This window comes from Streptomyces sp. TRM70350, from assembly GCF_019219825.1.
GTDB lineage: Bacteria > Actinomycetota > Actinomycetes > Streptomycetales > Streptomycetaceae > Streptomyces.
The window spans coordinates 57,672-114,344 of sequence record NZ_JAHUXH010000023.1; the positions used below are offsets into that span (position 1 = coordinate 57,672).

The window sequence follows — 56,673 nt, forward strand, 5'->3', positions numbered from 1 at the left end:
GGACATGGGTGTAGTTGATGTCGCAGATGCCCCAGCTGTCCGCCTGCCCGAGCTGCGAGGAGCCCCTTGAGTCGGGTGACCGTTTCTGCGGTGCGTGCGGATACGACCTGTCCGCCGTGCCGCCACGGCCGGACGACAGCCCGACCCTCACCATGAACGGCGCGGGGGCCCCGCAGGCCGCCCCGGCCGCCGGCTGGCCCGGCGCGGCCGACCCGGGCGGTTCCGGCACGCCCCCCGCGACGCACCTGCCGACGGATCTGCCGGGCACCGACTCGGGCGGCTCCCCCCTGCCCCCGGCCGCCCCGGCCACCGGCGTGCGCTTCGACCGGCCCCCGGAGCCCGAGGAGTACCCCCTCCAGGCCCCGGACCCGCGCATCGCCGCCGACCTGGCCGCGCGGGCGGACCCCGCCACGGTGTGCGTGGCCTGCCGTGCGGGGCGGGTCGACCACGACGGCTACTGCGAGAACTGCGGGCACGCCCAGCCACGCGAACGCGACCACATGGAGCAGGAGTCCGGCCCCGTGGCCGCCGTCAGCGACCGGGGCCTGCGCCACCACCGCAACGAGGACGCGTTCGGCATCGGCCGCACCGCCCTGCCCGACGGCTCCGGCGCGCTGGTCGCGATCGTCTGCGACGGCGTGTCCTCGGCGACCCGCCCGGACGACGCCTCCCTCGCCGCCTCCCGCGCGGCCAGCGAGTCGCTGCTGGCGGCCCTGCCCCTCGGCACGCACCCGCAGCAGGCGATGCACGACGCGATCGTCGCCGCCTCGAACGCGGTCAACGCCCTCGCCCAGGAACCCGCGACGGCCCGCGAGCACCAGCCGCACCAGAACGCCCCCGCCTGCACCCTGGTCGGCGCCATCGTCACCGCGGGCCTGCTGGTGGTCGGCTGGGTCGGCGACAGCCGCGCCTACTGGGTCCCGGTCGACCGCAGCGCCCCGGCCGCCCGGCTGACCGAGGACGACTCCTGGGCCGCGCAGATGGTCGCCGCGGGCCTGATGAACGAGGCCGAGGCGTACGCCGACGAGCGCGCCCACGCCATCACCGGCTGGCTCGGCGCGGACGCCTACGAACTGGAGCCGCACACCGCTTCCTTCAAACCGGACCGGCCGGGTGTAGTGGTGGTGTGCACGGACGGCCTGTGGAACTACGCGGAGGCGGCCGAGGAGATGGCCGGCGTCCTCCCGCCGGATGCCGCCGTACGTCCGCTGCACGGCGCCCGCGTCCTGGTCGGTCACGCCCTGGACGGCGGGGGCCACGACAACGTAACAGTGGCCGTCCTGCCGTTCCCGGCCCCGCCGCAGGGGGCAGGATCGGCCTGAGGCCGCACACGGGGAGGCCCGGGAAGGCTGGGCGGACCGGAGGGGACCGGTCCGCATTCCGTTCATCGCCCCGCCTTTCGTGGGGACGTTCAAGGGGGATTTGAGAACGTATGGCCATTTTCTCGAAGTCGAACGTGCCGCAGTTCTCGGTGGACGTGTACCAGAACGAGTACCTCCCGGAGGGCGGCCGGGAGGTCAACGCGATCGTCACGGTGACCGCGACCGGCGGCGGCACGATCGGAAGCGCGGTCACGGCGCCTCACCTCTACTCACCGGGGCAGGGCCCGTCCGCGGCCGTGGCGATCATGGTCGACTGCTCGGGGTCGATGGACTACCCGCCGACCAAGATGCGCAACGCCCGGGACGCCACGGCCGCCGCGATCGACACCCTGCGCGACGGTGTGCACTTCGCGGTGATCGGCGGCACGCATGTCGCGAAGGAGGTCTACCCGGGCGGCGGCCGCCTCGCCGTCGCCGACGCCACCACCCGCGACCAGGCCAAGCAGGCCCTGCGCAAGCTCAGCGCCGGCGGCGGTACGGCGATCGGGACCTGGCTGCGGCTCGCCGACCGTCTGCTGTCCGAGGCAGACGTGGCGATCCGGCACGGCATCCTGCTCACCGACGGCCGCAACGAGCACGAGTCGCCCGAGGACCTCAAGGCCTCGCTGGACGCCTGCGCCGGACGCTTCACCTGTGACGCCCGGGGCGTGGGCACCGACTGGGAAGTGAAAGAAGTCACAGGCATCGCCTCGGCGCTGCTCGGCACCGCCGACATCGTCGCCGACCCGGCGGGCCTCGCCGCCGACTTCACGCAGATGATGGAGACGGCGATGGGCAAGGAGGTCGCGGACGTCGCCCTGCGGCTGTGGACCCCGGTCGACACCACGATCAAGTTCGTCAAGCAAGTCGCGCCCACCGTCGAGGACTTGACCGGTAGGCGCACCGAGGCGGGCCCGCGCGCCGGGGACTACCCCACCGGCTCCTGGGGGGACGAGTCCCGTGACTACCACATCTGCGTCGAGGTCCCGGCCGCGCACATCGGCCAGGAGATGCTCGCCGCCCGCGCCTCCCTGGTGATCCCGCAACCCGACGGCACCGCCCAGAACCTCGGCGCCCAGGGCCTGGTACGGGCCGTGTGGACCGACGACATGGTCGCCTCGACGTCGATCAACCCCCAGGTCGCCCACTACACCGGCCAGGCCGAACTGGCACAGGTCATCCAACAGGGCCTGGATCTGCGCAAATCGGGAGACATCGATGGAGCAACGGCCAAACTGGGCCGGGCCGTTCAGCTCGCCAGCGCCTCCGGAAACGCGGATACCGCGAAACTCCTTGCGAAGGTGGTGGACGTGGTCGATGCCGCGACAGGTACTGTGCGACTGAAGGCGAAGGTCGCGGAGGCCGACGAGATGACTCTCGAAACTCGGTCGACAAAGACTGTTCGTGTAAAGAAGTGATCTGAAACAAAGCGAGCCCGACCCCCTGGGGTTGGAGAAATCCGGTCGAAACGGCCGGAAAAGGAGAGGGGGAAGCGCCGACATGCCGACCTGCCCGAACGGACACCAGTCGGGTTCCGACGACTGGTGCGAGGTCTGCGGTCACCGCATGGCGGGTGCCGTACCTCCACCCCCTCCGCCTCCGCCCCCGGCGGGCGGCGGCTACGGCTTCCCGCCTCCGCCCGGCGGCCCCGGCCCGTCCGGTGGTCCGAACACCGGCCAGCCCGGCGGACGCCCGCACATGTCCTCCGCACCGGACGCGGCGCCCGAACTGTGCCCGCAGTGCCGCACGCCCCGGGAGGGCGCCGCGCCGTTCTGCGAGGAGTGCCGGTGGAACTTCCTGACCAACACCGCGACCTCGTACACCCCGGCCGCGCCGCGCCCACCCGCCCCGCAGTTCCAGCGGCCGTCCGGGCCGCCGCCGTCGTTCGGGGGCGGTGACTCGTACGAGTACCAGAGCTCGCGTCCGTCCCAGATGAACCGTCCGGCCGAGCCGATCCCACCGGGTCCGCCGTTCGGAGGCGAGGCTCCTGGGGGGCCTTCGGGGGCTTCCGGGCCTTCCGGTTTCGGTGGGGAGCGGCCCGGTGCTGGTGGGCCATCTGGTGCTTCGGGGGCTCCCGGGTCTTCCGGTTTCGGTGGGGAGCGGCCCGGTGCTGGTGGCCCGTCGGGCTTCGGGGAGCGGCCGGGGGCTCCCGGTCCCGCCGGTCCCTCCGGGTTCGGGGAGCGGCCCGGGGCTCCCGGTCCCTCCGGGTTCGGTGGGGAGCGGTCTGGTCCGCCCGGTCCTCCCGGGTTCGGTGGTGACCCGTCGCGGCCGGTTCCGCCACCGCCCGGGCCGACGCCGAACGCCGGTCGTGGGCCCGGAGGCCCTGGCGGTCCCGGTGGACCCGGTGGCCCTGGTACGGCCGGTGGCCCCTCGGGGCCCGGTACGCACCCGGGCGCTCCGCAGGCCTTCCAGCCGTCCGGTCCGGGCGCCCCGCCCGCGTTCCCGCAGGAGACGGGTCGGCCGCAGCCGGGTGGCCCGTCCTTCGGTGGCGGTGACGACGACTGGATGATCTCCCCGCCGTCGTCCACGGGTCCCGGCGGCCCGGGTGGCCCCGGTCAGCCCGGCGGTCCCGGTCAGCCCGGTGGCTACGGCTACCCGCACCACGGTGCCCAGCCCGCGCCGCCGCCCGGTCCCGCCGCCCCGCAGCGCCCGGCGACCTGGACGGCGACCATCGGTCCGGACCGCGAGTACTTCATGGCGATGATGCAGCGCTCCGGCCCCGAGGCGGCGGGCCTGAACCTGCCCGCGTACTCCCCGGAACAGCAGCGCACGCTCACCGGCAACCAGGTCACGATCGGCCGCCGTCGGCACTCCACCGGCGACACCCCCGACATCGACCTGTCGGTGCCGCCGGAGGACCCGGGCGTCTCCCACCAGCACGCGGTGCTGGTGCAGCAGCCGGACGGCAGCTGGGCGATCGTCGACCAGAACTCGACGAACGGCACCACGGTGAACGGCTCGGAGGACCCGATCCAGCCCTTCGTGCCGGTGCAGTTGCAGGACGGCGACCGGGTGCACGTGGGCGCCTGGACGACGATCACGATCCGCCGGGGCTGACCCGACGGACCGGGCCGCTCGGCGGATCAGGCGGGGAGGGGCCAGGCGTACGGCCCCTCCGGATCGTCCAGCCACGCCCACTCGCGTCCGCCGCCGACGGTGATGCCGTACCGCTCCCGCCCGGGCCGCCCCTCGCGCTCCCACAGCGCGTACGCCTCCTGCGGATCGAGGCTGCCCCGGCTGAGGGCGAGCAGGAACCGGAACAGCTCGTGCTCCCGCCCCCGGCGCGGCACCGCGCCCAGCGCCACCGGCTCCGACTCCGGCCGCCCGGTGCCGCGCAGCGGGACGAAGTACGCGGGCGTGGGCAGGAATTGCCCCTCGGCGTATCCGGAGTCCCGCACGGTCAGCGCGACCAGCCCGGTGGCGAACGGCGTCAGGATCCGGCCGCCGGGACGGCACTGGGCGAGCCAGGCGGGCGGGATCGACCCCAGGGTGCAGGTCGCGATGATCCGATCGAAGGGCGCGCGCTCGGGCACTCCGCGCGCCCCGTCCCCGGTGACGACGACCGGGTGGTACCCGGCGGCGTCCAGATGCCGGCGTGCCGCCTCGGTGATCTCCGGCTCCAGATCGACGGTCGTGACGAGGTCGTCGTCGCCGAGCCGGTGCGCGAGCAGCGCCGCGTTGTAACCGGTGCCCGCGCCGATCTCCAGCACCCGGTTGCCGTCCTCCACCCGCAGCTCGGTCAGCATCATGGCCATCAACGACGGCTGGCTGCTGGAGGAGAGCAGCTCGCCGTCGCGCAGCCGGGTGGCCAGTGGGGTGTCGGCGTAGGCTCCGCGCACCCAGCGCTCGCGCGCCTCCGGGTCGGGGCTCTCGCCCCAGCGCCGCTCGTAGCCGCCCACGACGCCCACGTAGTAGTACGGCACGAAGAGGTGCCTGGGGACCGCCGCGAACGCCTCCCGCCACACCGGGTCCGGGGCCCACGCCCCGCTCGCGTCGATCTCCCGCACCATCGCGGCCCGCGCCGAAGCGGCGACGGCCTCCAGATCCTTGTCGAGTGCATGCGCGCCCATATGTCCACTGTGCTGCGCTTCACAGTGCGAGGCGAGTACCCGGGCCCGTCGGCCGCGTGGTCCTGAGCCAGTCCTAAGGGGTCCTTGCACTATGAGCGTCCGATCAGGTCGCGTGGTCTGGTGCCGTGCATCGCAAGGCGCCGGAGCGCCCTGGTAGCGGAGCTACCTGGGCGTTTCGGCAACGCGGCGAGGTGCGGTGCCAGGCCGCGCGACCCGGGCGGGCATAGTGCAAGGACCCCTAAGCCTTGAGTCCTGGTCCGCCGCATCTGAGACCATGGATGCGTGAATGAGATTCGGCGCGGCACGCTTCAGGAGCAGACCTTCTACGAGCAGGTCGGCGGGGAGGAGACCTTCCGCCGCCTGGTCCACCGTTTCTACGAGGGAGTCGCCCAGGATCCGATCCTGCGGCCGATGTACCCCGAGGAGGACCTGGGCCCCGCCGAGGAGCGCCTCACCCTGTTCCTGATCCAGTACTGGGGCGGCCCGACGACGTACAGCGAGAACCGCGGCCACCCCCGCCTGCGCATGCGCCACGCCCCCTTCACCGTCGACCGGGCCGCGCACGACGCCTGGCTGAAGCACATGCGGGACGCCGTCGACGAACTGGGCCTGTCCGAGGAGCACGAGCGCACACTGTGGAACTACCTGACGTACGCGGCGGCCTCGATGGTGAACACGCCGGGCTGAGCCCCGGCACACCGGTGACGGGCGTCAGCGCACGCTGACGCCCAGCGTCCCAAGTCCTCCGCGCCGCACGGCGATCGACCCGTACGGCGTGCGCAGCCGCAGCCAGGCACCCGACGAGAACAGCCCCAGCTCCTCCGCCGCCCCGGCCCCGGCGGCCGACCGCAGGAATCCCAGGGACTGCGCCGCGTGCACGGCCCGCACCGGAAGGTGGGTGTCCCCGACGGTCCGGGACCAGATCTCGCGCCCGATCCGGTCGAGTTCGGCGCGCGTACGGCCCTGAGGCGGCAGTTCCTCCGTACGGGACCGGAATTCGGCCACCGCGGCGGCGACCATGGCCCGCAGTGTGTCGGCCCCCGGCAGTCCCCGCTCCGGCCGCCAGCCGCCACGCGGCGGCAGCACTCCCGCCCACGGCGGCCCGGTCACCGCCTCCGGAACGGCCGCCGTGGCCGCCTTCTCGTCCACGGACTCCAGCAGCTCACCGGCGGAGACGGTCACGTCGAGGGTGACGTGCAGCCCGTTCTCGTACGGCTTGGCCAGTCGTACCGCCCGGATCGCCAGCACCTCGAAGGACGGCGGCCGGCCGAAGACGGCGAGCGCGGTGCCCGCCGCCTGCAGGCGCACCGCGGCTGAACGGTCGTAGTGGAGCAGCCGGGAGAGGAAGGCCGCGAGATCCGCCGCCTCCCCCTCGTCGGCAAGGTGGAGCACCGTCATGCGGCGACGGCCTCCTCCTTGTCGTCGTCCATGTACTCCTGGAGGAACTCCCGTTCCCCTTCAGTGAGCCGACGTGGCCGCCCCGCCTCGAAGTCGAACGGCACTATCACCGTCGAGGCCCGGACGTAGATCTGGTCGTCGTCCTTCACCTCGTAGGCGAGGGTGAAGGAGGCGGCCCTGATCTCCGTGACCCACAGCTCGATGTCCACGGGCGTGTGCCGGTGGACGAGCTGCCGCTTGTAGTCGATCTCATGGCGTGCCACCACGGACCCCTGCTTGAAGTTCTTGTCCGGGCGGAACAGGAAGTTGACACGGGCTTCCTCCAGGTACCGGAGGAACACCACGTTGTTGACGTGGCCGTACGCGTCCATGTCCGCCCAGCGCAGTGGGCAGCGGTAGATGTGCCGCAAGAGATCAGCCCCGGGTCAGCTTCTTGTAGGTCGCGCGGTGCGGACGGGCGGCGTCCGGCCCCAGCCGCTCGATCTTGTTCTTCTCGTACGACTCGAAGTTGCCCTCGAACCAGAACCACTTGGAGTCACCCTCGTAGGCGAGGATGTGCGTGGCGACACGGTCGAGGAACCAACGGTCGTGGGAGACGACGACGGCGCAGCCGGGGAACTCCAGCAGCGCGTTCTCCAGGGAGGAGAGCGTCTCCACATCCAGGTCGTTGGTCGGCTCGTCGAGGAGCAGCAGGTTGCCGCCCTGCTTGAGGGTGAGCGCCAGGTTGAGGCGGTTGCGCTCACCGCCGGAGAGCACCCCGGCCGGCTTCTGCTGGTCCGGCCCCTTGAACCCGAAGGCGGAGACGTACGCCCGCGAGGGCATCTCCACCTGCCCCACGTTGATGTAGTCGAGCTCGTCGCTCACGACGGCCCAGAGCGTCTTCTTCGGGTCGATGTTCTCGCGGCTCTGGTCGACGTACGAGATCTTGACGGTGTCGCCGACCTTGATCGTGCCGGAGTCGGGCTGCTCAAGACCCTGGATCATCTTGAACAGGGTGGTCTTACCGGCGCCGTTCGGACCGATGACACCCACGATGCCGTTACGCGGCAGCGTGAACGAGAGATCATCGATGAGAACCTTCTCACCGAAGGCCTTGCTGAGGTTGTTGATCTCCACGACGACGTTGCCGAGCCGCGGCCCCGGCGGGATCTGGATCTCCTCGAAGTCCAGCTTCCGCATCTTCTCGGCCTCGGCGGCCATCTCCTCGTAGCGAGCCAGACGCGCCTTGGACTTGGCCTGCCGCCCCTTGGCGTTGGACCGCACCCACTCAAGCTCTTCCTTCAGACGCTTCTGCCGCTTGGCGTCCTTCTGCCCCTCGACCTTGAGGCGGGCGGCCTTGGTCTCCAGGTACGTGGAGTAGTTGCCCTGGTACGGGTAGGCGCGGCCGCGGTCGAGCTCCAGGATCCACTCGGCGACGTTGTCGAGGAAGTACCGGTCGTGCGTAATCGCGACCACGGTGCCCTCGTACTTGGCGAGGTGCTGCTCCAGCCAGTTCACCGACTCGGCGTCGAGATGGTTGGTGGGCTCGTCGAGGAGCAGCAGGTCGGGCTGCTCCAGCAGCAGCTTGCACAGCGCGACGCGGCGGCGCTCACCACCGGAGAGGTTGGTGACGGGCCAGTCGCCGGGCGGGCAGCCGAGGGCGTCCATGGCCTGCTCCAGCTGAGCGTCGAGATCCCACGCGTTCGCATGGTCGAGCTCCTCCTGGAGCTTGCCCATCTCGTCGAGCAGCGCGTCGGAGTAGTCGGTGGCCATCAGCTCGGCGATCTCGTTGAACCGGTCGAGCTTGCCCTTGATCTCGGCGACGCCCTCCTGGACGTTCTCCAGGACCGTCTTGTCCTCGGTCAGCGGCGGCTCCTGGAGCAGGATGCCGACGCTGTACCCGGGCGACAGGAACGCGTCACCGTTCGACGGCTGCTCAAGACCGGCCATGATCTTGAGGACGGTGGACTTACCGGCGCCGTTCGGACCGACGACGCCGATCTTGGCACCCGGAAGGAAGTTCAGGGTGACGTCGTCGAGAATCACCTTGTCGCCGTGCGCCTTGCGCGCCTTGCGCATGGTGTAAATGAACTCAGCCAAGAGAAACCGTCCGGCAGCTTGAATCTGACAGTGGGCAGATACACCCCATCTTGCCGCATCGCCGGCCACCGGAGGAAACCGCCTGCTGCGTGCGTGGGGTCGTCGGGGACAGCGAGTCACCCGGCGGGCACACGCTGTTGAGATGTCAAGGGTCGAGGACTCGCCGGTCCTGCGCCGGTGGTCGCGCGGCGGCTCCCGTGACGCTGTGCAGGTGCGGCGTCGTGGCGCTACGACTCTCCTCTTCCGGCGCTACGACTTCCTCTTGCGGACCACGATCAGTGCCGCGCCGCCGATCACCACCAGGCCGATTGCCACGCCCGCGATCACCGGGGTCGCGTCGGAGCTGCCGGTGGCGGCGAGGTTGACGTCGGCGGAGGTGCTGCCGATCGTGGCCGGGCTCGGCTGGGTGAGGATCTGGGTGGACTCGCCGGCCTCGGAGGCGGCGTCGGCCTGGGTGCGGCAGTCGAGGACGCCGGTGAAGCGCTTCTCGTAGCCGCCGGGGCCGGTGATCGTGAAGTCGTAGGCCTGGTCCTCCTGGAGCGGGATGGTCACCGTGCGGGTCCCACCGGCCGCGATGGTGTGCTCGGTGCCCATCAGCTCGAAGGTGAACGCCTCGTCGCCCTGGTTGACCGCGGTGATGTCCACGCCGCTCTCGGCGCAGTTCTCCGCCGCGGACAGCGCGGGTATCGCGCCCGTCTCCGCCCAGGTGGCACTCGCCGTCGCCGTGACCGTGGACTCGCTGGAGCCGGCCAGGATCTGCGTCTGGCTTCTGGTCTCGGAGGCGAAGGCGCGGCCGACCGGCACGGTGGTCGACGCCTGCACCGTCAGCTCGGCCGAGCCGTCCGCGGTGTCCGTCGGCACCTCGAAGAACAGCTGGCTGCCGTCCTGCGCGGTGGTGATGTCCTTGCCGTCCTCGCCGACGATCCGCACCCCGCTCATCGCGGCGTCGGCCGGCGGGGTCACCGTGACGCTGTCCGCGTTGGTGTGCACGGTCACCGGGCCGAGCAGCCCGCCGGGGTGGCCGGAGAGCGCGGGCGGGTCGAGGGTCAGTGACGCCGCGGGTTCCGCCACGTCACGGGCGCTCTTCTCCAGATAGTCCGCGAGCTTCTCGGCCTCGGGGTCGACGGCTTCGACATCCACCTCGTCCGAGTAGCGCCAGATGGCCACCTGCGTACCGGCCGCCGCGTCCTGCTCGCTGAGACCGCTCCGCACGCCCGCCTTCTTCGCCAGCGAGGCCAGGTCGTTCACCTGCGGGTAGGAGTTCTGCAGGATCCAGCGGATGCGGCCGGCGTCCTTGTTGGCGCCCAGGGAGGTGCCGCTCCAGGGCGTCTCGTGGTACTTGGCGTCCTTCTGCGTGGGGTTGTGGATGTCCACGCAGTACGTCTGCAGCATCCCGCCGCCCTCGACGGACATCTGGAACAGGCCCGCCGAGATCTCCAGGTCGCCCTCGGGGGAACGCACGACCGCCGCACCGTACGTCTTCAGGCCCCCTATGGTGGCGGTCGCCCCGCCCTGGGTGTGTACCGGTGTGGTGCCGGCGGCGGCTGGGCCGGCCGTCACCAGGGCACCGCTGACGGCGAGCCCGGACACCAGCGTCACAGCGGCGAGGCGGGCCGCCCCTCGCCCGCACACGGACAGTGCGGAGAACGAAGAAAACACAGAATTCCCCTTCGAGCAGGACCCGTTGACGTGGGGGGACGGTCCCACCAGCAGAATCTCAAGCCACGAGAGCCACGCTCGGCATCCTAGGGATGCGGGCGTACCAGGCTTCCCGGTGATCCCGTCGGACCGAAGATCCGACTCGGAATCGTTATCGCCGAGACCCCCTGCGAACAGGGCTTATCGACAAATCCACCGAGGTTGTTCGGGAGTGCATGCGTCGATAAGCCGCAGTTCGGTCATCATCGTTCGGCCACGGGGCGAAAGCCCCGGGCATGTGGTCATGTCACCGCCGCTACCTCCTGCTGCTGTTGAGACTCCGTATCGGCCGTGTCGTCAGCGGACTCACCGGCAGGCGTCTCCCACACCGGCTCGGGCTGCTGCGGTGAACCACCCCCCACCGCCTCGCCCTTCGCGTTGCCGCGCCGGAACGCCGAGGTGCCCCGCGCCAGATCGTGACCGATCGCCACGGCGTCGATGTCGGCCGACGTCCAGCTCTGCCCCTCGCGCACATCCGTCCGCACCTTCAAACGGCCCTGCACGATCACGGGATCGCCCACCCCCAAGGAGGCCGCCGCGTTGGTGGCGAGCTGCCGATTGGCCCACACCGTGAAGAAGTTGGTGTGTCCGTCCGTCCACGCGTTCTTCTCCCGGTCCCAGTAGCGGGCGGTCACCGCCAGCCGGAACCGTGCCGACGGTCCCGCCGCCAACTCCCGGTAGACCGGCTGCGTCGCCACATTGCCCACGGCACACACCAGCGTCTCGTTCATGTCGTCGTACCCCTCCCTCGCCCGGCCGCTCGCACCGGGCGGGCACGCGTACGGGCCCGTCCCGTACGGCTGCGTCTGCCGGCGGCGGCCGCGATCGTCCGCGAACCGCCACCGCCGTGACGACCGCGTCCGTCGCGATCGCCGCGAAGCCAGACTGCCTCCGCCGAGCCGAGCCCGCTGAGCGCTGTGGACGACCCCTGAGCCTGTGGAAAACTCCGTCACCCGTTCGAGGGACACCTTCGAAGGCCCACCTTCGAAGCACCACCGGCCACCCGACAACCGGATACCGGACCGACAAGCTCAGTGGACCGACAAGCCCAGTGGACCGACAAGCCCAGTGGACCAACAGGTCAGTGGTCCAACAGGCCGATGCCCTACCTCACCGCCACCCCCGTCCCCAGCACCCGCCCGTACTGCTCCCGGACCTCCCGATACCGCAGCAGCTCAGCCGCCACCGGATCGAGCACCCGCGCCCGCCCGCACCCGGCCGCCGCCTCCCGCAGTCGCCGCTCCGCCTCCAGCCCGTACCGCCGGGCCGGGCCCCGCGCCGCCAGCTTGCAGCTCCACTCCACGAGCGGGCCGCCGACAATCCCGGACACCATCAGCAGCACCGGCACCCCGAGGTTGGGCGACATGACCCCGACGATCTGCCCGACCAGCCACAGCCCGCCCACGACCTGGAGGATCGTCATGGAGGCCTGCACCAGCACGGCCACCGGCCACCAGCCCGGCCGCGGCGGCCGCCCCGGCGGCAACCCGGCCCGCGAGGCCAGTTCGTCGAGCGCCTCGGGCAACCCCTGGGACCCGCGTGCGGCCGCCTCCCGCACTGCCTGCGCCCATGGCGCGGGCAGCCCGGCCGACGCCCGGTCGGCCACCGTACGCACCGCATGCTCGACCTTCTGCCGCGCGGTGGCCTGTTCGTCCGCCTGCGAGCGCAACGCCAGCCGCCCCGTTGGAGGTTCACTCCGGTCCTGGTACCACCGCCACAGCCGCAGCCAAGGCGTCCCGCACGCGCGGTTGGCGTTGCGCAGCCAGGCCCGTTCGGCCGCCTCACCGGCGGCGGTGGCGCCCACGGCGTCCGCGAGCCGCGCGGAGAACTCGTCGCGTGCCTGCTCACTGAGCCCTGTGCGCCGCCGGGTGGCGTAGACGGGCCACAGCCGCGTCGCGGCGGCATCGAGATCGGCGGAGATACGGCGGGCCGCCGCACCCCGCTCCGCCACGAACTGGCCGAGCGCCTCCCGCAGCTCCCCGATGCCCTCCCCGGTGAGCGCGGACAGCGCGAGCACGGTCGCGCCCGGTTCGCCGTACTCCCCCAGGGCGACCCCGTCCTCGTCGAGCAGCCGCCGCAGATCGTCGAGCACCTGGTCGGCCGCCTCCCCGGGGAGCCGGTCGACCTGGTTGAGGACGACGAACATGACCTCCGCGTGCCCGGCCATGGGTCGCAGATAGCGCTCATGGAGGACGGCGTCGGCGTACTTCTCCGGATCCACCACCCAGATGATCGCGTCCACGAGATCCAGCACCCGCTCGGCCTGTTCGCGATGCTGTACGGCGGCGGAGTCGAGGTCGGGCAGGTCCACCAGGACCAGCCCACGCAGCTGCGCCTCCGCCTCCGCGCTCTGCAACGGGCGCCGCCGCAGCCGCCCCGGGATGCCGAGCCGGTCGATGAGGCTGGCCGCGCCGTCACTCCAGCTGCACGCGATGGGCGCGGCCGTGGTGGGCCGACGTACGCCCGTCTCCGAAATGGCCACTCCGGCGAGCGCGTTGAACAGCTGCGACTTGCCGCTGCCGGTCGCGCCCGCGATGGCGACGACGGTGTGCTGCCCGGAGAGCTTGCGCCGCGCCGCCGCCTCGTCGAGCACCCGGCCCGCCTCGGCGAGCGTCCTGCTGTCGAGCCGGGTGCGCGACAGCCCCACCAGCTCACGCAGCGCGTCCAGCCGCGACCGCAACGGGCCGTCGTACGCCAGCGGCATGACCCTGTGCGGGCCACTCGGCCTGGTCTCCACTACGGCTGCCTGCTCGCCGTCGGTCGCCTCGGTCACCCGGCGCGCGATCAGTCCGTCGTCCCAGGTGTCCTCGGACTCCCTGCGACGGGAGGGGACGACGTCCCGGCGGGAGGCGGCACCGCGACGCGAGGGGCCGTCGCGGCGGCGGCCGTCCTCGCGACGGGCGACGCCGTCACGGCGCGAGCCGTCTCCTACGCGCGCGTGCCCCTCGTTCTGCCCCCACCCGGCACCCCGCCGCTCCCCCGCCCTGGCTGCCCCTGCCCCGGGCTCCCTCGTCCCTGACTCTCCCGCTTTGCGCAACACCTTCCAGGGAAGCCTAAAGGCGCCACTTCCCCAATCCCCCCTCCGAGGGGAGTCCTTTCTGGTGGCGGAGGCGTCCTTTTCCGAGTCGCCGTCCCCGCTGGAACCCTTTGATCCGTTTCCGGAATCGGCGCTCTCCTCAGAGGGGCCCTTTTCTGAATCGTCCTCCTCAGGGAAGTCCTTTCCGGAATCATCCCCATTGGGCATATTTTCGGAATCGCTCCCCACAGGGTCACGATCCGCAGCGTCATCCCCTTCAGAAGTACGCCCCTCAGCAGCACGCCCCTCAGTGGTACGCCCGTCAAAGTCACCGCCTTCAGCGTCACGCCCCTCGGGGCGCTGGTCCTCGCGCTGGTCCTCGCGCGCGTCCTCGGCGGCTGACTCCTCCGGCCCGTCGTCCCCTTCTGCCCCTTCTCCCCCTTCTCCCCGTTCAGGTCCTTCAGGCCCCTTCGGCTGAGCCCCTTCTGACCCTCCAGGCCCCTTCGGCTGAGCCCCTTCTACCCCTCCAGGCCCCTTCGGCTCTTCTGCCCCTTCTGGCCCTCCAGGCCCATTCGACTCTTCGACGCCTGCCCCTGGGGCCCAATCGGCCCCTTCTGACCCTTCGAGCCCCTCGGGCCCCTCCGGCTTTTCCGGTTGCTCGGGATCGGCGTGTCCCGTGTGGTCCTGGTCAGTGACGGCAGTCACCGGTCACCTCTCCTTCTGCAGTACGGACAACGCGGCGATGAGTTCGGCCTGCGGTTCGGGATGGACATCGAGGGCGTCGAGGGGCGCGAGGCGGCGCTCGCGTTCGTTGTGCATGACCCGGTTCACGTACTCGGTGAGCAGCCGCCCGCCCCGGTCGCGCAGCCGCAGCGCCCCGTGGGCGCCGATCCGCTCGGCGAGCCCCTCGCCCGCGGAGCGGGCCCGGCGGCCGCCCAGCAACGCGGTGGCGACCAGAGCGGCGACCACCTCGGGATCGGGCGCGACGCTCCGGTCGAGGCCGCGGACCTCGTCCTCGGCGTACTCCTCGACCTCGCGCCGCCACCGCCGTACCGCCATTCCGATCCGGTGCTCGGCGTTCTCCAGGGAGGCGTCTCGGTCCGAGAACTCCGGGGCACGCGCCGCCGGTTCGCGGCGCCAGGCCTCGTCGACGCGCTCGTCGGCGGCCGTGACGGCGCACAGCAGGAGCGCGCTGAGGCTCTCCACGAGGGCGTCGAGGAGTTCGCCGGCGGTGCAGTCGAGGGGAAAGGCCCGCCAGCGCTTGAGGGCGTCCCCGGCGAGCACGGCACCGGACTGCAGGCGCTGTCTCACGCGCGCGTGCTCACTGTCGTAGGCGAGGTCGACGGCGGAGGTGAGCCGGAGGGCGGCAGCGTACTGGGCGGCGGCGGCGCTGGCCAGTTCGGGCATCCGGGACTTGAGCGAGTTGAGGATGCCGTACGCCGTACGGGCCATGGCGTGCTGGCGGGCTGCGGGATCCTGGGTCTGCTGGGCGAGCCAGGTGCGCAGCGGCGCCACGGCCGTGGCCGGGAGCAGGCCGCCGCCCCAGGCCGACTCGGGAAGCTCGGGCACGGTGAAGCGGGGTACGTCGCCGAGTCCCGCCTTGGTGAGCAGGGCGGCGTACTGCCGGGAGACCTCGGAGACGACCTGGTGGGGGACCCGGTCGAGGACGGTGATCAGGGTGACGTCGTACTCCTTGGCGGTGCGCAGCAGGTGCCAGGGGACGGCGTCGGCGTACCGGGCGGCCGTGGTGACCATGACCCAGATGTCGGCGGCGCACATGAGCTCGGCGGCGAGGGTGCGGTTGTCGGCGACCAGGGAGTCGATGTCGGGTGCGTCGAGGAGGGCAAGGCCGGGCGGCAGGGTCTCGGCGGTCTCGATCCGCAGCACGCGCGCGGGGTTCTCACCCGGGGGCAGCAGGTCGTCGTCGGGCTGGTTGTGGGGCACCCACACGCGCGTGAGGTCGGGCAGGACGCGCATGCCGCTGAACCAGTGATGATCCTCCGGGTGGCAGACCAGTACGGGCGTCCGGGTGGTGGGCCGCAGGACGCCGGCCTCGCTCACTCTGCGGCCGACGAGGGAGTTGACGAGGGTTGACTTGCCGGCGCCGGTGGAGCCCCCCACGACGGCCAGCAAGGGCGCTTCAGGCTCTCTCAGGCGGGGCACCAAGTAGTCGTCGAGCTGGGCGAGAAGTTCGTCGCGGTTGGCACGCGCGCGTGGGGCCCCCGCCAGGGGCAGCGGGAAGCGTGCGGCGGCGACGCGGTCGCGCAGGGCGGAAAGTGCGTCGAGCAGCTGAGGCCGTACGTCCAAGGTCACCACATGCGAAGAATGCCCAATTTTATGGGATATCTGAAGCATATGGGCATGTCTGCGCGCCGACGGAACACAAGGGACGGAAGGGACGACTGGGACACGGGCACAGCCCAGGCATAACGAGTGCACAACACCCGGCGCGTGAGGCGTCAAAAGCGATGCACGATTCGTACCTGCCTGCGATTATCAGGACCGCTTCACCGAACCTCCACATCGAGCCACGGAGGCGAAGCATCAGGGTCAAGGATCCGGGAGCCCTATCCTTGTCCCCGGCAACGTCACGGATCAGCCCACACCCGGGCACCCAAGACAGAGGCCACACACCTGGCCCCCGTAGCTCAGTGGATAGAGCAGGCGCCTTCTAAGCGCTTGGCCGCAGGTTCGAGTCCTGCCGGGGGCGCCACTGACCGCCGGTCAGGCTGGCGACGTTCTCGCAGGTCAGACTGAATCTTCCTGGTCTTCCACATTAATCGGATTCTTCGCCTCTGCCTCGACCAGCCCTCCCGGCAAAAAGCGAGTTCCCGAATGGGCCGACCCGTTTCTACGCATGAAGTGCGGCTGCCCCTGCAGGTGGAGGCGGTTACGCGGGCTTGGGGCCCGGGTCACCGGCCTCCGTCACGAACGGCGCGGATGCCCGGAGCCGGGCCGTTCCCGGTGCCTCGGTCCAACGGGCGCGGCCCCCGGCGGAAGTGTTCCGACGGGGGCCGCGCGCGTTCGGGTCAGGCCGTGACCAGGTCCTGCGACAGCAGTTGCGGCAGCATCGCCTCGCCGGTGCGGACCACGGCGTCCAGGAGGGCCTGGGTGCCGAGCACCAGGTGCTCGTCGGCGGTGTGCTCGCGGTTGGAGTGCGAGAAACCACCGGTGGAGGGTACGAAGAGCATCGCGGTGGGCAGCCGGGTGGAGATCACGGAGGCGTCATGGCCGGCGTAGGAGACCAACGGCTGGCACCGGTCGGTGTGGCGGCGGCACGCCTCCTCCACGATGCCGTGGACGCGCTCGTCGAAGACGGCCGCGGGCTTGGCGCTGGTGCGCTCCAGGTCGGCGGCGCACACCTCCTCGGTGGCCACCAGGAACAGGAAGTCGGTCAGGGACCGCTCGATCGCGTCCAGTATCTCGTCCGTTCCGGCGCGTATCTCCAGCTCCACCCGGGCCGCGCCGGGTACGACGTTCGCGGCGGCCGGGTCGAACGAGATGACCCCGGCGTTGCCGATCGACGCCGGGTCGGCTTCCTGGCAGATCCGCTTCAGCTCAGCGGCGACCCGGGTCACCACGCGACCCGCGTCCTGGCGCAGTTCGAAGGGGGTGGTTCCGGCGTGGTTGGCCTGGCCGGTGACCGTGACGGTGTAGCGGCGTACGCCGACGATGCCGGTGACGGGGGACAGGTCCAGTCCGGCCCGCTCCATCCGGGGGCCCTGCTCCACGTGCAGCTCGATGTAGGCGAACAGGTCGTCGACGTGCGGGTCCCGGGTGAGTGCGGTGGACCCGGTCAGCCCGCCCTTGCTGCCCTCCATGACGCCTTCCTCGTCGAACCAGGCCACCGTTTCGACGTGGTCGGCCATGGGGTGGTCGTGCTCGTGCAGGGTGCGCAGCACCTCCATGGCGGCGATGACGCCGTAGGCGCCGTCCAGGTGCCCCGCGGCGGGCACGGTGTCGGAGTGCGAGCCGATCAGCAGCCACGGCCCGGAGGTGTTCAGGCGACGGGAGAACACGTTGCCGGTGGTGTCGTAGTAGGAGTGCAGTCCCGTGACGCGCATGGTCTTGTCGATCCAGTCCCGGGCTGCCATGTCGGCGTCGTTCCCGGCGATCCGGTAGATCGCACCGTCGGCTCCGGCTCCGATCTGCGCGAGGCGGTTGATGTCCTTCAGCAGGCGCTCGCTGTTGATCTGGGTCAGGGGGGACGTGGTGGACACGAGTGTTCTCCAGGTGAGGTCGTTACCAGGTCGGTGCGGGTGTGTGCCGGGCTGTGGATGTTCAGTGCCGTGCGGACGACAGGGCGACACCGGCGATGATCAGGCCCATGCAGGCGAACTGCGCCGGGGTCGGGGCTTCGGCGATGGTCAGGAAGGCGAGGGCCGAGACGCAGACGGGCTGGAGGTAGTAGACGACTCCGGCGCGGGTGGCCCCGATCGTCTCCACCGCCTTGTTCCACACGAAGAACGCCAGCGCGGAGGAGGCGACGCCTATGTAGGCGAGCGCGGACAGGTTGCCGCCCGTGGGGCTGAAGCCGCCCTGCACCGCCAGCGACACGGCTTGCGCGGGGACGAGCAGGACGAGGCCGACCAGAACCGTCGCGGCCAGGAACACCACCGCGGGGATCTCCTTCGGCTTGCGCTTGAGCAGCGCGGAGTACCCGGCGAAGGTGCACATGGCGGCGACCATCCACAGGTCACCGACCGCGAAGTCCAGGCTGAGCAGTGTCGCGACGCTGCCCTTGGCCACCAGTGCCACGACGCCCACCAGGGCGAGCAGCATGCCGAGGACGCGGATGCGGGAGAGACGCTCGCCGCCGATCGCGGCGAACACGGCGATCAGCACCGGGGAGGCGGCGGCGATCAGGGCCAGGTTGGTGGCCGAGGTGGTACGCCCGGCGATGTAGATGAGCGTGTTGAACAGTGTGATTCCCAACAGGCCCACCACGGTGATGTAACCGGCGTGGGCGCGTATCGCCCGGCGGTGTTGCCACAGGCCCTTCGCGGCGAAGGGCGCCAGGGCCACGAGGGCGATGGCCCAGCGCCAGAACGCGGTCTGGACCGGGGGGATGTCGTCCGAGAGGGCGCGGGCGATGACGAAGTTCCCGGACCAGATGAGTGTCGCCACCCCCGCCAGGATCGGGCCGAGCCACACGGCGGCCCGCCTGACCGGGTTCGCCTCCGAGGTGGCGGGGGCGGTCGTGGGGAGGGATGTCGGTGTGACGCGGGTGGTGGTCACGGGGGTTGCTGCTCCTTCGATCGCTGGGCTGGTGTGTCGTGCGGCGGGTACACGGCCGGTGCTGCGGGTGACCGCTTCGGGCGTCAGCTCCATCCCGCGCTGTCCGTGGTGGCGGCGGCCTGGGCCGTGACGGTCGTCCCGTCCGTCAGCGCAGTGTGGCCGTCCTGTGCGGCTCCGGCGGTACCGGTCAGCACGGCGACGAGCGTCGCGACGGAAGCAGCGGAAAGTGCGACAAACTTGCAGAACATGGGCATGCTCCTGCACGAGTCGATGCGGTCGGGGTGCTGCCCGGCCGTCCTCCTCGGAGAGCTCGGCGGCGGGCAGCACCTACGTTGCCGCGCGGTGCGGGCGTCCGGAAGGGATCACCGCAGGCAGCAAGTGCCCCGGCAGGCTCATGCCTCGGTCGGAGCGGCCACGGGCAGGTGCCGGTCCGCGCGCCGGCCGGAGTCGGGCCGGCCGAGCCCTGGTGGCGTCTCGTCCGTCAGGCCGGATCGGCGAGCAGCGTCCGGTGCCGTACAGCGACAACGTGTCGAGGCACGGTGCCAGGCGTCAGGAACCGGGCATGGCCGGCGAGACCCCCTAGGACAGCCAGCCGCGCCGTTCGGCGAGCCTCCCCGCCTCGAACCGCGAACGCGCACCCAGGCGTTCCATCAGCGAGGCCATCATCCGGCGTGCCGTGCGTACCCCGATGCCGAGGTGCCGGGCGGCAACCTCGTCCGTCATGCCCTCGCCGAGCAGCTTGAGCATGTGCCGCTCCTGCGCCGTCACCCCTCCGGCGTCACGCTCCCGGTCGGCGTCCGTGCCGAACGGAGCCGCCTGCTCCCAAACCGCCGCGTGGAGGGCGGTCAGCGCGGTGATGACTCCGGGACCGGAGAACTGCACCGCACCGACCGCGGTGTTGTCCGGGTCCATGGGCAGCAGCGCGGCGACGTCGTCGAACAGCACCATGCGGACCGGCAACACCGGAACGGTGCGTACGTGGCCTCCTGACTCGGTGAGCCACTGCGCGTACCGGAAGGTGTCCTGGTCGTTGCGCACGGAGTCCTGGTACAGGGTGCGCATCGCGACCCCGCGCCGGAGCAGAGCGGCGTCCAGGGGCTTGGATGCCTGCAGTTGGGCGACGGGCTGCGCGCCGCCGGGGTGGAAGGACAGCAGTTGGCGGGTGCAGGAGTGGGTCAGCCGTTCCAGGCGGTCCTGGACCTGCTCGATCGAGGACAGTTCCTCGTAGCGGTGTTCGCTCCCGCCCACCGCGGCCTGGGCTTCCAGGATCTCCAGCGCAGCGGCTTGACCGGCGGCGAACTCCTCCTGCGCTCTGCGGACCTCCTCCTCGCGGCGGGCCAGCAGGATCTGTACGCCGACGTCGAGACTGACGGGTCGCAGGATCGACGGGTCGGAGAACTTCGGCCGCAGCAGTTTCAGCTCGGTCAGCCGGTCCAGGGCCGCGCGCACCTCGGCCTCGGACCTGGCCAGGTGTGCGCCGATCTCGGCGACCGCCCATCCGGGCTGCTCGAGCATGGCGCGGTAGACGGCTTCGGACGTGGCGTCGATCCCCAGCGCGGACAGCACAGTTTCTCCCGTTGCTGAAACATGGCGCGCCCAGCGTTGATCTTTTCATACCCGGCAGTTAGCTGCCCAGCCGGTTCCTGCCATGCGAGATCACTCCTGCGGGGAGCACGGCGCAGACAGGCTGGCCTGCATGCGCATACCTGTTGTGACCATCGCCGACGAACGCCGTGCCGCACGTCCTCCGCATGCCCTCGCGGACATCCTGTGGGCGCTGGCCCGTCCCGGGGACGGTATCGAGCACATCCACGTCGCTCCCGACGTGGGCAGCGCGGTGATCACGTATTTCCTCCGCGCCGGGGACGACCGGTCGGCAATCGCCACGGCCAGGCAGGTCACGGACCGGGCGATCAGCCATGCCCCCGCCCTCCACGGCTGGTGCCGCCTGTGACCCCCACCTGCCCGCACGTGGGACGGCATCACCACCACAACATCCACAGCCTCGCGGTCCGTCGTCGACTGGGGAGCCATTCTTGTGTCCCTCGCCGTCGGCGGGCTTGCCCGATGGGCCTGCGAGGCGCAGGTCAGCGACCCCCTAAGGCCGGTAGACGGCCCAGGTCTTGGGCGTCTCCGAGACCTTTACGGTGCTGAGTTCGGGCAGGTCGTCGTGCCAGGTGTCGTAGATCCACTTGGCGAGGTTCTCGGCTGTCGGGGGGATCCCCCCCCCCCCCATCGCCTCATTGAGGTGCCGGTGGTCGAGCGTCGCGTCGAGCCATTTCTTGAAATCGTCCAGGTCACGGTAGTCCCGGACAAAGCCGGGCGGGGCAAGGGCGTGGTCGGCCGCCGAGAGTTCGAGCACCACCACGTAGTTGTGGCCGTGCAGGCGCGCGCACGGGTGCCAGGAGGGAAGCGTGTCGAGTACGTGGCTCGCGGAGAAGTGGAACTCCTTGCTGATGGTGAACATGCCGACTCCCGTCTCCTCCGCTCCCCCGGCTGGGACCCGCGCCGGTCTCGCACTGTAATCGGTCAGCCTGTCCCGGCCTCTCCCTGGACCGCGCCGCTGTCCTGGAGCACGGCTCGGTTCAGGGGTACGTCGGTCAGAAACCTCGTCCGCAGGACCGGGTCGTCGATGCTGTCCGCCTTGCGCAACACGTCGGTTCTGGCTCTGTCCAGCAGGTGGCGAGCCTCGCTCCCGCCGCCCTCGGCCCGCAGCGCCCGGGCCGCGTGATACAGGACCTCTTCCGTACGCAGGGCAGGCATGTCCCCGTGCTCGGCGAGCAGGGCGAGAGCCTGGCGGGCGTCGCGGGCGGCCAGATCCGTGTCGCCGTCACGCAGATGGATCCGGCTGCGCAGCACGTATCCGGCGATCTCGCTACGCACCATGCCGCTGTCGCGGGTGTCGACGAGAGTGTCCTCGCACAGCCGCCGAGCGAGGCTCCTGTCGTGGCCGGTTTCGAGGAGGACCTCCGCGTACAAGTTGCGCACGATCGGCACCAGGTTGACCAGCCAGGTGCGCTGGGTCTCCAACCAGGCGTTCCGTGCGCGCTCGACCGCCTCGTCGTGGCGAGCGGGATCCTGGGCGAGCAACGTGGCGAGCAGGGCGTTGTTGTAGGCGTGCCAGCCGCTGTCGCCACCGCGCTGCTCCTCGAAGTCCAGGGCCTCACGCAGCACCGCCCCCGCTTCCTCCCACGAGCCGGTGGCCAGGTGGAGCTGGGCGAGGTAGTTCAGCGCTATGGGCAGCTCGGCGCGGAGGGTCTCGCCGCTCAGCCGCTCGGTGCAGCGCAGCAGTCTCTGCCGGGCTTCGCCGAGTCGGCCCGCGTCGAAGAGGTTGACCCCGATCTGCATCTCGTTGAGATTGCGGGCGTGCTGCAGAACGGGGTTTCCGGCCTCGCCGAGGCCCGGGTCGGAGGCATACAGCCGCTCCGCGTCCAGCAGCACCTGCAGACCTGCGTGCAGATCGCGTTTGGGCAGCTGGCGTCCGTATTCGACCATCGCCACGAAGAGCGCCTGACGGCCTGCCTCGCCGCACTCACGAGCGCGCTCGACCGCCTCTTCGAGCTTTTCGAGGGAGGGCCGGACGCCACGGACGGCCAGCAGGGTCTTGCCGCGCAGCAGGGTGGTGCGGGCGATGAGCAGCCGGTCCCCGAGGCGGTGCGCGGCCTGCTCCGCCTCGGCGGCCAGGGCGTCGATTCCCATGCTCTCCTGCTCGCCCTCGCCTCCCTTCCAGCGCACCTCGGTCATGCTGAGCAACAGCTCCACGGCCTCCACCAGACGGCGGTCGCGCTCCGGATGGCCGTCGGGCATCAGCCGGGCCGACTCGATCGCCGTCCGGCAGTGCTGCTCGGCCTGGGCGAAGGAGAGATCCTCCACCGCCACGGACCGGGCCAGGCCGTAGTGGGCGGCGGCGGTCTGTGCGGCGTACGCGGGCCCGGCCTGAAGGAAGTGATCGGCGATCAGCGCACGCAATTCGAGCGGCGCGGCATCCCCGTCGACTCCCGGCAGGCGTGGAAGTGCCTCGGCGATGTCCGCGTGCCGCTGCCGGCGAGCGCCCTCCGACTGTTCGCCGCGGATCCCCCGCTGCAGGACCCGGTGCTCGAAGTCGTACCAGTCGGTCCCCAGACCGGCCGCCCAGTCGGGGACCTCCTCCCGGTGCCGGCAGTGGATCAGGCCGTGTTCGCGCTCGATACGGTGCAGCAGGTCCTGGACCTGGATCCGGGGCGAGCCGGACACCTCGGCGAGTGTGTGCGAGAAGAAGAACTCCCCCATCGTGGCACCGGTGACCAGGAGTTCTCGCGCAGCCGGGTCCAGCTGCCGGAAGCGGTCCAGTACGGCCGCGGGGAGGCTCCCCGGCAGCGGCACCCGGACGCCGTCCTCGGGTCGCCACAGCCTCAGGCACTGCTCGACGAAGACCGGGTGGCCGCCCGTCGCCCCGGTCAACCGGACGGCGAAGTCCTCGGGAGCAGGGTGGCCCCGAAGCCTGGCATCGACCAGTTGCCTGACAGCCCAGGCAGGCAGCGGCGGCAGTGTGTGCCGGGACACGAGTTCCGCGTGATCCCGCTGCCAGGCGTCGAGCAGCTGCTCCACCGCCCTGCCGTTGCCCTCGGCTGCGGCATACAGGCCGAGCCCGAGGACAAGACCGAGCGGTTCACCCTCGATCCTGGGCAGCAGCAGGTGCAGGAACTCCAGGGTCGACACGTCGCACAGCTGGAGGTCGTCCACCATCAGCAGCAGGGGCCGACCCGCACGCGCCTGCTGCAGCAGTACGTCGATCAGCTGCCGGGTCACGGTGCTTTCCACGGGCAGGAGACTGTCCCCCGGGATGGACCCGGTGGCCACGGTGGCCTCCGCGAACACCCGCCCTGCCGCGACCACCGCGCCGAGCCCCGGCACCGCGGCGGACAGCAGGTCGGGGGCGGCCGCCAGCGCGCCGCGGGTCGCGGTGCGCCTGAAGCCGGCCAGCCGCCTGCGGCCCTGTGCGGGACGGACCAGGGCGTGCAGGGCGTCCAGGACGGGCCCGTACGGCCGCCGGGAGCCGATGCCGGGTGCGGCCCGCACCAGCACCACCCGACAGGGCTGCTCCTGGGAACCCGAGGAAGTGCCCAGGCGGCGGGCGAACTCGCTCAGCAGGTACGACTTGCCCATCCCCGAGTCGCCTTCGACGACCAGCACGCCAGAGCGCCTTTCCACCAGAGCACTCGCCGCGTCCTGGAGCCTGGCCAGGCTCTCCTCCCGGTCGACGAACACCGTCACCCGCGCCCCCGTTCATCTCACCGTCACCTGCTCCGCGACATCAACTACGGGCAGCCTAAGGCCCGTTGTCCGGGGCAGGAGATGATGATCCACAACTGGCCGAAACCGTACGCCCCAATGGACACCCCTTGCCCTTGTCGCGGCATCGTTGCCCCCACCGGTGCCGATTCGTCTTCTTCACCGTGCGTGAGGTTCGGCGGCTGTTTTGTGGCTCCTGCCGGGGGCGCACACGTCCGACGCCTGGAGCTGAGTAGCGGGGTCCCGGTCAGCTCGTCAGCCGCGCGGGGCCGGGATGGTGGTGCGGTGTGCGGCCGGATCACGAGCGCGTCGCGCACGGCCCACGGGGCCTGGAGTGCCAGTCGATCAGGGGCAGCAGACGGGTGACGACGTTGCGGTTCCCGCCGGTCGGCAGCACCGCGAGAGTCGTGCCGGGCCCGGCCGTGGTCAGCCGTCGGAGTTCTCGCCCATGAACCCCTCCTGACCCAACCTGCGGCCTTCAGCCGGGCCAACAGGCGTGCTGTGTTACACCATCCGGTGGCTTATGACCGTCACAGCGTTATTCATATTCTCCGATTTCCTATTCATTCCACTGTCCGGCTCTTGGTACTGACCAGCTGTCACCAAGCGCTGAACCAAGTAGAGGAGAGTGGAGAAAATGACGTCACCGCCGCGATGGCGATCTGTTCTGCCGTCAGCCGCCGTAGCTGCCGCGCTCGTCGCAGCCCCTCTGGCGAACGCGGGAGCCGCCTACGCTCACGACCACACCAACCCGCACCCGCCGTCCCCGATGAAGCCTGCGTACCCGGCGAAGCCTGCCTACATGGCGAAGCCCGCCTACCCCGCGAAGCCCGCCTACCCCGACAAGCCCGCCCACCCCGCGAAGCCCGCCTACCCCGACAAGCCCGCCCACCCAGCGAAGCCCGCCCACCCCGCCAAACCCGCCCACCCCGCCAAACCCGCCTACCCGGTGAAGCCCGCCTACCCGGTGAAGCCCGCCTACCCGGTGAAGCCCGCCTACCCCGCCAAACCCGCCCACCCGGTGAAGCCCGCCTACCCCGCCAAACCCGCCCACCCGGACAAGCCCGCCCACCCCGCCAAACCCGCCCACCCGGACAAGCCCGCCCACCCCGCCAAACCCGCCTACCCGGACAAGCCCGCCCACCCCGACAAGCCCGCCTACCCCGACAAGCCCGCCTACCCCGCCAAACCCGCCCACCCGGTGAAGCCCGCCTACCCCGCCAAACCCGCCTACCCGGACAAGCCCGCCCACCCCGCGAAGCCCGCCTACCCCGACAAGCCCGCCTACCCGGACAAGCCCGCCTACCCGGACAAGCCTGCCCACCCGGTGAAGCCCGCCTACCCGGACAAGCCCGCCTACCCCGCGAAGCCCGCCTACCCGGACAAGCCCGCCTACCCCGCGAAGCCCGCCTACCCGGACAAGCCCGCCTACCCGGCGAAGCCCGCCTACCCGGACAAGTCCGCCAAGCAGCACCATCCACACCACTAGGGATCCCGTCCCGCGCGTCTCGATCAACGCCAAGACGTCGCCAGCGATGGGACCATCGCACGATCCCCCGGTTGAACCTGGCCGTTCACCAGGGGGACCTGCGCGGTAGCCAAGCCCTTGCCCAGGGAGCAGGCACCCCCGCGTTCCCGAGCCTCGATCGGCTACACCACTCGGCGGAACACGATCCCGGCGAGCCGCACGCACCCCCTCCGCCTCGCCGCCCGGGAGATGGAGGACGACGGCGAAGAGGGAGAGAAGAGGAACAACAGACCGCCCCGAACCGCCGGTCTCCGCCGGGCCCGGTCTCCGCCGGGCCCGGCAAAACGACCGCCCCCACTACGCGCACTCGCGCACTTCCTCAAGAACCAGCCCCACCAAGGAGCTCACCCCGCTGATCGCCGCCTGCCGCAGGTGCGCCACCGCAGAAGGAGAACGACACCCCGCTGCCACGGCTCGCCCGTCGGCCGGAGCCCCTGCTGCGCATCTAACGTCGGCGGCGCGCCGCACACGAACACGCACAGGCCTACGCCCAGCGCCTGCCCGCCCTGGCCCACGAGGCCGGCTCCGCCAGGCAGCACATCGAGGCACACATCACCCCCTCAGCGCCCAGGAGCCCAACTGCAGCTCGTGAGCGGAGGGGGTGGTGGTGCCGCCGGACAGCGAGTCCTGGCCGCCGATGGCCACGATCAGCTCGTTGGTGGTGGGCGCCGCGGTGGGCGAAGCGTCGTCGGATCACCCCACCAACCGGCGGGAGAAGGCGCCCGGGACAATCGCGCCGTACACCCTGCCCTCGCAGGCAGGGCGCTCGGTGATGTCCGCCCGCCCCCGCCAGCTCGTGTGGGCTTTGCGCGTGACGCGAACACGGCGTGCCGTGACCCCGTCGTGTACGTGGATGCCGAGGGACCCCTCGGTGAGCCGGATGTGCCGCACCGTACCGGCCGAGGGTGGACGGCCCCGTCGGCCATGGTGGCCCACCTCCACCACCTTCGTTTCCCCCATCAGCTCGGTCGCCGACAGTGGACGGCCGATTCCGCCCCCGGCCGCGGCCGCCCGGCTGCACCGCGCCGCGTCCGCGAGGGCAAGAGCCCCCGCGACGCGCTGCGGTGCCTTCGACGCGCCTTCTGTCCGCTGCCAGATCTACCCACTCCTCGGTGGGAGGGGCGTGCAGCGCGGCAGGTCAGAACGCCCGGCTGTTACAACCCATGTCCGAACCGAGGTGGGTGGGCTGCGCGCCCGGCGACCCTTCGCCGTTGAGCGCGTTGGCCAGCACGCCGTTGAGGGCGCCCAGGCTGCCGAGGACGTCGATGTTCATGTCGTGCGAGCGACACTCGATGCCCTGGTGGACGTCGAGGTCGTGGGCCCACGCCTCACCGTGTGCGAAGGCGGTGCCGACGCCGAGGGAGCCGACACTACCGAGGACGGCGCCCACGAGAGCGGCCTTGTGAAGCTTGCGCATTTCTTCTCCGTTGGTCGAGCGGATGTGGTGTGCAGCGGATCGAGTTGGGACGGTGGACACTTACGGGAAGGCCGTCAGCCGAGCCGGGGCAGACCCAACTGGCCCACGGGAGGCGCCGCAACCTGTCCGAGGCCGAGCCCGGGTACCTGCGGTGGCCCAGCCGGCGCGAGCAGCGGGTTGATGAGCGGGTTCACCTGCGGGTTCACCTGCGGGTTCACCTGCGGGGTGACACGCGGCCCGGGCGCCGGAGTGAAGGCCTGGGGTACGGCGACCTGCGGGGCGACCTGCGGCATGACCTGCGGCGCCGTCTGCGGGGTGACCTGCGGCATGACCTGCGCCGGCTGCTGGGGGGCGGCCTGCTGCGGGGCGTGGGGCGCGTTGGAGACCTGCGCGTAGCCCCCCGACGAGGCCGAGGCGGAGGCGTAACCGCCCTGCTGCGGGGCCGACGCCGGGAGAACGTGCTGGACCGGTTGGTGGGCCGGCTGCGGAACGGCGACCTGTGCGGTGCCCGCCGAACCGGATGCCGCCCTGGCCTGCGGTCCGCTGTGCTGGGGTGCGGAGTAGTGGGGAGCAGGCGCGGGGGCGGCGTACTGGGGTGCCGCGTACTGGGGAGCCGCGTACTGCGGTGCGGAGTACTGGGGAGCCGCGTACTGGGGAGCCGCGTACTGCGGTGCGGAGTACTGGGGAGCCGCGTACTGGGGAGCCGCGTACTGGGGAGCCGCGTACTGGGGAGCCGGGTAGTGGGGTGCCGGGTAGTGGGGTGCAGGAGCCGGAGCACCGCTGTACCCGACGGGAGAGTCGGCATGGCTGACGCCGGCGCCGATGGCGGTCAGACCGCCGGCCGCTGCTGCGACGAGCGCGGCCTTGTGGAGCTTTCGCATGGAACCCTCGGCCCTTCAATACCTGTACAGGGGAATTCGTTGTATTCAGTGCAGTCTTGCGTGCGCCCAGTCCGATGTTCGTACTGCGCCCTGCAGGCGTATTCCTGGGCTGCCGCGTGGACTTCATGCCGGAGCAGGCAGCGAGTCTCCTTGTCCCTCTCTGATGCACGGTCGCTGTCCTCTCCCCGCTGGCAACGACATTTCTCCTGACCCGGTCACGGGATCCAAAAGCCCCTCACCCGTTTGCCGTCCACCGGATTGCTGTACGGTTCCCTTCCGACCGAAGGGGCCCGGCCGCAAGGACTTGCCGTACGGCATTGGGGCAAATGAGTGACCACGTCCCAGCACCCGTGCCTGGACCAGCACTTGTCTCGTTCCCCACTGGGCCAGAGCGATGGCTCACCGCAGCCGCCCGGCAGCAAGAACGACACAGGCTGCGCTGGCTCATCAGCTATTCCCATACGTTCCATGCACAGGTCAATGAAGGGCCGAGGGTTCCATGCGCAAACTTCAACAGGTCGCGCTCGTCGTCGCAGCAGCCGGCGGTCTGTCCGCCATCGGCACTGGCTCCAGCGTCGCCGACGCTCCCGTCGCGTACAACGGTGCTGCTCCGCTCCCCATTGGACAGCAGGACGCCCAGGCCGGCGCGTGGACCGCCGCTCAGGCCGCCTCGCACACCAACGGCTCGCCGGCCCCGATGTATCAAGCGGCCCCGCAGCAGCCCGCCGAGGTCAGCCCGCAGATCAATCCGCAGCTCAGCCCTCAGCTCAACCCGCAGCTCAACCCGCAGAGTTCACCGCAGACCGCCTTGGCGCCGGCCGCCCCGCCGAGCCAGACCAACCTTTTCCGTCCATACCAGGAGTGCAGCCCGCAGTCCCTGCTCAACGCGAATCTCCCGGTCGCCGTACTCGCCGCCTCCGAGGCCCAGGGCGTCAACTGCACCCAGGCCAATAGCCAGTCGAACGCGCTCGCCAGCGCCCTCCACACCCGCTAGAGGCGTCGGGCGGCCGGACATCGGCGTCCACCCAGGCCCTTCGGGCATCCCCGAAGGGCCTGTCCGCATGCCGTACGACGTCAGGGTGCTTCTGCCACGAGACCACGAAACCGGCGCGTCGCTGCCCGTTTTGGGATATTTCCTAATAATCTCCGTGACTGTAAGCAGTCGATCTTCCGCAGATCGCACCCACTTCACTCCACCGGAGATGACATGCACAAGCTTCGCAAGGCTGCCGTCGTGGTCGTCGCTCTCGGCAGCGTCGGACTTCTGAGCGCCGGGACCGCCAGCGCCAACGGGCACGACGGCCACGGCCGCAAGGGCGGGGACAAGTTCAGCGTCCTGCAGAGCTCCCACTGCAAGTCGCACGACCTGAACCTCGACGTCCTCGGCCAGGTCGGGCTGCTCAACGGCCTGCTGGGCAACGCGCTCAACGGCGAGGGCAACGCCGGTGGGCAGGACACCCACATCGGCTCCTCCATGGGCTGCAACAACAGCGCCTTCTAAGCGCACGACGGCCGCACAACCGGCCGAGAGCGGGAAACAGGTCCCGGCACCGAGGATCACCCCGGCGCCGGGACCCCTTTTTGTCCAATTCACTTGCGAGATTCACACACAAGGCGAACCATTTACCGGCCATCGGCCAAGGTGGTGAGAGTTCTCCGAATTCGGCGTGCCGCCGGTTGCTTTGGGATATTTCCTATTAGCCTCCGTAACTGTACGAAGTCGATCTGTCGCAGATCGCAACCCACTTCACTCCACCGGAGATGACATGCACAAGCTCCGCAAGGCCGCCGTCGTGGTCGCCGCCCTCGGGAGCGTCGGACTCCTGAGCGCCGGCACTGCCACCGCGGACCAGGGCCCGGGCGGCTGGGGCCACAAGGGCACGAGCTTCAACGTCCTGCAGAGCACCACCTGCAGGTCGCACGACACCAACGTCGACATCCTCGGCCAGGTCGGCATCGCCAACGGCCTGGGCGGCAACCTGCTCAACGGCGAGGGCAACCCGGGCGCGCAGGAGACCGGTCTGGGCTCGACCATGGGCTGCAGCAACAGCGTCGGCAAGTGAGATAGGCCAAGACCCCTTCCCCGGTGCCCCGGCCTCTGGCCGGGGCACCGGGGCTTTTGTGTTGCCAGGATGCCCAGAAAGCCGAAATGCCTCACCAAGCGGGCCAGAAAGCCGGAATGCCGGATCGGGAGCGAACCCGGTCCGGCATTCGCCGATCGCGCCTGTCAGAACTTCAACTCAGGCAGCTTGTAACCCTTGGGCACCTCCGCCTTGTTGGAGCACTCCACAACCGGTCCGACCTTCGTGGACCCGCCGTTCAGCAGGTGACTGTCGGGAAACACGAGGCGCGGCCGCTCCAGCGTCTGGCAGTTCTGCTTCTGCTTGATGACGTGCGTGCCGTCCTTGTCCTGATGGACGACCTCGCTCTTCTTGATGCAGACGATGTCACCCTGGCTGTTGAGCGTGCACACGCCCGAGGGTTCATCAGCGTATGCCTGGGTGGCACCGCCGTAGAGCACAGCCAGAGTTCCAAGGAGTCCCGAGACGATTGCGATCTTCCGGCGACCGATCATGTGCTGCTTCCTTTGCAAATCGAGGCCCGGGCGCCTGTGCCGTTGACCGGCGTGCGCCCGAGCCTTGGAGAAGGTCGAAAGACGGGACCCGCCGCCTGACGCGCTTTCAGATGCGTTTCGGCGACGGCATTTTTGCGGCCCGGACGCGCACCCTGGTGGGTCTGCTGCGCGTCCGGGCCGCCTGTGCCGTTGAGGGTGTCACTCAGCACACCGCTGAGCACGGTGTTTCTGACTCCAGAGCGTTGGCCTCCAGGAAGCCGCCGGGCGACGCTGAAATGTGCGCGTCGAGCCCGGGCGCTTCTTTACCTGTAGCCGTCGGGGGAGGCGTACTGACCGTAGTTCACCTCGGGCACGGCGTACGGAGCGGGCTGAGGAGCGGCCTGCGGGGCAGCGTAGGGGGCCGTCTGAGGAGCGGCCTGCGGGGCAGCGTACGGAGCGGCCTGCGGCGCGGCGTACGGAGCCGACTCCGGCGCGGCCTTCGGCTGGGAGTGGGGGAAGCCGCCCCACGTGGCCACGGCGTTGGCCTGCGAGTTGGCGATCGCGGTGATCTGCGGAACGTCCCCGCCGTTGGCGAAGCTGACGCCGACGCCGAGGGTGGACAGCCCCGCGACCGCTGCGGCTACGACGGCGGCGCGCTGAAACTTGCGCATGGTTGACCCTTTCTTGCCTGGCATAAAGCCATGGGTTGACTACTTAATGTGAGCATATACACACGCTCCGTAGCATTTTGGGATCTCTGTCCTTCCGTCGTGTCGGCTCATGGCGAGGCGCCGTTCCGTCCGCCTCGCCTCATCTCTTGAAGGCAACGACGTTCCCCCGGCGCCGAGTCACGGGCAGTCGGCGGCGGTCACCCATTTACCCGCCGACGCGCGGATGCGCGGTCCTGGAAGCAGCGGATGGCCGGCCCAGGTCATCCCGGTCCGGCCATCCACGGCTTGAATGTGACGAAGTGTCGGAAGATCCGCCGGGGCTCAGCCCAGCAGACGAGACAGCACCGGGGTGTCGCCACTGTCGCTGGTGTCCGGCGTGGAACTGTCGCACGTCACCTCGGGCCCGATCTTCGTGCTCCCCCGGCTCAGCAGGGCGAAGGGGGCGGGCAACGTCAAAGGCTGCACCGGCACGCAGTTTTGTGACTGCTTGGCGATGGCCCTCTCACCTTCGGCCGGGTGGCCGGTGACCCACTGGATGCAGGTGATGTTGCCCTCAGCGTCGCGAGTGCAGGCGCCCGGGCCCGCCGCGGCGTACGCCTGGGTGACGCCGGTGCAGGTCACGGCGAGGCCACCCAGAAGCCCCGAAACGGCCGCGATCTTCTTCGTACTGAACATGGGGTGCGTTTCCTTTGTGAGGGTGCCCGGGCGCCGTGCGCCGCGAACCGGCCACGCCGGGCCCTGATGATGTCGGGGAGACAGGCACTGTTGCCGCAGCGCGTGAAGTAGCCGCCGCACGGGCCTTCGTGGGCTTGAGCGGTGCCGGTGCGGTGGAACGCGATGACCGGCAACCGCTCACTGGCGCGCCGGATTTCAGAGCTCCGGCCGGGCGAGACGCGGGCCCTTTCGGGCTGACCCCCATGGGGCCCGCGTCGCGCACGAATGCGCCGCCGCCCTCAGCGAGTGAAGGCGTTGTTGAACTGACCGCAGGTGGTGTCGAAGGTCTGGGCGAGACCGAGCACGCCGACCGGCAGGTCGGTCTCGGCCACCGTCTGCGGGCTGCACTCCTGGTAGGGGCGGTAGAGGTCGTTCGCCTCCAGCCCGCCATCGTGGGCGAAGGCGGTACCGGCGCCGGCACCGACAGCCGACAGACCGCCGGCCGCCACTGCTGCGATCACGACCTGCTGAAGCTTACGCATGGAACCCTCGGTTCTTCATTGCCTGTTACATCGAGGCTGGTTGCCTACCGTGACTGAATGAACACTAGCAGTAATCACCGTCGGACACGCCGCGGCACACCGCTCGGTCCGCGGCGGCGACGAGTCAACCCGGCGTGCCCACGGTTCACTTGGCGAAGGCGGTCACATTGTCACGGTGTTCTCGGCGAGAGCGGGGCGGATCCGCATCCGTGCCGAAATGGCGCCAACGCTGGTAAAGGACGGGAGAGTTGTTCTGACTCAGTCCGTGCGTGATGTCCGCGTGGCCACGGAAACGACCAGGTTCCGCAACCCCTCGACATACCGCCGCATGTTCTTGTAAGCCGCGTCGGTGTCCGGATAGCGACAGGCGAACCACAGGCCCTCGTGCAGCCGGTTGACCCAGGCGCACACCTGGTCGCCGTACGACACCCGGATCAGTCCGTACGCCTTCCGCTCGGCCCAGCGGGCGGAGCCGGGGACGACGCGGGCGTCGACGTACGACACGATCGAGTACAGGTCGGGCGAGGTCGGGCGGAAGTCCGCGCCGAGCAGGCGCAGCACCCGGGCCAGCGGCATACGCGCCAGCGACCGGTTGGCGTGCAGTTCGGCGCGGACCGCCGTAAGCGCCTCGTCGAAGTCCCGCGCCGCGACCACCTCGATCGGCGCGCCGCCGACGTACCAGCCCACGGAGTCCGACCACACGGACTTCAGCCGGGTGTGGAACGGCACGACCGTGCGGTAGACCGGCTGCCCGCCAAGTTCGTGGACGATCAGGCTCGTTGCGGCGAGGAAGCCCACCAGGCTGCCGCCGAAGGGCCGGCAGTACGCCTCGAACGCGGCGGCGGCGTCCGCGTCAACGAGTGGCTCACGCATGAGCTTCTGCGCGGGCAGCCCGACCCCGGGTTCCAGGCCGAGGTCGACGGGAAAGCTGGGCAGCCGTCCGTCGCACCGGCCGATGAACTCGCGCCAGCGGGCGACGATCGCGTGTGAGTCGTCGATCCCGTCCGCGCTCGCCCGCTCCAACTCGCAGAAGTCGACGTAGCTGCCGGCCGGAGCCCCGGGCACGGCACGGCCCGCCAGACGCGCCGCGTAGAGCTCGTGGATCTCCTCCGGGATGCGCTGGAGGGAGTAGGCGTCGACGTTGGTGTGGTCGAAGGCCATGTACACGCTGGTGGAGTCGTCGCGGACGACCGCCGCGTAGATGTGGTTCGGCCAGCCGAGCGCGTCCGCCGCCACGTCGAAACGGTCCTGCAGGTGCCGTACCAGCGTGCCCGCGTCGGTGAAGTCGCCGATCACCTCGCGACTCAGCGACACGTCGTTGCCGTCGAGCGTGAACCGCTGCATCTCGTCACCGGCCCACCGGAAGCCGCTGCGCAGCGTCTCGTGCCGCAGCATCCAGCCGCGTAGCGCCTCCTCCAGTGCGTCGAGGTCGGCCCGGCCCGGCAGGTCGAACGCCGTGCCCAGCCAGGTCGGTACGAACAGACCGTCCTCGCGCACCGATCGCGCCGTCCTGATGTGCGACTCCTGGATGTACGCCGGCGGCCGCGGATCCGGCGGCAGCGCCGCCGCCGCTGCGACGGTCGCCGGGCTGAACGTCCACTCGACGAGCCGTCCGGGCCGGACCTCGCAGCGCTGAATGTCAGAAATTCGCACAGGGCGTCTCCGTTCGCAGAAGACACAAAGACGATCAAGGGAAAGCCGTGCACGCGAGCAGTGGCCGCCGTGTCGCCGATTTTTCAACGGAACGTGCGACGACCCGAACAGCGAAGCGATCATTCGGTGTTGACCGAATCAGGCATCCCCCGCGGATGCCCATGCACGTTGAGTGCGCCTTTCGTGAACGGGCCTCACTCGTACCGGTAGATGGCGCCCATGTCATCCAGCTCGTCCGGCGTCACGTCCCACGGCGGCAGCCTCTGGTGCCGGGCCACGATCCGGCCGTGCTGGGCGTTGCCCACGCCGGGCGGCTCGGCCGGGAGGTAGCGGTGGGCGCGGTGCCGCTGCTGCCAGCGGGTCCACTGCAGGTCGACGTAGGCGTGATGCAGCCAGAAGACGGGGTCGTTGGGGGAGGCGCCGCCGAGCATCGTCCCGCCGATCCAGCGGTGCACCCGGTTGTGGTTGCGCCAGGAGACGCTGCCCCGGCCCGTCCCCCACCCCTCCAGTTTGTTGCGGAACCCTTTGGTGACCGTCGAGTCGTACGGATACGTGTCGTACACGCCATCCTTGAGCGCCCACTCCAGTTCGTTCTTGGTCGGCAGCTCGATCGGGTTGCGGGCGCGGCCGAGGTCGCGGGTGAGGTACCTCCCGTCAGTCACGCCCTCTTTGATGGTCCAGCGGCCCTCTCTGTAGGCGAACGGGCCTGTCATCACCTGCCGGTCCGATGGCCGCCCGTTGCCGCCGAGCAGGTCGTCGGTCCACGGCACGGAGGTGGCCGTGCGGTCGCGGGTCCAGTCCCAGTACGGCACCGTCACCGACGCGTCGACCCGGCGCAGCGCCCGCTCCAGGTCCAGCAGCAACTTGCGGTGCCAGGGCAGAAAGGAGGGCGTCATGTGGGCGGAGCGCAGCCCGCGCTCGCCGTCGGGGGTGTAGTACGCGACGTGCATCCGTACGAACTCGTCGTACTCACCACGCCGTTTGAGCTCCAGCAGGGCTCCGACGAACCGTCGCCGCTCGGTGCGGGTCAGCTTGCTGACGTCCTTACGCGTGTACGCCATGCTCACCACCTGTGTGCATCGATCCCCCGCCCATCGGGCCCGGTGCCAGGTCGCGCAGCTGCTCTCCGGGACCCAGTTCGTCGACCGCCCCGCGGGCCGCGGCGAGCGGGGTCGGGTACGAGCAGTAGTGGTCGACCATGCTCAGCCAGCTGCCGTCGGCGCGGCGCATCAGGTGCAGCGGGCGGCCGTCGATCGTGACCTCCCACCGGCCGCCTGCGGCCCGCCGCTCCGTGTGGACCTCGACGCCCCGGATGTGGCGGCCGCGGTAGGTCTCCTCGAAGGAGGTGACCTGCCGGCCGTCGTCCGGGACGCGCGGGGGTCGGCAGGCCGCGGCCACCGGGGCGAGCGCCACGGCGACGGCCGAGACGACCAGCCTGCGCGTTGCCTCCCGCCGCGTTCTGCCCTGGGACCGCGCCCCCGCGACCGATGTGCCGTGCTGCCCGCCCGCCGACGCTCCGCCGACGCCTACGCCCATCGTTCACTCCTCGTCGGTTCGGTTGTCCGTAGCGGTAACCACCGGACGGCCCGTCCGGTCACCGCGGTGCGGCCGGACCGGTGACTGGGGCGGCGATGGAGTGATGCGGTCCGGGTGAGCGGGGCGGCGAGAGGGCGCGCAGAAGAAGCCGGGCAGGCGCGTCGGCGCCAACGCGCCACCGACCTGCTCCCGAACAGACAGTCGGCGTCGAACGTCGGGCCACTACCGGATGGGGGAAGGCGGCGCCGGTCGCAGGCTCGTGCCGACGCCGATCACGAGGCCGCGGCCACCGCCCCGCCGTCCGGGGCGCCGGCGCCCGCCCATTTCAGGCGTCCGGGCTGGGGGTCGGCAGGACGAGATGGGCCGCGGCCTTCAGGGTCTCCTCGGCGCCGACGAAGGCGGCCAGCGCCTCAGCCCGGACGGGCTTGCCGGGCACGGCCTCCGGCCACGGGCGGGTGGTGAACACAAGGTGGGCGTATCCGCGTTCGGCGACAGCGGCCAGCCAGTTCGGCGGGGCGGCGCACCGGGCGACGAGGGAGGGCAGGGAGACGACCGCATCGCCCGCTTCCACCCGCAGCTCAACCGTCAGGCCGGGCTCGTCGTTGCCGTCGACGATGTCGCCGCCCACGGTCAGGCCGTTGTCCTCCAGCAGCTTGCGGACGGCAGCGGAGGAGGCCTCGGGGCCGTCCTCCGCGTCGCCGAGGCAGTAGGCGAGGAGGTAGGGCACGTCACCGTCGGGGGTCTCGCCGGTCCAGGCGAGAAGCACGAGTGTGCCCAGCTCCGCGGAGCGGAAGGGTCGCGTTTCGATGGGGGTTGAGGTCACCGCGCGACCCTATCGGCGCCCGGCCGGGCGGGCCGGTGCCCGCTCACCCGACCGGGGCGAAAGCGAACGGCACGCCACACGTTCGGGGGACGCCGTGCCCACGTCCCTCGAACACGGCTCGTAGCAGAGCGATTGGGTGAATTCCCCGGCGATCGAGGCGTTCCGGTTTCTTGGGGCCTCCATATCTCGTTCACAGTCCGCAGGTCGTGGCGAGTGTGAACGTGCGGCAGCACGCTCCCTGCGATGACCCTGCGGAACCCGGCGATCGACAAGATCGCGTCAACGACCGACGCCGGTTTCCCATTTCCGCCTGAGAAAAGGACAACGAGAGTGCGACAGACCCTGAGCAAGGGATTGATCGTGGCCGCCGCCGCGACAAGCGCCCTGTCTCTGTACGGCACATGGGCGTACGCGGACTCCCGCATGCATGGGGCCGCGACGGACTCACCCGCTGTGCTGTCGGGCAACACGGTTCGGTGGGTCGACCTGGATGAGCTGGACGTTGATGAGCCGGATGAGCCGGAGGACGCTTTCGGATACGGCACGTCCACGGACGGCACATCGGAATACGGCACGTCCGGGTACGGCGCGACCGAAGACAGCACATCCGAAGCCAGCTCGTCGGAATACGGCGCGTCCACGAACAGCTCGTCGGATTACGGCACGTCCGAAGACACCACGTCCGGATACGGCACGTCCGGATACGGCACCTCCGGATACGGCACCTCCGGATACGGCACATCGGGATACGGCACGTCCGGATACGGGTCCGAGGAACCGAGCGACGAGTCCTCCTGCGATTGCTACGGATACGGCTACGGCGAGGACGACTCGCCCAAGCCGACGCCCACCCCCAGCAAGCCGACCACGCCCCCGCCTCCCGAGAAGACCACCCCTCCGGCCCCCCCGTCGCCGAAGCCGACGCCTCCCGCGCCGAAGGCACCGCCCACGAAGCCGCGTCCCCAGATGCCCGAGACCGGCGCTGAGAGCATCCTCGCCGCGACGGCCGCCGGCGGGACACTGCTGGCCACTGGAACCCTGCTGTACCGGCGAGGCCGGGCCAAGTCCCGTCGGTAGCACACCGGGTGCCGGACGCCTCGCGCCCGGCACCCGCCGCTCCGTTCCGTCCGGCGAGACTTCTCGTCCGTCCGTCCGTTCCTCTTTGCGGGCGATCAGCGCCGAGCCGCCCGACTCATTTGGTGCATTCAGCGTATATATGGCTGTGTCTTGATATAAGGGGGCAGCCACACCGAAGGAGTAGGAATGACGTCCGAGCCTCGCCGGTCCACCCACAAGCGACTGGCGCTACTCGCCGCGGCGGTACTCGTCGCGGTGCTCGTCGCAGTGCTCGCGTCGGCAGTTGTCGTTCCGGACCCGGGCCTTGAGGCCGACACTTCAGGCAAGCCTGATTCGCCACACTGCCTGCCGGTTGCGGGTTCCGCACGGCCAACGGGTCCCACCCCTTCCGTGTGCTCTCCCCACGGCATCTCGGGATCGGACGCCCCCGCCCTCGGCGCGTACGTCGGCTACGACATCCGCGGCGTGAAGCGGATCAAGGAGTTCAGCACATGGCTGGGCGGCGCCAAGGTGCGCGTGGGGCACACGTACCTGCCCGGAGACCTGTGGAGCAACATCGAGGGCAGGCGGGACTTCCTCGACGTCTGGGCCGAGTGGCGGCGGGCCGAGGACGACCGGGTCTTCGTGCTCAACGTCCCGCTGATGGAACAGAACGAGGCGGATCTTCCCGACAGCAAGGTCAGAGACCTGCTGCGGCAGGCCGCGGGCGGCGCGTTCGACCGGCACTTCCGGACGCTGGCAAAGAACCTCGTCGCCCTGGGGGTGCCGGACACGATCCTGGTGCTCGGCTGGGAGATGAACGGCATCACGTACACCCACCGCTGCGGCCCCAACCCGAAGCACTGGAAGGCGTACTGGCGGCGCATCGTCACCGCCATGCGCTCGGTGCCCGGCCAGAGGTTCATGTTCGAGTTCGCACCGAACCGGGGCGTGGACGACATTCCGTGGCCGAAGTGCTATCCGGGTGACGACGTCGTCGACATCATCGGCATGGACTCGTACGACCAGCCGAACGGGATCACATTCGACGAGCAGGTGTCCGAGCCCTACGGCCTGCAGTTCCACGTCGACTTCGCGAAGGCGCACGGCAAGCCGATCGCGTACCCCGAGTGGGGTCTGTTCCGTAACGGTGACAACGTGACGTACATGCTGCGCATGCTCGCGTGGCTGGACGAGCACAAGCCGCTGTACCACACGGTCACCGACTACTGCCCGCACGGTGTCTGGGAGTGCTCCGCCAATTCCCGGGCGTCCGCCGTCTACCGGGCGGTGGTGTCCGGTCAGTACGCGCCGGATCCGGAACCGGAGCCGTCGGTCCCCTCCACGCGGCCGCCCACGGCTTCCGTCGAGCCGCCGCATCCGACTCCGAATCCGACGCCTGCCCACCCCCGCCCCACGGGCTGCCCGTGCAGGCCGGGTGAACGCTTCGGCCCTTCGGGTTGCCCGTGCACGCCGGGAGAATGACCCAACGGTGGTGGCGCGAGCGCCTACCCGGACTCCGGGGATCCTGCGGTGGCGTTCCGGCGCAGGATCTTCTTGGCCCGGGCTCGCGCGGCGGCTTCGCCGGCCGCGGCCGCCAGCAGCGGCGCGGTGCGGCGACGGGCCAGCAGCAGACGCTGGTTGACGACGGTCTCCGGGTGCCAGCGGCGCTTGTAGGGCTCGTCGCCGCGCAGCAGGCTCAGGACCTGACGCTCGCCCCCGGCCACGAGATCCTCGGTGAAGGCACGCAGCAGCATCGTCGCCACGTCCGCCTTGCGCTCCAGCAGTTGAGGGTCGACGCCGTACAAATACAGGCCCTCCCACCTCCTCGACAGCACTGTCAGAGCTACCGCCACCACGGCACCGTCGAGCACGAACTCCCTCACGGCCGCATCGCCGGACCGGACCATCGCGGGCACCGAGCGGACCAGGTGCTCCAGGAACCTCGGCCGCAGGTGCTCGGGCGTCACCTTCCTGCCCTGCCACTGCAGCCGGTGCAGCACGAGAAGTCGGCGCAGCGCACCCTCTGTTTCGTCGTGCCCCACGACACGCCACTCGACGCCGAGCCGTCCGAGCTTGCTGATCTTGTTACGGATCCGCCGAGCGCGCGTCGACGGCAGCCGCCCGATCAGCTGATCCATGGGGACGGCGGGCAACTCCAGGCACAGCGAGTCGGGCACAAGGTGACGCGGACCGCGCCAGCAGTCGTAGATCCGCTCCACCACGCCGCCCGGCCGCACCTCACGGAAGTCGATCAGAGCGGTGCGGGCCAGGTCGGCCAGGGCGTCCGCCAGCGCCGGGGCGCCCTGAGCAGCCGCTCTCTCGTCGAGGAGCACATCGCAGAAGTCCGTGATGGCGCCGCCGATCGGCACCAGAGTGGGAAACGGGCGGCGTACCCGCATCAGCGGTGCGGCAGCCACCAGTTCACCGTCGCCCCGCACCAGGACGAGCCGAAGCCCGCCCGGCGTTCCGTACGACCGCCACCACGAGTGCAGCCAGGCGTGGCTCTGGAACGGCGTCGCGGCCCCGCAGGCGCGGTGCAGCCGTCCCCACTCCCCTGCCAGCTCCGCGAACGCGTGCTCGTCGGTGCATACCTCCACCGACACCGCACGGCCGGTTGCGGTGGTCACAGCGCCCCCTCGGTGTCGGCGGCGGGGGCCGGGGCGGGCAGCTGGGCCCGCCCGGTGTGGCCGTCCGGGTTCGTGGGCGCCGCCCGCCGGGGCCGGGCCAGCAGCGCGAGGCCGCCCAGCAGGCCTCCGGCGCTCGCGCCCACGAGCGAGGTCAGCGCCGGGGACGCGGACGACGGCTCGGTGGGTTTGAGGGCTCGGGACAGGAGCACGAGCTGGATGCCGGTCTCGTTCTTGGCACGGTCGGCCTGCACGGTCAGTGCGTGAGAGACGGCGTTGGCGATGTCGGCGGCCTGGTCGCGGTGTTCGGAGTCCGCCGTGATCGCGACCATCGGCGCGTCGGGAGAGGTGGCGGCGCGCACGCTTCTGCGCAGTTCCTTCACCGGCACGCCCGCCCACATCTGCGCGTCCGCCAGCACGGCGAGCTGTGTCGCGACACGGCCGTAGGCCTGAGCGAATCCGAGTGCCGCCGTGGCGTCGGAGCTCGTTTCGCCGGTCGGTACGGCGATGACGTAGCTCGTGGCCGTGTACTGCGGTGGCTTCACCACCCCGTACACGCCTCCGGCCGCGGCACCGAGCAGTACGCCCGCCGGGATCAGCCACCGCGGAAGTTGCCGCCACACGCGCGCGAGAATCCGGCGCGGCAGTCGCACGGGCCGGCTGGGGTTGTCGGTCATCAGGGGACTCACTTCCTAGTTGATCCACCAGCCGCCAGGGCTGCCGTGTACACGTCCATCAACTGCCGGGCGGTGCGCTCGATGTCGTAGTGCCGCACGGCGTCCGGTACGGCTCGTTCGCCGGGTCCTGCCGCACGCAGCCGCTGGAGTTCCTGCGCGAACTCCTCGGCACCGCCCGTCAGGCACTGGGCGCCCGGTGCCGCGTCCGGCGGCAGGTCGGCGAGGGCGGGAGCGCTCGTGTACAGCACGGGGAGCCCGGCCGCGAGGGCCTCCAGCACGGCCAGGCCGAACGTCTCGTCCGTGCCGGGCGCGGCGACCACGTCCAGCGCGGACAGCAGCGCCGGGAGCTCCGGCGCGTCAATGCGGGCATCCGGCAGGTAGGGAAGCTCGCCGGTGAGTACCACCCGGTCCGCGATCCCCAGTTCTCGCGCGATGCGCCGCAGTGTCTCCTCCCCGGGCCCGGAACCGGCCAGCACCAGCCGTACGTCGCCGGGCAGCTCGGCTACCGCGCGCACGACCACGTCGAAGCGCTTGGCGGGGACGAGGCGGCCGATGCCGCCCACCACGTAGGCGTCCTCGGGCAGTCCGTAGAAGGCGCGGGCCTCCTTGCGGCGCACCTCGTCGAAGCGGAAGCGGCAGGCGTCGATGCCGTTGGGGACGACGCGGATGCGCTCATCGGGTACGCCCCAGTCGCGCAGCAGCCCGGCGCCCGTCGGGGAGACGGCGACCGTGGCACGGCCAAGGCGCTCGGTGGCCAGGTACAGGGCCCGGATGCCCGCGTTCAGGGTCCTGCCCTCCAACCGCGTCGCGCACAGCGAGTGCTCGGTGGCCACCACGGCCCGGACACCCGCGAGGCGAGCGGCGATCCGGCCGTACACGCACGCCCGGTACAGGTGCGTGTGCACCACGTCGTAGCGGCCGGCGCGGATCCGCCGGACGAGACGGAAGAGCGCGCGGAGGTCGCGGTTGCCGCGCATGCCGAGGTCGGTGACGCGGACGCCGTCGGCAACCAGCCCGTCGGCGACCGGACCGGGGTTGGCCAGTGTGATCACGTCGCATGTCGCGGGCAGATGGCGCACCAGCAGGCGCAGTTGCTGCTCGGCTCCCCCCACGCCGAGACCGGTGATGACGTGCAGCACTCTCATGAGGCCTCCACGGCACGTCTCCAGGCACGAGCCAGCCGTCGCTTCATCTCCAGACGCAGCCCGGTGTCGGCCTGCCCGATGTGGATGCGGGGCAGCGCCAGGTCGCCGGCGTCCTCGGGGTCGGGGGCGGTGGCGCAGGCGTAGCGGTAGCCCGCAGCGTGCACGGCGGCCCTGACACGTGCGTCGACCGAGCCGTACGGGTAGCAGAAGCCCTGGATCTCCTGACCGGTGATCTCGGCGAGCAGGACGCGGCTGTGGTGGACTTCGGCGTGCAGCGTGTCGTCCGGGACTCCGGTGAGGTGGGCGTGTGTGAGTCCGTGCGAGCCGACCTCGACGCCCGCGGCCGTGATGAGGCGGATGTCGTCCGCGTCGAGCAGCCGCTTGCACGGGCCGGACGGCTCCCAGTCGTTCTCCCCGCCGAGTCGCCCGACCACCGGGAACACGGTGGCGCCGCACTGCCAACGGCGCAGCACGGGCAGCGCGGCGGTGAGGAAGTCGGCGTAGCCGTCGTCGAAGGTGAGCCCGACGAGCCCCCGTTCCTCTCCTCGGGCGCGGGCGTCGAGCAGTTCCCGCATGCTCACCCCGCGCAGGCCGCGGCCACGCAGCCAGGCGAGCTGGCGGTCGAGGCGGTCGGCGGAGACGGTGACATTGAACGGGTCGTCCGTGCAGTCCGCGACGGAGTGGTACATGGCCACCCAGGCGGCCGGGCCCCGCCGGGGCCGTCTCCGTACGACCGGCCCGGTATCCTGCCCAGCCGTTGGGTGGGCTTCTGAGGCGTCAATGACCATGTTTCTGCTTTCGTGTGAGGGAGCGTCGGATGGTGAGGAAGGCGCTGCGGGCCAGCGACCGGGCGCCTGCCGCGTCGAGGGCCCAGACCAACAGCAGGTAGACGGCGGTGACGCCCAGGCAGCCCGCGGCGAGGGCGGCCGGCGGCGAGCTGAACGACTGTGCGCAGACGAACCCGGCTCCGGCGGCGCCCACCGCAGCGCCCACCGGCTTGGCCAGTTCGGTGACGACGCGACGGACGCGTACGGCGACGCTGCGCCTGCCCAGCCCGCTCAGCAGGAGCAGTGCGGAGAGGGTGATGCCGACCGCGTTGGCCGCCGCGATGCCGCACGCGCCCCAGGGCCCCACGGCCCAGGCGGCGATGACGGCGGTGGCGACCATGCCCGCGGCCATCGCCCCCACCGGGTACCAGGTGGCGCGCCCCGCCGAGAAGTACGACCGCACCAGCGCGCCCACCAACGTGTGGCCGAGCATTCCGAGCGTGTACGCCCGCAGGATGGCGGCGGTCGCCTCGGTGTCCTCGGCCGTGAACGCGCCGCGCTGAAAGAGAAGATGGACCATCTGCGGCGCACAGGCCACGATCGCGGCGGCGCCCAGCAGCGCGATGCAGGACACCAGGACCAGATCCCGCTCGATACGGTCCCGGGCCCGCCGCATGTCGCCCTGGGCGACGGCCTGGGTCAACAGGGGATAGGTCACGACGGCCAGCGTCAGCGCCAGCACCATGGGGTACTGCCCGACCTTCTGGGCGTAGTTCAGGTGCGAGACGGCGCCGGCGGGCAGCGCCGACCCGAAATGGCGCTCCACGAAAACCTGTGAGTGGCGGCACAGCGCGAACAGCAGCACCGTGGCGACCAGGGTGAGCGTCAGCGACCGGCCGCCCTCACCGGCATCCGCGGAGGCGGGCTGCCGGGGTCCGACGGCGATCCTGCGGCGCAAGGTGAGGGCCAGCACGGTGAGCGCGAGGCATCCCCCGAGCGCGACCCCGAGTGCGGCGGACCGCACACCCCAGTGGCCGGCGAGGGCCACCATCGTCGCGACGATGGCGCTGTTGGAGACGAGGGAGATCGTCGCGGGGGCGAGGTACGAGCGGTGTGCCTGCAGGGCCGCGCTGCAGTACCCGAGCAGCCCGAAGGTCAGCACGCAGGTCGCGGTGATGCGGGTGCAGTCCACCGCGAGGGAGGGATCGGGCAGGCCTGGTGCGAGGACGGAGACCAGCAGCGGCGCCCCGGCGATGAACACCGCGGCCACGGCGGCGAAGGCGAGGCCCAGCCAGGGCAGCGTGGAGGCGATCAGCTCCCGCACCGGGTCGGGCGCGAGCGCGCCGCGCGCCCGCCGGGCCAGCGCCACGCTGAACACGGGGATCAGCACGATCACCATCCCGCCGTCGACCAGCACCGCCGCGACCAGCTCGGGCAGGATCCAGGCCACCAGCAGGGCGTCGGTCTCGCCGCTCGCCCCGAAGAAGCGGGCCAGGAACTGATCCCGGACGAGTCCGAGCAGCATCCCGGCCATGGACAGCCCGGTCGTGAGCAAGGTCGCCTTCGCGAGGAAGCGGCCCGAGGGTGCCGAGGTGGGCTCCGTGTCCGCGCGACGAGCCGTGGCCTCGGTCGTCGTCGAGGCCTGATCCGGTACGTCGTCGGGAAGCGTCGTCGGCGTGGGCCTCATCGCGGGCTCGCTTCCGGCAGCGGGGCCCTGCCGTCCGGCGCGTCGTGGCCCAGTGCCCACCAGGCCACCAGGCCGAACTTGACGCCGATGAGAACGGTGGCGGAGCCTCCGATGTCGCCGTACAGGAAGTCCACGAGGTGCCACAGCAGCAGACCGCAGGCGATGATCGCGCAGTCCGGGCGGGGCCGGGCCCGGCGGGTGCGCATCAGTGCGCACACCAGCAGGGCCAGCCAGCTTCCGCCCACCGTCACCACGCCGAGCAGCCCCTGCTCGCTGAGGATCTCCAGGTACATGTTGTGCGGTGAGAGAAAGGGCTCGCGGTAATAGCCGTGGCCCGCTCCGTCGGTGTCGGAGGCGGAATTCATCGCGAGCGGGGCATGACCGTCCCGGTATTCGGGAAAATCTCTCAGCCCCACGCCCGTCAACGGTTTCTCCCGCCACATGCCGACCGCGGCCGACCACAGTGAATAGCGGTCGACGACCGACTGGTCCGGAGCGTCGGTGACGTGCGAAATGCTCGCCAGGCGCTCCTGCAGCATCGACGTCCCCACCCCGAACCCGCCGACCAGCACCACGGCGGCCGCGGCCGCCGCCGCGAACACCTTCATCGCCCGCCGCACCCCGGCCAGCAGCAGCTGTGCTCCGCAGGCCGCGACCGTGGCGATCCAGGAACCCCGGCTGAAGGACACCGTCAGCGGAAGGAGCAGCGCCAGCGCGAGCACCGTCGCCACGATCCGTTCCCGCCGTGTGGGCGCCCCGAGGGCGAGACCCGTGGCGGCGACCACACCGGACGCGACGACCATCGCCATCGCCATCACTTCGGTCGGCCCGAAGGTGCCCACGGCCCGGACGTACACCCCGTCGTACAGGGCGCCCGTACCCGTCATGTACTGGTGCACCCCGACCGCGCCCTCCCACACCGCGAGCCCGATCATCGACCAGGCCACCAGCCGCACATCGCGGCGGTCGCGCAGCAGCACCAGCACGGCGACCGGGACGAGTACGCAGACCTGCAGGTAGCGGGCGAATCCCACGAGGCCCGCGCCCGCGCTGGACGCGCCGGTCGCGGCGACCGCGACGCCGATCACGGGCAGCCCGAGCACGACGACGGCCGTTCGCGTCAGCGGACGCCGGGCCCGGCGCACGGTGCGTACGACGGCCCAGAGCACCACCAGCCCGGAGGCGGCGTCGGCGGGCGTGACGAGGCCGTCCGACATGTACGGCAGTCCGATCAGGGCGATCAACGCCACGACGGGCAGGACGGGAGCGGCCCGGCGCAGCGACGGCAGGGGTGGTGCCCACGGTGACGCGGCTGCGGACGTCGTGCTCATGTGGGGGTGGTCTCCCTGCGTTTTTGAAACCAGCGGCAAGAGGTGAGACTGCGCTGTCGACGTGAATTCTTCGGGCGTGGGGATCGAGAACTGTGACTCGGCGGAGTTCGCTGGTTTTCGGGGGCGAGCACCTCTATCGGCATCTGTATTTACCTGAGAAGTCGTCAACTGTGTCGGAACCGTGGGGTCGGACGTGTCGTGTCCCGGAACCGCCAGTCACTCCGTCGGCGTCACCAGCCGACCCCCGATGCGTCGAACGGGTGTCTTGCCTCGGCGACCGAATGGGCCGCGGTATGTCGCGGACAACCTGCGATGGCGACCCTCCTACATTCCGGATGTCAGATTAGTTTTCTTCCATTTCGGGAGGAGTAGTGCTGTGGGAGGAGTAGTTCATACGCTGAGCGAGGCCGAGAGCTTGGAGGTGACGCCACAGCCTTCGCTCACCGGCGAGCCACGTGCTCACTGCGCCGACTCCCGCGTCAAGCGCATGCTGGACCTCGTGCTCTCCGCGCTTTTGCTGGTCGCCTTTCTGCCTCTGATGGTGCTCATCTCTCTCGTGGTGGCCGTCAGCAGTGCGGGACCCGTCATCTACCGGCAGAGCCGGGACGGCTTGGGCGAACGGCCGTTCACCGTCCTGAAGTTCCGCACCATGTACGCCAATTCGACCGTGGACCTGGCGGAGTTGCTGCTGGCGGACGGCAGGGCGATGTCCATCTGCGCCAAACCACGGCACGATCCGCGCATCACGCCGGTCGGCCGTCTGCTGCGCAAGACCTCACTGGACGAACTTCCTCAGCTGATCAACGTGCTCCGGGGCGAGATGTCGCTGGTGGGGCCGCGCCCCAACCTGCGCCCCGAGAACCAGACGCTGCCCTCGGAGGACCGGGCGAAGCGGCTGTCCGTCAAGCCGGGCATGACGGGGCTGTGGCAGGTCTCGGGCCGCTCCAGCACCACGGCCGACGAGGCGATCCGGCTCGACCTGCGGTACGTCGACCAGTGGAGCCTGCAGTTGGATTTGCTCATCCTCCTGCGCACGCTGCCCGCCGTCCTCAGAACGCGCAATGCGCGGTGACCCGGGCAGGACGGCGGAGGGCGGAAGGCGGCCCACTGTCCTGCATGTCGCGGAGGCGTGGGGCGGCGGGGTGCAGACGGCGGTCCGCGACTACGTGCGATCCGTTCCGGAGGTACGGCACCTGCTGCTGATGTCCGAGCGCGCCGACTGCCAGATCACTGACACGGACGCGCTCTTCGACGGGGTGTGGCGGATGCCGTCCGGCCACTTCGCACGCGTCCGCGACGTGGGGCGGCTGTTCCGCAGGCTCCGGCCGGACGTGGTCCACGCCCACTCCTCCCTGGCGGGGGCTTATGTGCGCCTCGCCCCCTCCGTGCCGACGGAGCGCATCGTCTACACCCCGCACTGCTACGCGATGGAGCGCGGCGACCTCGCGCGGCACGCCGTGGCGGCGGTGCAGGCGGTCGAGCGTGTGCTGTCCCGGCGTACCGGCACCGTGGCGGGTGTCAGCCCCCGTGAGGTCGAACTCGCCCGCTCCCTGCGCAAGCGCCAGCGGGCCGTCCACGTACCCAACCTGGTGCCCCGTCAGGACGCCACGGCCGTCCCGCTGCGGCCGCGGGCAGAAGCCGCGGTACGCACCGGCGACTTCGGCAGCCTGCCGCCTCGGACGGTTGCCGCCGTCGGCAGGCTGTGCCCGCAGAAGGACCCCGCCTTCTTCGCGGAAGCGGCTGCCGAAGGGCGGCGGCTGATGCCGTCGAGCCATTGGTTCTGGCTCGGCGGCGGCGACCCCGCCCACCGGGAGCGACTGGAGCGGGCCGGTGTCACGGTCACCGGGTGGCTGGACCACCGCTCCCTGCAGCGACTGCTCGGTCAGGTGGACGTGTACGCGCACACCGCCCTGTGGGAGGGAGCGCCGATGACGCTCCTGGAGGCGGTGGGGCTGGGGCGGCCGGTGGTGGCGCGGCGCATCCCGGCCCTGGAGTCCCTGGGCCTGACCGGCCTGGTCGACACACCGCGACATCTGGCGGCAGCGGCCATCGCTGTGCTCACGCACGGTCCCGGCGAGAAGAACGACGTGCGGCTGGCCGAACTGTTCGCGGAGCACACCCGGGAGCGTCAGCGCATGATGTTGCGGTACGCGTACGGCCAGTGACGGAGTCGGTTCGGGCCCTGTGCCGGCTGCGGCACAGGGCCCGTCGTTCGCGCTCCGTCACGTGGTGATGGACTCCCTGCTCTGGCTGGGTACGACGACCGGCGTGGTGACGATGCCGAGCAGTTCGCGGTACACATCGATCACCGCGTCCGTGGCCCGCTGTACGTCGTGCTCGGCGAGCACATGGGCGCGGCCCTGTGCGCCCAGCGCCGCGCGCAGCGGGGCCCGGCGCAACAACGCCGTCAGCGCCCGCGCCAGCGCGTCGGGGTGCTCGGGCGGCACCAGGCAATGCGGCAGATGACCGAACGGCAGGCTCTCACGCGCTCCGTCCACGTCCGTGACGAGGACGGGCCGGGCGCACGCCATGGCCTCCAGGGGGACGAGCGCCATGCCCTCCCAGCGGGACGGCAGGACCACGACGTCGGCGGCCCGGTACCAGGGGGCGGGGTCGGGTGCCGTGCCGGCGAACTCCACCGACGCGGGCGCAGCAGCGTGCAGGCGGTCCGCGTCCGGGCCGTCGCCGACCAGCACCAGCCGGGCGGCGGGCAGTTGCCGCACGACGGCGGGCCAGGCCTGAAGGAGCACGTCCTGGCCCTTCTGGCGGCACAGCCGTCCCACGCACACGACGAGGGGGCCCGCCGCGGTCCGAGCGCTGATCCCCTCCGGCCGGAACCTGCGTGTGTCGACGCCGTTGGGGATCACCTGCCAGTGGGCGGTGATGCCATGCTGCTCGCCGGTACGCCGTTCCGCCTCGCTCACGCACAGGACGCGCGCCGTCCATCGCGCCCCGAACCGCTCCCACCACACAGCCGCGTCGGCCAGATTTCCGTCCACGGCCTCGAACGACCATGCGTGTGGCTGAAAGACGGTCGGGAGCCGGCCGCGCACCGCAAGCCGGGCAGCGAGGCCCGCCTTCGCGCTGTGCGCGTGCACCACGTCGGGCCGCACGGCACGCACGAGTCGCGCCAGCCGCCGTACCTCGCCCGGGAGCCGGCGCCCCGGTGCGCGGGTCGCCTCCCAGGGGATCACCGTGCAACCCGTCGCACGTAGTGCGTCCGTCAGCGTGCCCCCCGACGGGCAGGCCACGGTGACCCGCAGCCCCGCGGCGCGCTGCCGTGCCGCCAGGTCCGCCACGAGCCGGGCGACACCGCCCTCGACCGGCTGGGTGACGTGCAGGACGTGCGGCTCATGTGCTGCGGACGGCGCCGCACGGTCCGGGACGGGTCCCAGGGAAATGCGCATGACCGAGGCTTCCCTTCATAAAATCCGCCGGATTCGGACGACCACACTAGTCGCTTATCCGCACTTGTCTGAGGAACCGTCGGCTGTGTCGGGAGGTCTGCGGTACACCGATGGAGGAAACGGCAGATAATCCGACGGGAGCAGGTCTTTTCGTATGAGTTCCGGGAACTTGTCGGCGGCGGGGTTTCCCGTGGCGCTCCTGTCTCGTTAGCCGGGGGAACTGAGATCCCAGACACCCGCGAAGAAAGGAACAGCATGAAGAGTCTGAAGGCTGCCGTCCTCGTTGTCGGCACTCTTGCCATCGCAGGCACCGCGGCGCCCGCTCTTGCGGCGGACCTGCCGGCGCAGGGCCTCATCGAGGAGGGGAAGACGGTGGCCCGCGCGCTCCCCCAGGCAGCCGAGGTCCCGACGGGTCAGGTGGCCAACGACGTCAAGCACGCGGCGGAGGGCGTGAAGCGGTCGGGTGTCGTGAAGACCCCCGTCTTCGGCGGCGCCCTGCCGAACCCCCTCAACGGCAAGAACCCCATCAACGGCAAGATGCCTGGCAAGCTGCCTGCCCGGCTTCACGTCGCCGAGTAGCGGACCACACCGGCACAGCGTTTCAGGTCGGCTCCGTAGTGATCGGAGCCGACCTTTGGCGTATTCAGGCTTCGGCGTATTCAGGTTCAGTATGCGTCGCGGAAAGGGCGGAAAGGGCGGAAAGGCCGGTGGCGGCCCGCCGACACTCGGCGGACCGCCAGGGTGAGGCAATGCTCAGAACAGCAGGCCGCCCGCGTACGGGGCGTTCTGCGACTGGTCGACGGTCGCGGTGTTGCACGCGGCGTAGTGCGAGTTCGGCGCAACGACGCCGCCGAGCACGGCACCGTTGGACCACGGCGCGATGCAGCGGCCGTCGATCAGGGAACCGTTGACGACGGCGAGCCCCTGCTGAGGGGCGTTGACGACGATCGGGGACTGCGAAAAGCCGTCGCCACCGGTGGCGGTGGTGTTGTTGCCGTCGGCCGCAGCGGTGCCGGCAGCCGCGAGGACGATGCCCGCAGCCAGGGTGGAGAGGGCCGTAACCTTGTTACGCATGAGAATGCGCCTTTCGGAAGAGGGCGATTGGGACGTCTCCCCCGCTCCGAATCGATCGGAGCGCAAGGAGGGTCAGAAGAGCAGGCCGCCGAGGTACGGGGCGTTCTGCGACTGGTCGATGGGCGCCGTGTTGCAGGCGGCGTAGTGCGAGTTCGGCGCATAGATGCCGCCCAGGACGGCACCGTTGGACCACGGCGCGACGCAGCGGAGGTCGACGAGCGTGCCGTTGGAGACGAGAGCGCCCTGCTGAGGTTCGTTCACGACGACCGGGGACGACGAGAAGCCGTCGCCTCCGGTGACGTCCGTGCAGTTGCATGCTGCGGCGACGCCACCGGCCGCCAGGACGATGCCCGCGGCGAAGGCGGATACAGCCGTAACCTTCTTGCGCATGAGATGGCCTTTCCGGGCTGCGTTGTAAGGATGTTCACCTGCTCCGAACAACTCGGAGCCGGGGGTCAGAACAGCAGGCCGCCCGCGTACGGGGAGTTCTGCGACTGGTCGACCGTTGCCGTGTTGCAGGCGGCGTAGTGCGAGTTCGGCGCAGCGACGCCGCCGAGGACGGAACCGTTCGACCACGGCGCGATGCAGCGCCCATCGACGAGCGTGCCGTTGACGACGAGAACGCCTTGCTGAGGGGCATTCACGACGACCGGGGACGACGAAAATCCTTTACCGCCGGTGACGTTGGTGTTGTCCGAGTGGGCGGTGGCTACGCCGGCGCTGCCGCAGACAGCGCCAAGGGTGAGGGCGGTGACAACCGCGAACTTCCTGGTCAACTCGGTTCCTTTCTGGATCCACGGTAGAGCCCGCTTACATAACAGGAAACCGAAATTTGTGACTAAAGGTCACGCGGAAACCGCCCATACGGGGCAGATTCCATCGGATGGCGGAATGATTCGTGCACCGAGAACGGCAAGGAATCGGTACGGCGCATCAGAGGCCGGAGTGCACGCCGACATGCGTCCGGCCCACTGGCAAGGAGGAATCCAGTGGGCCGGACAGGTTTTGAGGCAGGCCCCGCGCGGCGTCGGACCGCCGAGTGGGTGCGAAGCTGCGGGGCCGGATCAGCCTCGGGGCCTGTGCCTTCGAGGCGCCGGACGGGGGCCGGACCAGGGCCGTCATGGGGCCGATCCGTCCCGCGACACTGCGGTGTCAGTCTCCGGCTGCCGAGAACCGGATCAGAGGGTCAGAATTCCGAGCGTTTTTCGCGTCATCCCCGATTGAACAGGCTACCGACCCCGGCGCTGGTCGGCGCATTCAGCGGGCGGATCTGAAATTCCCCGGTTCCGACCGGGTTGTTCACCGGAATCGCGGGCTTCTTGGCGCCACCACGGCTGACACCGTCCAGGTACACACCGGAGATCTTCCCGGTCTTCTTCTCGTCGAACGCGCTGCCCTTCGTGATGTTGCCGTTGCGGGCCAGCCGCGTCACGGTGTCGGCCGCGGGCACGAGCGCCGGAGTCACCTCGGTCTGGGACATGAGGCCGAGCGGACCGGTTTCGCGGACAGGTGCCTTGTCGGCCGCCGACGCCGCGACGGCGGAGCCACCCACAAGCCCCGCGCCGACAGCCAGCGCCGCAGTTGTGAAAACTGCCTTCTTCATGATTCACCTCACGTGTAAGTCATCCCTGATCCGACAGACGGAGAACATAGCAGTCCGGGATCCGCCCGAAGCAATGCACTACTCCATACGCATGAATGCCGCGGGAGTGAAGGAGCGCATTTCTCGGAATTCTTCAGAGGGATATGGGATACACATCTGGTCGGCGAATCCATTGATCATAAAATTGCGTCCGCTACGACACCACGTCCTTGCGGGCGAACCCGCGGAAGGCCAGGGCGAACAGCACCAGCGCGTACGTCAGGGAAATCGCGGTGCCCTGGATCATGCCGGACCACTGTGGTTCGGGCTGTACGGCGTCCGCCCAGGCGAACTGCCAGTGCGCGGGCAGGAAGTGACGCCAGTCGCCGAGGGCGGTGACCGCGTCGAGGACGTTGCCGACGATGGTCAGGCCGACCGCGCCGCCGACCGCGCCGAGCGGCGCGTCCGTCCTGGTGGACAGCCAGAACGCCAGCCCCGCGGTGACCAGTTGGGACACGAAGATGTACGCCACGACCACCACCAGCCGCTGCGCCGCCGTGCCCGCGTCGAGCACGCCGCCGGTGGGGATCTGCAGCGGGCCCCAGCCGTAGGCGGCGATGCCGACGGCCAGCGCGACGATCGGCAGCAGCACCATGGCGGCCAGGCTGAGGCCGAGTCCGACGACGAGCTTGGACCACAGCAGCCTCGCCCGGGGCACGGGAGCGGCGAGCAGATAGCGCAGGGAGGACCAGCCGGCCTCGGAGGCGACGGTGTCCCCGCAGAACAGGGCGACCGGGATGACCAGCAGGAAGCCCGCCGACACGAACAGGTTCACCGCGGCGAAGTTGGCCGCCGACGCGGTGGCCGTGTCCATCAGCGTGATCCGGTCGCCGCCGCCGTCCGGCTCGCCGCCGATCGCGAAGGCGGCGACCAGGACGAAGGGCAGGACGGCGAGGATGCCGAACATGACCAGTGTGCGGCGCCGCTTGAGCTGGCGGACCAGCTCGACCCTCAGGGGCAGCGTGCGGCCCGCCCGGTAGCCGGAGGCGGTTTCTTTGGAGTCCGTGCGCTCGGTGAGCGTGCTGCCGCTCATGCGGCACCTCCGATCAGGGTGAGGAAGGCGTCCTCCAGGCGGCGGTGCGGGCCGACCGAGGCGACCGGCACCTCCAGCCGGACCAGTTCGGCGACCAGGCGGGAGGCGCTGCCGTCGGCGTCCAGCCGGACCAGCAGCCCGTCGCCGGTGAGGACGGCCGAGGCGACGCCCGGCAGGGCGGCGACCTTCTCGACGACCGGCTCCTCCACGGGCGTACCGGTGCCGACGAGGAGGGTGTCGCCGGAGCCGACGATCTCGCCCACCGGGCCCGCCTGCACGAGCCTGCCCCGGTCCATCACCACGAGATGCGTGCAGGACTGCTCGACCTCCGACAGGAGGTGGCTGGAGACGATCACTGTGCGACCCGCGGCCGCGTACCGGATCATCACCTCGCGCATCTCGCGGATCTGGGGCGGGTCGAGGCCGTTGGTCGGCTCGTCCAGGATGAGCAGGTCCGGCAGGCCGAGCATGGCCTGGGCGATGGCGAGGCGCTGGCGCATGCCCTGCGAGTACGTGCGCACCGCGCGGGCCAGCGCGTCGCCGAGCCCGGCGATCTCCAACGCCTCGTCCAGGTGGGAGTCCTCGGCGGGGCGGCCGGTCGCCCGCCAGTACAGCTCCAGGTTCTCCCGGCCGGACAGATGCGGCAGGAAGCCCGCGCCCTCCACGAAGGCGCCGACCCGGGACAGCACGGGCGCGCCGGGGCGGATGGCGTGGCCGAAGACGCGGATCTCGCCGCCGTCCGGCTTGATCAGGCCCATCAGCATGCGCAGGGTCGTGGTCTTGCCCGCGCCGTTGGGGCCGAGCAGGCCCAGGACCTGGCCCTTCTCCACGCGGAACGACAGGTCCTGGACGGCGTACCGGTCCGCCGACTTGGCGTACCGCTTGCTCAGGCCGGTGATCTGGAGCGGGACGTCGGACAGGGCGGGGTCCGGGGCCGGCGTGGCGGTCCGGCGGCGGGCCGAGAGCAGCAGCGCCAGCGCGATCACGGCACTGGTCAGTGGCAGCCACCACACCCAGGCGGGCAGCGGCGCGGCCGCCGCCGTCACCCCGGGAGCCGTCGGCACCTTCAGGTCGCCCTTGAGGGAGACGGTGTAGGTCGCCGGGGCGAGCGGGGAGGCGTACGCCAGGTCGGTGGAGGCGAGGACGAGGCGCAGCCGGTGGCCCTTGCCGACCTCGTAGTCGATGGCGGGCAGGGTGAGCGTCACGTCCTTGCCGGACTTGGCGCCCTCGACGCGGACCGGTGTCACCAGCTGGGAGGGCAGCACCTGCTGGCGGCCGTCGGGGCCGACGTCGTACACCTTCGCGAACAGGACGGCGTCCTCGCTGCTGGACCGCACGTGGACGGTGGCCGTCGGGGAACCGGTGATGCGCAGGTCCTGGCTCAGCGGCGCCGACTCGAACCGCGCGGACTGCCCGGGGAAGTCCAGCGAGATGCCGACCCCGAGCGCGGAGAGCTGGGCGAGGCCGCCGCCGGCGCCGAGGCCGGGCAGGGCGGAGACGGCGGGCGGCCCGGCACCGGGCGGGTTGTCGAAGGTCTGCTCGGGTCCGCTCATGCCGATGGAGCGGACTCCGCTCTCCAGGCCCGGGTACGTGTCCGCGCTCGCGCCCCGCAGCAGGGCCTCGCCGTCGGTGGAGTCGACACCTCCGGTGCGGGTGACGCGGAAGGCGGGGCCGGTGTCGGCGCCCTTGTCGCCCTTGAGGTACCGGTCGAACCACGCCGTCACGCGCTGCTGGATCCGGCTGGTCTCCAGATCGCCCCCGTCATGGCCGCCGGCGATCCAGTCGACGTCCACGGGGGCGCCGCCCGCGCGGATGGCCCGCGCGGCCGCGTCGGCCTGGTCCAGCGGGAACAGGGAGTCCGACTGGCCCTGCACCAGCAGCGTCGGTACGTCGATGCGGTCGCCGACGGCCGACGGCGAGCGCGCTTCGAGCAGTTCGCGTGCCTCGGTGTCGGGGGTGCCGGACTCGGCGACCCGCTCGTACATCTCGCACAGCCGCGGCTCGAAGTTGGCGCAGCCGCCGCCGGAGTTGACGAAGATGCCCGCCCACAGCTTCTTGAACACGCCGTTGGGGAAGAGGGCGTCGGCCAGGTTCCAGTAGGTGATCGACGGGGCGATGGCGTCCACGCGGTCGTCGTACCCGGCCGCCAGCAGCGAGATCGCGCCGCCGTACGAGCCGCCCGCCATGCCCACGCGGGGGTCGCCGGACCTGTCCAGCTCGACCTGCGGCTGCCGGGCCAGCCAGTCGATCAGCCGCGCCACATCGGCGACCTCGCCCTTCGGGTCGTTCAGCCCGATCTTGCCGGTGGACTCGCCGAAGCCGCGCGCCGACCAGGTGAGCACCGCGTACCCGTCGCGGGCCAGCTCCTCCGCCTGCTGCCGTACGTCGTCCTTGCTGCCGCCGAAGCCGTGCGCCAGCAGCACGGCGGGGCGGCGGCCGGTGGTCGCGGAGGTGAAGTACGAGGTGTCGAGGCGCACCCCGTCGCCCACGGTCAGCGCCCGGTCGGCGCGGCGCACCGCGGGCGCGTCGTCGTCGGCGACGGCCGTCCACGTACCGGCACCGGCGAGCACGACGACGGCGGCCGCGGCGGCGATCAGCCGTCGCGGCCGCCGAAGCAGCCCTCGCGGTCCGGGCAGTCGAAGATCCATGCGTCAACCGTACGCGGCGAACCTGTCGGCCATGGACAGCTCATGGTCGGAACCCCGGGCCCTCCCACGGGAGTACCGCGCCGCCCCCGCGTACCGCGCCCGCGGTACGCGGGGGCCGCTGGGTCAGTGGTTGCGCGGGAAGCCCAGGTCCACGCCCGCCGGGGCGTCGGCCGGGTCGGGCCAGCGGGTGGTGACGACCTTGCCGCGGGTGTAGAAGTGCGTGCCGTCGTTGCCGTAGATGTGGTGGTCGCCGAAGAGGGAGTCCTTCCAGCCGCCGAACGAGTGGTAGCCGACGGGGACCGGGATCGGGACGTTCACGCCGACCATGCCGGCCTCGACCTCCAGCTGGAAGCGGCGGGCGGCGCCGCCATCCCGTGTGAAGATCGCGGTGCCGTTGCCGAACGGGGAGGCGTTGATCAGCGCGAGGCCCTCCTCGTACGTCTCCGCGCGCAGCACGCACAGCACCGGGCCGAAGATCTCGTCCTGGTAGGCCTTCGCGCTGGTCGGCACCTTGTCGAGCAGGGAGATGCCGATCCAGTGGCCGTCCTCGAAGCCGTCGACGGTGTAACCGGTGCCGTCGAGCACGACCTCGCAGCCCTCGGCCGCCGCGCCCTCGACGTAGGAGGCCACCTTGTCGCGGTGCGCCTTGGTGATCAGCGGGCCCATCTCGGACGCCGGGTCGCTGCCGGGGCCGATCTTGATCTTCTCGGCGCGCTCGCGGATCTTCTCCACCAGCTCGTCGCCGACCGCACCGACCGCCACCACGGCCGAGATGGCCATGCAGCGCTCGCCCGCCGAGCCGTACGCCGCCGAGACCGCCGCGTCGGCCGCCGCGTCCAGGTCGGCGTCGGGCAGTACCAGCATGTGGTTCTTGGCGCCGCCGAGGGCCTGCACGCGCTTGCCGTTGGCGGAGGCGGTGGTGTGGATGTAGCGGGCGATCGGGGTGGAGCCGACGAAGGACACCGCCTTGACGTCGGGGTGCTCCAGGAGCCGGTCGACGGCCACCTTGTCGCCGTGCACGACGTTGAAGACGCCGTCCGGCAGGCCCGCCTCGGCCAGCAGCTCGGCCAGCCGGACGGAGGCCGAGGGGTCCTTCTCGGACGGCTTCAGCACGAAGGTGTTGCCGCAGGCGATGGCCAGCGGGAACATCCACATCGGCACCATCGCCGGGAAGTTGAACGGCGTGATG

53 protein-coding genes and 1 tRNA gene (2 of these 54 running past the window's edge) are annotated in these 56,673 nt (G+C 70.8%); 16 read left to right on the plus strand and 38 right to left on the minus strand.

All coding sequences use genetic code 11. The features are described 5' to 3' along the window. The 4 genes from KWI83_RS27710 to KWI83_RS27725 all read left to right on the plus strand — a co-directional run. Positions 1–14 carry the 3' end of a serine/threonine-protein kinase gene (locus KWI83_RS27710; RefSeq protein WP_218517118.1) on the plus strand. Its footprint begins 2,842 nt before the window's first position, so only the last 14 of its 2,856 coding nucleotides appear in the window; its start codon lies beyond the left edge, outside the window; the stop codon is at positions 12–14. Next, on the plus strand, positions 15–1,322 hold the full coding sequence (locus KWI83_RS27715) for a PP2C family serine/threonine-protein phosphatase (RefSeq protein ID WP_256362901.1): 1,308 nt from the start codon (positions 15–17) through the stop codon (positions 1,320–1,322). A 110-nt stretch (positions 1,323–1,432) separates the two neighbouring features. Beyond that, entirely contained in the window at positions 1,433–2,779 is a 1,347-nt protein-coding gene (locus tag KWI83_RS27720; RefSeq protein WP_218517120.1) for a VWA domain-containing protein, read from the plus strand. 82 nt (positions 2,780–2,861) lie between these two features. Continuing rightward, a complete protein-coding gene (locus tag KWI83_RS27725; RefSeq protein ID WP_218517121.1) occupies positions 2,862–4,418 on the plus strand; it encodes an FHA domain-containing protein in 1,557 nt (518 codons plus the stop codon). A gap of 26 nt (positions 4,419–4,444) precedes the next feature. Here the strand turns inward: KWI83_RS27725 and KWI83_RS27730 are convergent, their stop codons facing one another. Further along, positions 4,445–5,431 carry a methyltransferase domain-containing protein gene (locus tag KWI83_RS27730; RefSeq protein WP_218517122.1) on the minus strand — a complete coding sequence of 329 codons (987 nt, stop codon included), beginning with the start codon at positions 5,429–5,431 and terminating at the stop codon, positions 4,445–4,447. A gap of 282 nt (positions 5,432–5,713) precedes the next feature. Here KWI83_RS27730 and KWI83_RS27735 point away from each other — a divergent pair, with 282 nt between their 5' ends. Next, positions 5,714–6,118: a globin gene (locus KWI83_RS27735; RefSeq protein ID WP_218517123.1), complete on the plus strand. Its 405-nt coding sequence runs from the start codon at positions 5,714–5,716 to the stop codon at positions 6,116–6,118. Positions 6,119–6,142: 24 nt separating this feature from the next. On the opposite strand, the gene KWI83_RS27740 is transcribed toward KWI83_RS27735, so the two are convergent. From KWI83_RS27740 to KWI83_RS27770, 7 genes are all read right to left on the minus strand, one after another. Continuing rightward, complete coding sequence (locus KWI83_RS27740) at positions 6,143–6,829, minus strand: hypothetical protein (protein WP_218517124.1); 687 nt, start codon at positions 6,827–6,829, stop codon at positions 6,143–6,145. Further along, positions 6,826–7,239, minus strand: coding sequence for a thioesterase family protein (locus tag KWI83_RS27745; RefSeq protein ID WP_218517125.1), 414 nt, complete (start codon positions 7,237–7,239; stop codon positions 6,826–6,828). The genes KWI83_RS27740 and KWI83_RS27745 overlap by 4 nt, the downstream gene beginning before the upstream one ends. 4 nt (positions 7,240–7,243) lie before the next feature. Next, positions 7,244–8,908 carry an energy-dependent translational throttle protein EttA gene (ettA, locus tag KWI83_RS27750; protein ID WP_218517126.1) on the minus strand — a complete coding sequence of 555 codons (1,665 nt, stop codon included), beginning with the start codon at positions 8,906–8,908 and terminating at the stop codon, positions 7,244–7,246. Positions 8,909–9,157: 249 nt separating this feature from the next. Further along, positions 9,158–10,567: a Cys-Gln thioester bond-forming surface protein gene (locus KWI83_RS27755; RefSeq protein ID WP_218517127.1), complete on the minus strand. Its 1,410-nt coding sequence runs from the start codon at positions 10,565–10,567 to the stop codon at positions 9,158–9,160. 281 nt (positions 10,568–10,848) lie between these two features. Further along, on the minus strand, positions 10,849–11,337 hold the full coding sequence (locus tag KWI83_RS27760) for a single-stranded DNA-binding protein (protein WP_218517128.1): 489 nt from the start codon (positions 11,335–11,337) through the stop codon (positions 10,849–10,851). 374 nt (positions 11,338–11,711) lie between these two features. After that, complete coding sequence (locus tag KWI83_RS27765) at positions 11,712–13,643, minus strand: YfjP family GTPase (RefSeq protein WP_308122212.1); 1,932 nt, start codon at positions 13,641–13,643, stop codon at positions 11,712–11,714. Positions 13,644–14,330: 687 nt separating this feature from the next. Then, on the minus strand, positions 14,331–15,938 hold the full coding sequence (locus tag KWI83_RS27770; RefSeq protein WP_218517129.1) for a dynamin family protein: 1,608 nt from the start codon (positions 15,936–15,938) through the stop codon (positions 14,331–14,333). A 321-nt stretch (positions 15,939–16,259) separates the two neighbouring features. Here KWI83_RS27770 and KWI83_RS27775 point away from each other — a divergent pair. Further along, positions 16,260–16,335, plus strand: a tRNA-Arg gene (locus KWI83_RS27775). Positions 16,336–16,651: 316 nt separating this feature from the next. Here the strand turns inward: KWI83_RS27775 and KWI83_RS27780 are convergent. The 4 genes from KWI83_RS27780 to KWI83_RS27795 all read right to left on the minus strand — a co-directional run bounded on the left by KWI83_RS27780 (position 16,652) and on the right by KWI83_RS27795 (position 20,426). Then, the gene (locus tag KWI83_RS27780) at positions 16,652–17,842 is read right to left on the minus strand and encodes a M20/M25/M40 family metallo-hydrolase (protein ID WP_218517130.1); all 1,191 of its coding nucleotides are present in this window, start codon (positions 17,840–17,842) and stop codon (positions 16,652–16,654) included. Positions 17,843–17,903: 61 nt separating this feature from the next. Then, positions 17,904–18,860, minus strand: a complete 957-nt coding sequence (locus KWI83_RS27785) for a DMT family transporter (RefSeq protein ID WP_308122213.1) — start codon at positions 18,858–18,860, stop codon at positions 17,904–17,906. A gap of 83 nt (positions 18,861–18,943) precedes the next feature. Beyond that, the gene (locus KWI83_RS27790; protein WP_218517132.1) at positions 18,944–19,108 is read right to left on the minus strand and encodes a hypothetical protein; all 165 of its coding nucleotides are present in this window, start codon (positions 19,106–19,108) and stop codon (positions 18,944–18,946) included. A gap of 331 nt (positions 19,109–19,439) precedes the next feature. Then, positions 19,440–20,426, minus strand: a complete 987-nt coding sequence (locus KWI83_RS27795; protein ID WP_308122215.1) for a helix-turn-helix transcriptional regulator — start codon at positions 20,424–20,426, stop codon at positions 19,440–19,442. Positions 20,427–20,556: 130 nt separating this feature from the next. Here KWI83_RS27795 and KWI83_RS27800 point away from each other — a divergent pair, with 130 nt between their 5' ends. Beyond that, on the plus strand, positions 20,557–20,814 hold the full coding sequence (locus KWI83_RS27800) for a hypothetical protein (RefSeq protein WP_218517133.1): 258 nt from the start codon (positions 20,557–20,559) through the stop codon (positions 20,812–20,814). A gap of 144 nt (positions 20,815–20,958) precedes the next feature. On the opposite strand, the gene KWI83_RS27805 is transcribed toward KWI83_RS27800, so the two are convergent. Both KWI83_RS27805 and KWI83_RS27810 read right to left on the minus strand, forming a co-directional pair. Then, complete coding sequence (locus KWI83_RS27805; protein ID WP_218517134.1) at positions 20,959–21,327, minus strand: 6-carboxytetrahydropterin synthase; 369 nt, start codon at positions 21,325–21,327, stop codon at positions 20,959–20,961. A 62-nt stretch (positions 21,328–21,389) separates the two neighbouring features. After that, positions 21,390–24,113 (minus strand): AAA family ATPase, encoded by a 2,724-nt coding sequence (locus tag KWI83_RS27810; protein ID WP_308122216.1) that lies wholly within the window; start codon positions 24,111–24,113, stop codon positions 21,390–21,392. Between the two features lie 820 nt (positions 24,114–24,933). Between KWI83_RS27810 and KWI83_RS27815 the strand changes: the two genes are divergently transcribed. Next, entirely contained in the window at positions 24,934–25,620 is a 687-nt protein-coding gene (locus KWI83_RS27815; protein ID WP_218517135.1) for a hypothetical protein, read from the plus strand. A 1,177-nt stretch (positions 25,621–26,797) separates the two neighbouring features. Here KWI83_RS27815 and KWI83_RS27820 read toward each other — a convergent pair. Together KWI83_RS27820 and KWI83_RS27825 are read right to left on the minus strand one after the other, a co-directional pair. Then, positions 26,798–27,076, minus strand: coding sequence for a hypothetical protein (locus tag KWI83_RS27820; protein ID WP_218517136.1), 279 nt, complete (start codon positions 27,074–27,076; stop codon positions 26,798–26,800). A gap of 74 nt (positions 27,077–27,150) precedes the next feature. Continuing rightward, the gene (locus KWI83_RS27825; RefSeq protein WP_218517137.1) at positions 27,151–27,957 is read right to left on the minus strand and encodes a hypothetical protein; all 807 of its coding nucleotides are present in this window, start codon (positions 27,955–27,957) and stop codon (positions 27,151–27,153) included. A 499-nt stretch (positions 27,958–28,456) separates the two neighbouring features. Here KWI83_RS27825 and KWI83_RS27830 point away from each other — a divergent pair, with 499 nt between their 5' ends. The 3 genes from KWI83_RS27830 to KWI83_RS27840 all read left to right on the plus strand — a co-directional run bounded on the left by KWI83_RS27830 (position 28,457) and on the right by KWI83_RS27840 (position 30,020). Then, entirely contained in the window at positions 28,457–28,951 is a 495-nt protein-coding gene (locus KWI83_RS27830; RefSeq protein ID WP_218517138.1) for a hypothetical protein, read from the plus strand. A 213-nt stretch (positions 28,952–29,164) separates the two neighbouring features. Then, complete coding sequence (locus tag KWI83_RS27835) at positions 29,165–29,458, plus strand: hypothetical protein (protein ID WP_218517139.1); 294 nt, start codon at positions 29,165–29,167, stop codon at positions 29,456–29,458. A 265-nt stretch (positions 29,459–29,723) separates the two neighbouring features. Then, positions 29,724–30,020 (plus strand): hypothetical protein, encoded by a 297-nt coding sequence (locus KWI83_RS27840; protein ID WP_218517140.1) that lies wholly within the window; start codon positions 29,724–29,726, stop codon positions 30,018–30,020. A 164-nt stretch (positions 30,021–30,184) separates the two neighbouring features. Here the strand turns inward: KWI83_RS27840 and KWI83_RS27845 are convergent, their stop codons facing one another. From KWI83_RS27845 to KWI83_RS27880, 8 genes are all read right to left on the minus strand, one after another. Beyond that, complete coding sequence (locus tag KWI83_RS27845) at positions 30,185–30,532, minus strand: hypothetical protein (RefSeq protein ID WP_256362903.1); 348 nt, start codon at positions 30,530–30,532, stop codon at positions 30,185–30,187. Positions 30,533–30,834: 302 nt separating this feature from the next. Then, positions 30,835–31,182, minus strand: coding sequence for a hypothetical protein (locus KWI83_RS27850; RefSeq protein WP_218517141.1), 348 nt, complete (start codon positions 31,180–31,182; stop codon positions 30,835–30,837). A 321-nt stretch (positions 31,183–31,503) separates the two neighbouring features. Further along, positions 31,504–31,857 carry a hypothetical protein gene (locus tag KWI83_RS27855; RefSeq protein WP_218517142.1) on the minus strand — a complete coding sequence of 118 codons (354 nt, stop codon included), beginning with the start codon at positions 31,855–31,857 and terminating at the stop codon, positions 31,504–31,506. Between the two features lie 278 nt (positions 31,858–32,135). After that, positions 32,136–32,378: a hypothetical protein gene (locus KWI83_RS27860; protein ID WP_218517143.1), complete on the minus strand. Its 243-nt coding sequence runs from the start codon at positions 32,376–32,378 to the stop codon at positions 32,136–32,138. Positions 32,379–32,636: 258 nt separating this feature from the next. Continuing rightward, positions 32,637–34,031, minus strand: a complete 1,395-nt coding sequence (locus KWI83_RS27865) for a condensation domain-containing protein (RefSeq protein ID WP_218517144.1) — start codon at positions 34,029–34,031, stop codon at positions 32,637–32,639. A gap of 194 nt (positions 34,032–34,225) precedes the next feature. Beyond that, entirely contained in the window at positions 34,226–35,092 is an 867-nt protein-coding gene (locus tag KWI83_RS27870) for a tyrosinase family protein (RefSeq protein WP_218517145.1), read from the minus strand. Next, positions 35,076–35,567 carry a tyrosinase cofactor gene (locus tag KWI83_RS27875; RefSeq protein ID WP_218517146.1) on the minus strand — a complete coding sequence of 164 codons (492 nt, stop codon included), beginning with the start codon at positions 35,565–35,567 and terminating at the stop codon, positions 35,076–35,078. The genes KWI83_RS27870 and KWI83_RS27875 overlap by 17 nt, the downstream gene beginning before the upstream one ends. Positions 35,568–35,892: 325 nt before the next feature. Beyond that, positions 35,893–36,390, minus strand: coding sequence for a DUF5949 family protein (locus KWI83_RS27880; RefSeq protein WP_218517147.1), 498 nt, complete (start codon positions 36,388–36,390; stop codon positions 35,893–35,895). 330 nt (positions 36,391–36,720) lie between these two features. On the opposite strand from KWI83_RS27880, the gene KWI83_RS27885 reads away from it, so the two are divergent. Both KWI83_RS27885 and KWI83_RS27890 read left to right on the plus strand, forming a co-directional pair. After that, entirely contained in the window at positions 36,721–37,467 is a 747-nt protein-coding gene (locus KWI83_RS27885; RefSeq protein WP_308122217.1) for an LPXTG cell wall anchor domain-containing protein, read from the plus strand. A gap of 186 nt (positions 37,468–37,653) precedes the next feature. Further along, entirely contained in the window at positions 37,654–38,931 is a 1,278-nt protein-coding gene (locus tag KWI83_RS27890) for a glycoside hydrolase family 26 protein (protein ID WP_218517148.1), read from the plus strand. A 23-nt stretch (positions 38,932–38,954) separates the two neighbouring features. Here KWI83_RS27890 and KWI83_RS27895 read toward each other — a convergent pair whose 3' ends face one another. From KWI83_RS27895 to KWI83_RS27920, 6 genes are all read right to left on the minus strand, one after another. Next, positions 38,955–40,076: a GNAT family N-acetyltransferase gene (locus KWI83_RS27895; protein ID WP_218517149.1), complete on the minus strand. Its 1,122-nt coding sequence runs from the start codon at positions 40,074–40,076 to the stop codon at positions 38,955–38,957. Further along, a complete protein-coding gene (locus KWI83_RS27900) occupies positions 40,073–40,750 on the minus strand; it encodes a lipopolysaccharide biosynthesis protein (RefSeq protein WP_218517150.1) in 678 nt (225 codons plus the stop codon). Before KWI83_RS27900 ends, KWI83_RS27895 begins: the two co-directional genes overlap by 4 nt. A gap of 8 nt (positions 40,751–40,758) precedes the next feature. Continuing rightward, positions 40,759–41,895 carry a glycosyltransferase gene (locus tag KWI83_RS27905; RefSeq protein ID WP_218517151.1) on the minus strand — a complete coding sequence of 379 codons (1,137 nt, stop codon included), beginning with the start codon at positions 41,893–41,895 and terminating at the stop codon, positions 40,759–40,761. Further along, entirely contained in the window at positions 41,892–42,584 is a 693-nt protein-coding gene (locus KWI83_RS27910; protein ID WP_256362904.1) for a polysaccharide deacetylase family protein, read from the minus strand. Before KWI83_RS27910 ends, KWI83_RS27905 begins: the two co-directional genes overlap by 4 nt. Before the next feature lie 88 nt (positions 42,585–42,672). After that, positions 42,673–44,349 carry a murein biosynthesis integral membrane protein MurJ gene (gene murJ, locus KWI83_RS27915; protein WP_218517153.1) on the minus strand — a complete coding sequence of 559 codons (1,677 nt, stop codon included), beginning with the start codon at positions 44,347–44,349 and terminating at the stop codon, positions 42,673–42,675. Then, positions 44,346–45,680 carry an O-antigen ligase gene (locus tag KWI83_RS27920; RefSeq protein WP_218517154.1) on the minus strand — a complete coding sequence of 445 codons (1,335 nt, stop codon included), beginning with the start codon at positions 45,678–45,680 and terminating at the stop codon, positions 44,346–44,348. Before KWI83_RS27920 ends, murJ begins: the two co-directional genes overlap by 4 nt. 487 nt (positions 45,681–46,167) lie before the next feature. Between KWI83_RS27920 and KWI83_RS27925 the strand changes: the two genes are divergently transcribed. Next, positions 46,168–46,752 carry a sugar transferase gene (locus KWI83_RS27925; protein WP_218517155.1) on the plus strand — a complete coding sequence of 195 codons (585 nt, stop codon included), beginning with the start codon at positions 46,168–46,170 and terminating at the stop codon, positions 46,750–46,752. Further along, on the plus strand, positions 46,742–47,845 hold the full coding sequence (locus tag KWI83_RS27930) for a glycosyltransferase family 4 protein (protein WP_218517156.1): 1,104 nt from the start codon (positions 46,742–46,744) through the stop codon (positions 47,843–47,845). The genes KWI83_RS27925 and KWI83_RS27930 overlap by 11 nt, the downstream gene beginning before the upstream one ends. Before the next feature lie 57 nt (positions 47,846–47,902). Here KWI83_RS27930 and KWI83_RS27935 read toward each other — a convergent pair whose 3' ends face one another. Continuing rightward, positions 47,903–49,087 (minus strand): glycosyltransferase family 4 protein, encoded by a 1,185-nt coding sequence (locus KWI83_RS27935; protein WP_218517157.1) that lies wholly within the window; start codon positions 49,085–49,087, stop codon positions 47,903–47,905. A gap of 255 nt (positions 49,088–49,342) precedes the next feature. Here KWI83_RS27935 and KWI83_RS27940 point away from each other — a divergent pair, with 255 nt between their 5' ends. After that, on the plus strand, positions 49,343–49,666 hold the full coding sequence (locus tag KWI83_RS27940) for a hypothetical protein (RefSeq protein ID WP_218517158.1): 324 nt from the start codon (positions 49,343–49,345) through the stop codon (positions 49,664–49,666). Between the two features lie 174 nt (positions 49,667–49,840). Here the strand turns inward: KWI83_RS27940 and KWI83_RS27945 are convergent, their stop codons facing one another. The 7 genes from KWI83_RS27945 to mmsA all read right to left on the minus strand — a co-directional run. Then, positions 49,841–50,161, minus strand: coding sequence for a hypothetical protein (locus KWI83_RS27945; protein ID WP_218517159.1), 321 nt, complete (start codon positions 50,159–50,161; stop codon positions 49,841–49,843). A 72-nt stretch (positions 50,162–50,233) separates the two neighbouring features. After that, the gene (locus tag KWI83_RS27950; protein WP_218517160.1) at positions 50,234–50,551 is read right to left on the minus strand and encodes a hypothetical protein; all 318 of its coding nucleotides are present in this window, start codon (positions 50,549–50,551) and stop codon (positions 50,234–50,236) included. Positions 50,552–50,616: 65 nt separating this feature from the next. Continuing rightward, positions 50,617–50,937, minus strand: coding sequence for a hypothetical protein (locus KWI83_RS27955; protein ID WP_218517161.1), 321 nt, complete (start codon positions 50,935–50,937; stop codon positions 50,617–50,619). A 434-nt stretch (positions 50,938–51,371) separates the two neighbouring features. After that, on the minus strand, positions 51,372–51,764 hold the full coding sequence (locus tag KWI83_RS27960) for a hypothetical protein (protein ID WP_256362905.1): 393 nt from the start codon (positions 51,762–51,764) through the stop codon (positions 51,372–51,374). 193 nt (positions 51,765–51,957) lie between these two features. Then, positions 51,958–52,836, minus strand: a complete 879-nt coding sequence (locus tag KWI83_RS27965) for an ABC transporter permease (protein ID WP_218517162.1) — start codon at positions 52,834–52,836, stop codon at positions 51,958–51,960. Beyond that, positions 52,833–55,484, minus strand: coding sequence for a CocE/NonD family hydrolase (locus tag KWI83_RS27970; RefSeq protein WP_218517163.1), 2,652 nt, complete (start codon positions 55,482–55,484; stop codon positions 52,833–52,835). Before KWI83_RS27970 ends, KWI83_RS27965 begins: the two co-directional genes overlap by 4 nt. A gap of 123 nt (positions 55,485–55,607) precedes the next feature. Next, on the minus strand, positions 55,608–56,673 hold the 3' portion of the coding sequence (gene mmsA / locus KWI83_RS27975; RefSeq protein ID WP_218517164.1) for a CoA-acylating methylmalonate-semialdehyde dehydrogenase. Its footprint extends 437 nt past the window's final position; 1,066 of the gene's 1,503 nt are visible here — the last part of the coding sequence; its start codon lies off the right edge, out of view; it ends in the stop codon at positions 55,608–55,610.

What these genes read in the sequence shown, in the direction of transcription:
- KWI83_RS27720 (WP_218517120.1), top strand. Translation starts at nt 1,433, where the DNA reads ATGGCCATTTTCTCGAAGTCGAACGTGCCGCAGTTCTCGGTGGACGTG.
- KWI83_RS27725 (WP_218517121.1), top strand. Translation starts at nt 2,862, where the DNA reads ATGCCGACCTGCCCGAACGGACACCAGTCGGGTTCCGACGACTGGTGC.
- KWI83_RS27730 (WP_218517122.1), bottom strand. Translation starts at nt 5,431, where the DNA reads ATGGGCGCGCATGCACTCGACAAGGATCTGGAGGCCGTCGCCGCTTCG.
- KWI83_RS27740 (WP_218517124.1), bottom strand. Translation starts at nt 6,829, where the DNA reads ATGACGGTGCTCCACCTTGCCGACGAGGGGGAGGCGGCGGATCTCGCG.
- KWI83_RS27760 (WP_218517128.1), bottom strand. Translation starts at nt 11,337, where the DNA reads ATGAACGAGACGCTGGTGTGTGCCGTGGGCAATGTGGCGACGCAGCCG.
- KWI83_RS27790 (WP_218517132.1), bottom strand. Translation starts at nt 19,108, where the DNA reads ATGTTCTGCAAGTTTGTCGCACTTTCCGCTGCTTCCGTCGCGACGCTC.
- KWI83_RS27800 (WP_218517133.1), top strand. Translation starts at nt 20,557, where the DNA reads ATGCGCATACCTGTTGTGACCATCGCCGACGAACGCCGTGCCGCACGT.
- KWI83_RS27805 (WP_218517134.1), bottom strand. Translation starts at nt 21,327, where the DNA reads ATGTTCACCATCAGCAAGGAGTTCCACTTCTCCGCGAGCCACGTACTC.
- KWI83_RS27815 (WP_218517135.1), top strand. Translation starts at nt 24,934, where the DNA reads ATGGCGAAGCCCGCCTACCCCGCGAAGCCCGCCTACCCCGACAAGCCC.
- KWI83_RS27820 (WP_218517136.1), bottom strand. Translation starts at nt 27,076, where the DNA reads ATGCGCAAGCTTCACAAGGCCGCTCTCGTGGGCGCCGTCCTCGGTAGT.
- KWI83_RS27825 (WP_218517137.1), bottom strand. Translation starts at nt 27,957, where the DNA reads ATGCGAAAGCTCCACAAGGCCGCGCTCGTCGCAGCAGCGGCCGGCGGT.
- KWI83_RS27830 (WP_218517138.1), top strand. Translation starts at nt 28,457, where the DNA reads ATGCGCAAACTTCAACAGGTCGCGCTCGTCGTCGCAGCAGCCGGCGGT.
- KWI83_RS27835 (WP_218517139.1), top strand. Translation starts at nt 29,165, where the DNA reads ATGCACAAGCTTCGCAAGGCTGCCGTCGTGGTCGTCGCTCTCGGCAGC.
- KWI83_RS27840 (WP_218517140.1), top strand. Translation starts at nt 29,724, where the DNA reads ATGCACAAGCTCCGCAAGGCCGCCGTCGTGGTCGCCGCCCTCGGGAGC.
- KWI83_RS27845 (WP_256362903.1), bottom strand. Translation starts at nt 30,532, where the DNA reads ATGATCGGTCGCCGGAAGATCGCAATCGTCTCGGGACTCCTTGGAACT.
- KWI83_RS27850 (WP_218517141.1), bottom strand. Translation starts at nt 31,182, where the DNA reads ATGCGCAAGTTTCAGCGCGCCGCCGTCGTAGCCGCAGCGGTCGCGGGG.
- KWI83_RS27855 (WP_218517142.1), bottom strand. Translation starts at nt 31,857, where the DNA reads ATGTTCAGTACGAAGAAGATCGCGGCCGTTTCGGGGCTTCTGGGTGGC.
- KWI83_RS27860 (WP_218517143.1), bottom strand. Translation starts at nt 32,378, where the DNA reads ATGCGTAAGCTTCAGCAGGTCGTGATCGCAGCAGTGGCGGCCGGCGGT.
- KWI83_RS27870 (WP_218517145.1), bottom strand. Translation starts at nt 35,092, where the DNA reads ATGGCGTACACGCGTAAGGACGTCAGCAAGCTGACCCGCACCGAGCGG.
- KWI83_RS27875 (WP_218517146.1), bottom strand. Translation starts at nt 35,567, where the DNA reads ATGGGCGTAGGCGTCGGCGGAGCGTCGGCGGGCGGGCAGCACGGCACA.
- KWI83_RS27890 (WP_218517148.1), top strand. Translation starts at nt 37,654, where the DNA reads ATGACGTCCGAGCCTCGCCGGTCCACCCACAAGCGACTGGCGCTACTC.
- KWI83_RS27900 (WP_218517150.1), bottom strand. Translation starts at nt 40,750, where the DNA reads ATGACCGACAACCCCAGCCGGCCCGTGCGACTGCCGCGCCGGATTCTC.
- KWI83_RS27905 (WP_218517151.1), bottom strand. Translation starts at nt 41,895, where the DNA reads ATGAGAGTGCTGCACGTCATCACCGGTCTCGGCGTGGGGGGAGCCGAG.
- KWI83_RS27910 (WP_256362904.1), bottom strand. Translation starts at nt 42,584, where the DNA reads ATGTACCACTCCGTCGCGGACTGCACGGACGACCCGTTCAATGTCACC.
- murJ (WP_218517153.1), bottom strand. Translation starts at nt 44,349, where the DNA reads ATGAGGCCCACGCCGACGACGCTTCCCGACGACGTACCGGATCAGGCC.
- KWI83_RS27920 (WP_218517154.1), bottom strand. Translation starts at nt 45,680, where the DNA reads ATGAGCACGACGTCCGCAGCCGCGTCACCGTGGGCACCACCCCTGCCG.
- KWI83_RS27925 (WP_218517155.1), top strand. Translation starts at nt 46,168, where the DNA reads ATGCTGGACCTCGTGCTCTCCGCGCTTTTGCTGGTCGCCTTTCTGCCT.
- KWI83_RS27930 (WP_218517156.1), top strand. Translation starts at nt 46,742, where the DNA reads ATGCGCGGTGACCCGGGCAGGACGGCGGAGGGCGGAAGGCGGCCCACT.
- KWI83_RS27935 (WP_218517157.1), bottom strand. Translation starts at nt 49,087, where the DNA reads ATGCGCATTTCCCTGGGACCCGTCCCGGACCGTGCGGCGCCGTCCGCA.
- KWI83_RS27940 (WP_218517158.1), top strand. Translation starts at nt 49,343, where the DNA reads ATGAAGAGTCTGAAGGCTGCCGTCCTCGTTGTCGGCACTCTTGCCATC.
- KWI83_RS27945 (WP_218517159.1), bottom strand. Translation starts at nt 50,161, where the DNA reads ATGCGTAACAAGGTTACGGCCCTCTCCACCCTGGCTGCGGGCATCGTC.
- KWI83_RS27950 (WP_218517160.1), bottom strand. Translation starts at nt 50,551, where the DNA reads ATGCGCAAGAAGGTTACGGCTGTATCCGCCTTCGCCGCGGGCATCGTC.
- KWI83_RS27960 (WP_256362905.1), bottom strand. Translation starts at nt 51,764, where the DNA reads ATGAAGAAGGCAGTTTTCACAACTGCGGCGCTGGCTGTCGGCGCGGGG.
- KWI83_RS27965 (WP_218517162.1), bottom strand. Translation starts at nt 52,836, where the DNA reads ATGAGCGGCAGCACGCTCACCGAGCGCACGGACTCCAAAGAAACCGCC.
- KWI83_RS27970 (WP_218517163.1), bottom strand. Translation starts at nt 55,484, where the DNA reads ATGGATCTTCGACTGCCCGGACCGCGAGGGCTGCTTCGGCGGCCGCGA.